Annotated in this window: 41 protein-coding genes and 2 pseudogenes (2 of these 43 cut by a window edge); 20 read left to right on the plus strand and 23 right to left on the minus strand. The window is 50.2% G+C overall.

Going from position 1 to position 57,671, the window contains the following annotated elements; translation table 11 throughout:
- A protein-coding gene (locus MKQ68_RS15340) for an acyltransferase family protein (RefSeq protein WP_264279886.1) crosses the window boundary here: on the plus strand, nucleotides 1-934 show its 3' portion. It extends 140 nt beyond the left edge of the window; only the last 934 of its 1,074 coding nucleotides appear in the window; its start codon lies beyond the left edge, outside the window; its stop codon occupies nucleotides 932-934.
- A 109-nt stretch (nucleotides 935-1,043) separates the two neighbouring features.
- Here MKQ68_RS15340 and MKQ68_RS15345 read toward each other — a convergent pair whose 3' ends face one another.
- The 5 genes from MKQ68_RS15345 to MKQ68_RS15365 form a co-directional block, all read right to left on the minus strand.
- Entirely contained in the window at nucleotides 1,044-1,853 is an 810-nt protein-coding gene (locus MKQ68_RS15345) for a hypothetical protein (RefSeq protein ID WP_264279887.1), read from the minus strand.
- Nucleotides 1,843-3,732 carry a RagB/SusD family nutrient uptake outer membrane protein gene (locus MKQ68_RS15350; protein WP_264279888.1) on the minus strand — a complete coding sequence of 630 codons (1,890 nt, stop codon included), beginning with the start codon at nucleotides 3,730-3,732 and terminating at the stop codon, nucleotides 1,843-1,845. The genes MKQ68_RS15345 and MKQ68_RS15350 overlap by 11 nt, the downstream gene beginning before the upstream one ends.
- Before the next feature lie 23 nt (nucleotides 3,733-3,755).
- Entirely contained in the window at nucleotides 3,756-7,073 is a 3,318-nt protein-coding gene (locus MKQ68_RS15355; RefSeq protein WP_264279889.1) for a TonB-dependent receptor, read from the minus strand.
- A gap of 201 nt (nucleotides 7,074-7,274) precedes the next feature.
- Nucleotides 7,275-8,438, minus strand: a complete 1,164-nt coding sequence (locus MKQ68_RS15360) for a FecR family protein (RefSeq protein ID WP_264279890.1) — start codon at nucleotides 8,436-8,438, stop codon at nucleotides 7,275-7,277.
- Nucleotides 8,439-8,511: 73 nt separating this feature from the next.
- Nucleotides 8,512-9,066 (minus strand): RNA polymerase sigma factor, encoded by a 555-nt coding sequence (locus tag MKQ68_RS15365; protein ID WP_264279891.1) that lies wholly within the window; start codon nucleotides 9,064-9,066, stop codon nucleotides 8,512-8,514.
- 198 nt (nucleotides 9,067-9,264) lie between these two features.
- On the opposite strand from MKQ68_RS15365, the gene MKQ68_RS15370 reads away from it, so the two are divergent.
- On the plus strand, nucleotides 9,265-10,947 hold the full coding sequence (locus MKQ68_RS15370; RefSeq protein ID WP_264279892.1) for a DNA polymerase/3'-5' exonuclease PolX: 1,683 nt from the start codon (nucleotides 9,265-9,267) through the stop codon (nucleotides 10,945-10,947).
- A 1,214-nt stretch (nucleotides 10,948-12,161) separates the two neighbouring features.
- On the opposite strand, the gene MKQ68_RS15375 is transcribed toward MKQ68_RS15370, so the two are convergent.
- Nucleotides 12,162-13,016, minus strand: a complete 855-nt coding sequence (locus tag MKQ68_RS15375; RefSeq protein ID WP_264279893.1) for a PorP/SprF family type IX secretion system membrane protein — start codon at nucleotides 13,014-13,016, stop codon at nucleotides 12,162-12,164.
- Nucleotides 13,017-13,034: 18 nt separating this feature from the next.
- The gene (locus tag MKQ68_RS15380) at nucleotides 13,035-24,209 is read right to left on the minus strand and encodes a Calx-beta domain-containing protein (RefSeq protein WP_264279894.1); all 11,175 of its coding nucleotides are present in this window, start codon (nucleotides 24,207-24,209) and stop codon (nucleotides 13,035-13,037) included.
- A 492-nt stretch (nucleotides 24,210-24,701) separates the two neighbouring features.
- Here MKQ68_RS15380 and ahcY point away from each other — a divergent pair, with 492 nt between their 5' ends.
- Both ahcY and MKQ68_RS15390 read left to right on the plus strand, forming a co-directional pair.
- On the plus strand, nucleotides 24,702-26,030 hold the full coding sequence (ahcY, locus tag MKQ68_RS15385) for an adenosylhomocysteinase (protein ID WP_264279895.1): 1,329 nt from the start codon (nucleotides 24,702-24,704) through the stop codon (nucleotides 26,028-26,030).
- A gap of 113 nt (nucleotides 26,031-26,143) precedes the next feature.
- The gene (locus MKQ68_RS15390) at nucleotides 26,144-26,875 is read left to right on the plus strand and encodes a pyridoxine 5'-phosphate synthase (protein WP_264279896.1); all 732 of its coding nucleotides are present in this window, start codon (nucleotides 26,144-26,146) and stop codon (nucleotides 26,873-26,875) included.
- Nucleotides 26,876-26,927: 52 nt separating this feature from the next.
- Here MKQ68_RS15390 and MKQ68_RS15395 read toward each other — a convergent pair whose 3' ends face one another.
- The 8 genes from MKQ68_RS15395 to MKQ68_RS15430 all read right to left on the minus strand — a co-directional run bounded on the left by MKQ68_RS15395 (nucleotide 26,928) and on the right by MKQ68_RS15430 (nucleotide 36,442).
- The gene (locus MKQ68_RS15395; RefSeq protein WP_264279897.1) at nucleotides 26,928-28,607 is read right to left on the minus strand and encodes a hypothetical protein; all 1,680 of its coding nucleotides are present in this window, start codon (nucleotides 28,605-28,607) and stop codon (nucleotides 26,928-26,930) included.
- 10 nt (nucleotides 28,608-28,617) lie between these two features.
- A complete protein-coding gene (locus tag MKQ68_RS15400; RefSeq protein WP_264279898.1) occupies nucleotides 28,618-29,394 on the minus strand; it encodes an ABC transporter ATP-binding protein in 777 nt (258 codons plus the stop codon).
- A 13-nt stretch (nucleotides 29,395-29,407) separates the two neighbouring features.
- Nucleotides 29,408-30,478: a type IX secretion system protein PorQ gene (gene porQ, locus MKQ68_RS15405; RefSeq protein ID WP_264279899.1), complete on the minus strand. Its 1,071-nt coding sequence runs from the start codon at nucleotides 30,476-30,478 to the stop codon at nucleotides 29,408-29,410.
- Nucleotides 30,479-30,751: 273 nt separating this feature from the next.
- On the minus strand, nucleotides 30,752-32,734 hold the full coding sequence (lon, locus tag MKQ68_RS15410) for an endopeptidase La (RefSeq protein ID WP_349773824.1): 1,983 nt from the start codon (nucleotides 32,732-32,734) through the stop codon (nucleotides 30,752-30,754).
- A gap of 1 nt (nucleotide 32,735) precedes the next feature.
- Nucleotides 32,736-33,164: an LON peptidase substrate-binding domain-containing protein gene (locus MKQ68_RS15415; protein ID WP_264279900.1), complete on the minus strand. Its 429-nt coding sequence runs from the start codon at nucleotides 33,162-33,164 to the stop codon at nucleotides 32,736-32,738.
- A gap of 204 nt (nucleotides 33,165-33,368) precedes the next feature.
- Nucleotides 33,369-33,974 carry a porin family protein gene (locus MKQ68_RS15420; RefSeq protein ID WP_244839695.1) on the minus strand — a complete coding sequence of 202 codons (606 nt, stop codon included), beginning with the start codon at nucleotides 33,972-33,974 and terminating at the stop codon, nucleotides 33,369-33,371.
- Between the two features lie 151 nt (nucleotides 33,975-34,125).
- Complete coding sequence (locus MKQ68_RS15425; protein WP_244839696.1) at nucleotides 34,126-35,040, minus strand: hypothetical protein; 915 nt, start codon at nucleotides 35,038-35,040, stop codon at nucleotides 34,126-34,128.
- Between the two features lie 133 nt (nucleotides 35,041-35,173).
- Entirely contained in the window at nucleotides 35,174-36,442 is a 1,269-nt protein-coding gene (locus tag MKQ68_RS15430; RefSeq protein ID WP_264279901.1) for a metallophosphoesterase, read from the minus strand.
- 315 nt (nucleotides 36,443-36,757) lie between these two features.
- Between MKQ68_RS15430 and MKQ68_RS15435 the strand changes: the two genes are divergently transcribed.
- From MKQ68_RS15435 to MKQ68_RS15475, 9 genes and pseudogenes are all read left to right on the plus strand, one after another.
- A complete protein-coding gene (locus tag MKQ68_RS15435; protein WP_264279902.1) occupies nucleotides 36,758-37,579 on the plus strand; it encodes a ParA family protein in 822 nt (273 codons plus the stop codon).
- Nucleotides 37,563-38,480 (plus strand): ParB/RepB/Spo0J family partition protein, encoded by a 918-nt coding sequence (locus MKQ68_RS15440; protein WP_244839703.1) that lies wholly within the window; start codon nucleotides 37,563-37,565, stop codon nucleotides 38,478-38,480. The genes MKQ68_RS15435 and MKQ68_RS15440 overlap by 17 nt, the downstream gene beginning before the upstream one ends.
- A gap of 19 nt (nucleotides 38,481-38,499) precedes the next feature.
- Complete coding sequence (locus MKQ68_RS15445; protein ID WP_264279903.1) at nucleotides 38,500-39,258, plus strand: DUF5683 domain-containing protein; 759 nt, start codon at nucleotides 38,500-38,502, stop codon at nucleotides 39,256-39,258.
- A 44-nt stretch (nucleotides 39,259-39,302) separates the two neighbouring features.
- Nucleotides 39,303-40,019 carry a 4-hydroxy-tetrahydrodipicolinate reductase gene (gene dapB / locus MKQ68_RS15450; RefSeq protein ID WP_244839705.1) on the plus strand — a complete coding sequence of 239 codons (717 nt, stop codon included), beginning with the start codon at nucleotides 39,303-39,305 and terminating at the stop codon, nucleotides 40,017-40,019.
- Between the two features lie 63 nt (nucleotides 40,020-40,082).
- Nucleotides 40,083-40,499, plus strand: a complete 417-nt coding sequence (locus MKQ68_RS15455) for an RrF2 family transcriptional regulator (RefSeq protein ID WP_264279904.1) — start codon at nucleotides 40,083-40,085, stop codon at nucleotides 40,497-40,499.
- 521 nt (nucleotides 40,500-41,020) lie between these two features.
- A complete protein-coding gene (locus MKQ68_RS15460; protein ID WP_264279905.1) occupies nucleotides 41,021-41,755 on the plus strand; it encodes a phosphoadenylyl-sulfate reductase in 735 nt (244 codons plus the stop codon).
- 28 nt (nucleotides 41,756-41,783) lie between these two features.
- Nucleotides 41,784-42,179, plus strand: a pseudogene (locus MKQ68_RS15465) (phosphoadenosine phosphosulfate reductase domain-containing protein); the annotation flags it as partial.
- 64 nt (nucleotides 42,180-42,243) lie between these two features.
- Nucleotides 42,244-42,690, plus strand: a pseudogene (cysD, locus tag MKQ68_RS15470) (sulfate adenylyltransferase subunit CysD); the annotation flags it as partial.
- A 22-nt stretch (nucleotides 42,691-42,712) separates the two neighbouring features.
- Nucleotides 42,713-43,960, plus strand: a complete 1,248-nt coding sequence (locus MKQ68_RS15475) for a sulfate adenylyltransferase subunit 1 (protein WP_264279906.1) — start codon at nucleotides 42,713-42,715, stop codon at nucleotides 43,958-43,960.
- Nucleotides 43,961-44,019: 59 nt separating this feature from the next.
- On the opposite strand, the gene MKQ68_RS15480 is transcribed toward MKQ68_RS15475, so the two are convergent.
- Nucleotides 44,020-44,964 (minus strand): NAD-dependent epimerase/dehydratase family protein, encoded by a 945-nt coding sequence (locus tag MKQ68_RS15480; RefSeq protein WP_264279907.1) that lies wholly within the window; start codon nucleotides 44,962-44,964, stop codon nucleotides 44,020-44,022.
- A 190-nt stretch (nucleotides 44,965-45,154) separates the two neighbouring features.
- Between MKQ68_RS15480 and kdsA the strand changes: the two genes are divergently transcribed.
- The 5 genes from kdsA (at nucleotide 45,155) to MKQ68_RS15505 (ending at nucleotide 47,773) form a co-directional block, all read left to right on the plus strand.
- Nucleotides 45,155-45,970: a 3-deoxy-8-phosphooctulonate synthase gene (kdsA, locus tag MKQ68_RS15485; protein ID WP_244839714.1), complete on the plus strand. Its 816-nt coding sequence runs from the start codon at nucleotides 45,155-45,157 to the stop codon at nucleotides 45,968-45,970.
- Between the two features lie 270 nt (nucleotides 45,971-46,240).
- Nucleotides 46,241-46,768: a hypothetical protein gene (locus tag MKQ68_RS15490; protein ID WP_264279908.1), complete on the plus strand. Its 528-nt coding sequence runs from the start codon at nucleotides 46,241-46,243 to the stop codon at nucleotides 46,766-46,768.
- 3 nt (nucleotides 46,769-46,771) lie between these two features.
- Entirely contained in the window at nucleotides 46,772-47,119 is a 348-nt protein-coding gene (locus tag MKQ68_RS15495; protein ID WP_244839724.1) for a hypothetical protein, read from the plus strand.
- A 2-nt stretch (nucleotides 47,120-47,121) separates the two neighbouring features.
- Nucleotides 47,122-47,349, plus strand: a complete 228-nt coding sequence (locus MKQ68_RS15500) for a hypothetical protein (protein WP_244839726.1) — start codon at nucleotides 47,122-47,124, stop codon at nucleotides 47,347-47,349.
- Nucleotides 47,350-47,386: 37 nt separating this feature from the next.
- Nucleotides 47,387-47,773: a hypothetical protein gene (locus MKQ68_RS15505; protein ID WP_244839728.1), complete on the plus strand. Its 387-nt coding sequence runs from the start codon at nucleotides 47,387-47,389 to the stop codon at nucleotides 47,771-47,773.
- A gap of 249 nt (nucleotides 47,774-48,022) precedes the next feature.
- On the opposite strand, the gene MKQ68_RS15510 is transcribed toward MKQ68_RS15505, so the two are convergent.
- Nucleotides 48,023-48,244, minus strand: coding sequence for a PspC domain-containing protein (locus MKQ68_RS15510; protein WP_264279909.1), 222 nt, complete (start codon nucleotides 48,242-48,244; stop codon nucleotides 48,023-48,025).
- Nucleotides 48,245-48,494: 250 nt separating this feature from the next.
- Here MKQ68_RS15510 and MKQ68_RS15515 point away from each other — a divergent pair, with 250 nt between their 5' ends.
- Complete coding sequence (locus MKQ68_RS15515) at nucleotides 48,495-50,765, plus strand: aconitate hydratase (protein ID WP_264279910.1); 2,271 nt, start codon at nucleotides 48,495-48,497, stop codon at nucleotides 50,763-50,765.
- A gap of 65 nt (nucleotides 50,766-50,830) precedes the next feature.
- On the opposite strand, the gene MKQ68_RS15520 is transcribed toward MKQ68_RS15515, so the two are convergent.
- Complete coding sequence (locus MKQ68_RS15520; RefSeq protein WP_264279911.1) at nucleotides 50,831-51,289, minus strand: hypothetical protein; 459 nt, start codon at nucleotides 51,287-51,289, stop codon at nucleotides 50,831-50,833.
- Nucleotides 51,290-51,807: 518 nt separating this feature from the next.
- Here MKQ68_RS15520 and MKQ68_RS15525 point away from each other — a divergent pair.
- Entirely contained in the window at nucleotides 51,808-52,434 is a 627-nt protein-coding gene (locus MKQ68_RS15525; protein WP_264279912.1) for an HD domain-containing protein, read from the plus strand.
- 4 nt (nucleotides 52,435-52,438) lie between these two features.
- Here MKQ68_RS15525 and MKQ68_RS15530 read toward each other — a convergent pair whose 3' ends face one another.
- The 5 genes in view from MKQ68_RS15530 to hutU are tightly spaced (at most 42 nt apart) and all read right to left on the minus strand, a layout consistent with a single transcriptional unit that may run on beyond the window.
- Nucleotides 52,439-53,509: a DUF4421 domain-containing protein gene (locus MKQ68_RS15530; RefSeq protein WP_264279913.1), complete on the minus strand. Its 1,071-nt coding sequence runs from the start codon at nucleotides 53,507-53,509 to the stop codon at nucleotides 52,439-52,441.
- Between the two features lie 42 nt (nucleotides 53,510-53,551).
- Entirely contained in the window at nucleotides 53,552-54,043 is a 492-nt protein-coding gene (locus MKQ68_RS15535) for a metallophosphoesterase family protein (RefSeq protein ID WP_244839737.1), read from the minus strand.
- A 21-nt stretch (nucleotides 54,044-54,064) separates the two neighbouring features.
- Nucleotides 54,065-55,057 carry a formimidoylglutamase gene (gene hutG, locus MKQ68_RS15540; protein WP_264279914.1) on the minus strand — a complete coding sequence of 331 codons (993 nt, stop codon included), beginning with the start codon at nucleotides 55,055-55,057 and terminating at the stop codon, nucleotides 54,065-54,067.
- On the minus strand, nucleotides 55,054-56,286 hold the full coding sequence (hutI, locus tag MKQ68_RS15545) for an imidazolonepropionase (protein ID WP_264279915.1): 1,233 nt from the start codon (nucleotides 56,284-56,286) through the stop codon (nucleotides 55,054-55,056). The genes hutG and hutI overlap by 4 nt, the downstream gene beginning before the upstream one ends.
- A gap of 8 nt (nucleotides 56,287-56,294) precedes the next feature.
- A protein-coding gene (gene hutU, locus MKQ68_RS15550; protein WP_264279916.1) for a urocanate hydratase crosses the window boundary here: on the minus strand, nucleotides 56,295-57,671 show its 3' portion. It continues 294 nt past the right edge of the window; only the last 1,377 of its 1,671 coding nucleotides appear in the window; its start codon lies off the right edge, out of view — the gene reads right to left on this strand; it ends in the stop codon at nucleotides 56,295-56,297.

Below are 57,671 nucleotides of genomic sequence, written 5' to 3' on the forward strand. Positions count from 1 at the left end.
TATTGCACATGCTTATTTGTCGGTGGATTTTTTCTTCTGTTTATCCGGCTTCGTGATCGCTTACGCCTACGACGACCGGCTGCAAAAGATAGGAACAATGGCTTTTTTGAAACTTCGTCTCATCAGGCTGCATCCGTTGGTGATCATTGCATCTGTCGTAGGACTCATTGTTTTTGTATTGGATCCGTTCAGCCAGCTGTGGATGAAATATGCAGCCAGGCTGCCTTTGATGTTCGTTGCCTCCTGCCTGATGATCCCGTATCCGCTGGTGCATGAGCGTTACTTCAACCTGTTTCACCTCAATCCGCCCACCTGGTCGCTGTTTTGGGAATACATCGCTAATATATTATACGCCCTTGTACTGGTACGGTTACGGAACAAGTGGCTGTGGGCACTGGTGGGCCTTGGCGCTATCGCTCTTTATTTTGAAGCACAGGCATCCGGCTTCCTGGGTGTAGGATGGGGTGGTGATAACTTCCGTGGTGGCGGAGTACGTGTGGCATTTTCCTTTGTTGCAGGGATGCTGGTATATCGTTCGAGGTGGATCATCCGCCATCCGTTTGGCTTTGCGGGCATTGGTACGTTACTGGCTATGGTATTTATCATCCCCTATTCAAATACCTATAACAAAATCATCGACCCTACGATCGTTGTATTCTTCCTGCCATTGCTGGTTGCATTGGGCGCCGGCGCTACGTTACATAACCGTGCCAAAGCGATCTGCAGGTTTTCGGGTAACATCTCCTATCCGCTGTATATGATCCACTACCCTTTCATCTGGCTGTTTATGAGTTATGTGGAGAAGCAAAAACCTTCGCTTACGCAAATGCTCGTTATAACCGCTGCGGGCACGTTATTATTGATAGGACTGGCCTATTTCGTATTTGCTTACCTGGACGAGCCTTTACGAAAGTGGTTTAGAAAAAAGTCGTAAGATAAAAAAAGCCGCCTCCCTGCGGAGACGGCCATTTTCTTTCCCAGTAGCGGCACAACAGCTTGTATACTGATGCGCCGCCTGCATGGGTATCTTCCATCTAACAACTTTACCATTCGCCTGGTGGCAGCGTAGCGCCGCCGTACAATGCATCCAGTAATGCGAAGATTTCCGGATCATAGGTCTTCAGCCTTTCCCGGTTCCAGATATCGTTGTGGATACCATCACCGCCTACGGGACCGGGAGCGTTTACATCGAAGTAACTTTGCAAACACTCCGCCCAATATTCATCGGGATTGGAGCCGGCGTAAGTATTCGTCCATTTACCGGCAGCAATCGCCTTATCGTACAACTGCTGAATTTGTTTCTTGAACGTTCCGTCCATTACTTCCAGCGCCATGTTTTTTACAGCATGACCAAATTCGTGTACCACGATGTTCTCCGTTCTGTAACGGTCATGACTGTTGCGCAGCGCATCTCCCTCATGCACGCCGCAGGCGCGGTACGTAGGGGAAGGACCAAAGCCTCCGGCATAACGTTTCGCATCCAGACCAACAGGCCAGCCGGGCAACACATCCGGATAAAAAGTATTGCCGAATACCGCCAGGTACACGCGCTGCCTGCGTAGTTCTGCCACACTGTTCTTTGGCAGCGTTGACGTAACTACTTTACAAACCGCCTCTACCCTAGCCAGCGCCTCGTCGCTTACGATGGCGGCACTAACAATCGGAATGCTGTCGGTTCCGGCTACCAGTGCGCGATACTTTTCGTAGTAATTCGTCAGCCCAAAATGTTTTGACTCACCCGGCGGTATTGCGGGGATCACGACTTCCGGTTCGGGTATCGAATCTTTATCCGCTTTGGAGCACCCGCACATGAGGCAGGTGAACAATGCCGCGTATGCAATATTACCAGCCATAGTTCTGAACCATATTATCGTTTACATCCATTTCGCGCTGCGGTATCGGCATCAGGTAATGCCTGTCGAGGAATACGCGGGTTTGGACCGGCGCCTCTTTGTAGAATACGGCCAAACCTGCCGCCTCGCTGTTTACATCCAGGCCGGTGCCTTGTAATTCAGCAGTAGTAGGCCTCGCGTTCATACCATGCATCACACCGTTATCTACTTGTTTCGCGATCAGCCAGCGGCGCACGTCCCAGAAACGATGGCCTTCAAATGCGAACTCCACGCGTTTTTCATTCTGAACACGTTTGCGGAATCCTTCGCGGGTAATGTCCTCAGGAATGATGGGCAGTCCCGGCATATCCACACGGGCGCGAACGGCATTTACTGCGGCATAAGCCTCTGGCGTCGGCCCTTCGTTGTATTCGTTCATCGCTTCCGCATAGGCGAGGTAAAACTCTGTTACGCGGAACAGCGGATCGTTACGCTGCGCATCGGGGGAAGTCCACCAGTTGGTAGGATCAACTTTCGGATCGCACCATTTACGTACGTTGTAACCGCTTACAGTAAAGGTACCGGAGCTTTTAGGCCATGCCTGAGAAGCACCGTTGTTACCGCCCCACCATGCTAATCTTATCGGCGTATTGTTCGTGCGGGTGGCGTTAAACTTGCTGCCCTGGTAAGTGATGGTGGCGTAGAAACGAGGGTCGCGGTCTTTGTACATATTGGAAATGTTATCTAACCAAACCCATTCCGTAGCACCTGCACCTGCCCAGAACCAACCGCTCCAGAAACCCTCTTTCACGTAGCCGGAAGACGCGTGATCGATCGGGTAACCTGTTTTCGTTTCATAGGCGTCTATCAGCTCCTGGAAAGGACTGTACTTACCCCAACCGCCCCAAGGGCCGCCGAAAGGAAACAGTTCCAGGTCGAGGTTTTTGGTATTAGGCACCATTCTCGGCATGATGATCTCTGTCCAGTTACGGGTGTAGAAAATCTGTCCGTAGCTGTTGATCGGATCATTGGCGATACCGCGGGAAATGATGTAGTCGAGGTCCATCACCCGCTGCGCTGCATCTGCCGCCTTCTTCCATTTCTCTTTATCGTAAGACTGATTGAACAATTGTTTGCCGTCGAGGTTTTTAACGTTCGCATACATGGCATTGCCGTTAAACAGCGGGCTGGCAGCATACAGTAAAGTACGTGCAGCCAGCGCCAATGCCGCACCCCTGTTTGCCCTGCCAAGGTCAGCGTCAGGGTGTTTGGGCAACAGTTCAGGTGCGATGGCCTCACATTCGTTTACGATAAACGCTACAACTTCATCTACTGAATTACGTGGCACTGTTACAGAACCTTTGTCGGTAATCTGCAGCGAGTTTGTAATTACCGGTACGGCACCATACATTTTAAACAATTGAAAATGGAACAGCGCACGCATGAAACGTGCTTCCGCTTTATAATGTGGTACTTTTACCGCGTAATAAGATACCTGGTCGGTAGGAATAGGCACTTTATCGATATTCTCTAAAAACAGGTTCGCCTTACGGATGTTCCTGTATTGCAGCTCCCACTCGCCAAATGGATTATCGGCAGAGTTCCAGGCGCCGGTGTTGTATTTCAACGGCCAGTAACCAGCACCCCAGTGGTGAAAACATTCGTCCGTAGCGGCAGTTGTTTCATTCAGGGTATTACCATCGGCCCCGATCGTATTGGGCAACTGGCTGTATAAATGCGCCAGTGCGGCGTTTGCATTGTTGATGTTACCCCATATCTGTTTGTCGGTTACCAGTTCGTTGGGTACTACGTCCAGGAATTTTTTACAGGATGAAAAGCCGGCTGCTGTCACCGCAAATGCGATCGTATAAAATGTGATCCTTTTTATGCTGAATTTCATGTCTAAACTTTTTAGGTTGCTCATTACAGTCCCACGGTGATGCCACCGTTAAACACACGTTGTTGCGGATAGTTCCTCGAATCGTTCGGCATTTCCGGATCGAATATTTTCAGGTAATCCCAGGTAACGAGGTTGATACCGTTCACGAATAAACGCACATTACTGAGGTGCGCTCTTTTAGTCCAGGCCTGCGGCACGTTGTAGCCTATCTCCGCATTCTTCAAACGCAGGTAGTTTGTGCTGCGCAGCCAGAAGGTAGATATCTGGTTGTTGTTGGCGTTGTTGGCATAAGAAATCCTCGGATACTTTGCATTCGTTGTTTCAGGCGTCCAGTAATTGCCTTTGATATCCGCAAGAATACCACCATCGCCGCTGAACGGCCAGATGGCGGGCCCAGTCAGCCAAACGTTACCGCCAAACGCACCCTGGAATAGAATGCCTACGTCGAAGCCTTTGTAACCAAAGCCCAGCGACAGCCCCAGTATCTTTTCAGGTACAGAAGGTTTTCCGGTATAAGCGCGGTCCAACTCATCGATTTTGCCATCGTTGTTCACGTCCACATATTTGATATCACCCGGTTGGATCATACCGAACGCGCTCTGGTCGGGACTTTTATTGATATCATCCTGGCTCTGGAACAGTCCTTTCGCGAGAAACGCATACTGATCGTTTACGCTTCTGCCTGTACGCATCGCGTAGCTACGGCCCTTCAGCGTAGGTTCGTCCATCGCCACGATTTTGTTACGGGCGAAGGAGAAGTTACCTTTTATGAAATAGTTGAAGTGACGGAAGTTCTTTTTGTGCTGCAGTTCCACCTCAAATCCCTTATTCTCTACCTCGCCCAGGTTCACCAGCGGCAGGTTTACCACACCCAGTACGGAAGGCAATGTGCCTGGCGTAGCAAGAATGTTGCTCCTGCGCTCGTAGAACACATCACCGGTAAAAGTGATCGCGTCGTTGAACAAGCCGAGGTCTAGACCTGCATTGTATTTCTGCGCACGCTCCCAGGTTACGTCAGGGTTGCCGTTGGCATCTTCTGTAGCACCGCCATACCAAACACCATCGCGGTTGCGGCCAAACTGGTACCCAGTGGCGCCGAGCGACCAGGTGCTCTGATACAGGAAGCGACGACCACCGATCTTATCGTTACCCACCAAGCCGCCGGAAGCACGTAATTTCAGCAGGTTCAGGAAGGTCACGCGATCCTTCAGGAAAGACTCTTCGCTCATTACCCAGGCCAGTGACACGGATGGGAAGAAGTCGTAGCGTTTACCTTCAGGGAAGTTCTCCGAACCATTGTAACCGAAGTTGAATTCAGAAAAATATTTGCCGGCATAACCGTAGGTCGCCCTACCGATATAGCCATTGTATTTATAAGGCAAACCACCGATCGCATTGCCGCTACCTACTGCATCGAAGAAGCTTTGCTGCGTATACAGGAACATACCTGTTACATCGTGTTTACCAAAAGTGCGTGCATAGTTGATGTACGTTTCCAGCAGCGTGCGACGGTTACTGTTTGCGCTTACATCATAACTGAGCGTATTGTTACCATCTCCTACTTTGATATAAGTACCTTTCGTGAGATCTGTTTCCTGGTCATTACCCAACGCATATTGGTAAGTCGGATACACCATTACCCTGCGTACGTTACGGAAGCCGTAGGAGTCGAATGACAGTCGGGCGCGGGCGCTCAGACCTTTGGTAATCCAGGGCATTTCCAGTTTAAAACCAGCCGTGGCCTGCAAAGTGTTCTCGAAGTTACGCTGGTAACCACCTGCCGTTAAACGGCCGTAAGGGTTCCAGGCTTTTGCGGGCAGGGCGCTGATGCTACCATCAGGATTCTTCATCGGGTACAGCCAGGGCGAAATAGATTGCATACCTGCAAACAGTTCACTGGCGCTTACCGGAGGATAATTGTTATCGCGAACAATCTCACCCAGGTTCAGTTCCATACTCAGATCTCGCGTAATATTCAGATCGATGTTAGAGCGGAAGTTATAACGGTTCGTCGTCGCCTGTATATCATAGGCATCGATCTGGTCTTCGAAGTTATATAAGCCGTTTTGTTTCAGGTACGACATTGACACGAAGTAGCGAACCGACTGGTTACCGCCGCTTACGTTCAGGTTACCCTGCGACATAGAGGAATTAGGCTTCAGCATTTCTCCCAGCCAGTCAACGTTGGGGTACAGGTACTCGTAAGCCGGCATGCTGCGGTCGCGGAACTTAGACAGGTATTCGTCGGTGTACTGCGAATAGTTCTGGTTATCGTTGATCAGGCCGACACGGTACATGCTGAGCGCGTCGTAGCTGTCAAGGTATTCGGGCATACGTGTTGGAGACTGCAAGCCAGTCTGCGCCGTAAACGTAATTCTCGGTTTGCCCGATGTACCGCGGCGTGTAGTCACGAGTACTACCCCGTTCGCACCTCTCACCCCGAATACTGCGGTAGAAGAGGCATCTTTTAATATAGAGATGTTTTCGACCTCGTTCGCATCGATGCTTCCGAAGGAGCGTTCCACTCCATCTACGAGGATCAGCGGGCTTTGGCTACCGGTGAACGTCGCCATACCACGGATCCAGAGGTTAGCACCATCGTAGCCCGGCTCACCACTGTTTTGCAAAGTGATCAAACCTGGCAGGCGGCCGGCGAGTGCATTACTAAGGTTCGCTACCGGGCTTTGTGTGAGCTCTTTGGTACCTACGGTCGCGATGGCGCCGGTTACACTTACCTTCTTTTGTTTACCGTAAGCTACTACCACAACCTCACCCAGGCTTTTATTATCCACCACCATAACCACTGTCATACCAGCTGCGGCAGGTACTTCTTTGGACAGGAAGCTGATGGCGGAGAAAATCAATACATCGCCTTCGTTCGCTTCGATGGTAAAGCGTCCATCGGCATTCGTGGCTGTACCGGCTTTGCCATTCTTCACCGCGACTGTTACGCCGGGTACGGGCTGGCCGGTAGAATCTACTACCCTGCCGGCAATCGTTGCAAACACGGGCGCTGCTACGACCGACTTGGCGGCTGGCGTTGGTGTGGTACCGCGGCGCACGAATATCGTTTTGTCTTCGATGGAGTACGTGAGGGCATTGCCGACGAGCAGCTTTCCGAGAAAAGCTTCCAGCGGCATTTTATTGGCCACGATCGTTACCGGTGGCGTTTTTTGCAGCAGGTCCGGGTTATACATCATCAGGTAACCGGTTTGCTTTTCAATTTCAGAAAAGGCCGTTTCCATAGACTGCTGCTGTAGTTTAATGGTAATCGTCTGTGATTTTGTAGTGGCACTTACATGCATACAAAATACCAGCATAGCAATGGCGATAAGCTTCATACAACGTAGCGTTTGCGTCAATAGGCGGGGCATAGGGTGCCCTTTACAAAAAGCATTAATTTTCATACTTTCGTAGCAATTTTTGGTTGATCAAATAAATAACAGTACACCTGGTATATTAAAGGTTAGCCAGATTTCCAACCGTCACGGATCGCACCCGGACGGTTGCTCTTTTAAGGCCAGCCGTTCATATTGCGTCTTTTATGGATTTACATATAGTTTCTTTTCTTCTATCTTGAAATGAAGCCCCATCTCCCCTAAACCTTTCAGCGCCTGACTGAGACTGAGACTGCGCTGCATCTTACCGGTAAATACAAGGTCCGGCACTCCTTTTTCGTATACAATATCTACATCGTACCATCTTGATAATTGCCTCAGCACCTCGTCCACGCGGGTTCTGCCGCCGAAGTAAAAGATATTGTTCTTCCAGGCGACTGCTTGTGCGGTATTGACATCATTCAGCACCCTGATGTTGCCGGCGGCTACACAGGCTTGCTGGCCTGGCCTGAGCGTCACCGTGTTGTTCAGGCGTACGGCGCCTTCGAGCAGCGTTGTCTTCATTTGCTGCTCTTCCGTATAAGCATTCACGTTAAACTGTGTCCCCAACACTTCGATCTTTGTATGATCGTTCACTTGCACTTCAAAAGGTATTTTATGATGCTGGGCGTTGTACACGGTAGCGACGTCAAAATAAACTTCACCGGTGATCTCCACCTTACGTACGTTCCCGTTAAACACGGCCGGGTAACGCAGGGAGGAGGCGGCGTTCAGCCATACAGTGGTACCATCTGGCAGTACGATACTGAATTTGCGGCCGCGGGGCGTACGCAGCGTATTATATAATACATTGGTCGACGCCTTGCCGGATTGCGACTGGTAGGCTAACTGCCCGTTCTGCATTAATACTTTGCTATTGCCCTGCACCGCCAGTTGACCGTTACCGGCGCTATCCAGCACGATCACCTCCCCATTTGCCAGGGTTAACAGTGCGCCGTTTTTGCCGGCAGGCGCATCCTGTATTTGTAAAGCGGTAATTGTAGTGGGCTTGTGTCTTTGCAGCAGGATGCCTGATAGTCCGGCTACCAGCACCAGTAGCGCCGCAGCGGCCATCCACCATTTACGGCCATGGCTGGCAGAGGTAGCGGTTACTTCCTGCGCCTCGTGGCCCGTTATATTGTGGAAGATTTCGTCGGCTTCGTCGTCCGGCAACGTTTCGCCGGCGCCGTCCATTTCCGCTTCTATTAATACACGGAAGCGCTCCTCGTTACCCGCGTCGTTCAGCAAACGGCTAAGTTCCTCCTGTTCTTCGGCAGAACAGGCTTGCGCGAGGTAGCGTTGAAACAAATAATCCAATCGATCTTTCATAATGAAATTTAGCCGTGTACTATATCAGACACGCGAGTGAGCAAATCGGGGTACTCGAAATGAAAAATATTTTTTACACCATTTCAGACATGATGCCCAGGAGAATAAGGGCACTGGTGTTAGCGCGTAACAATACGCGCAATTGCTGGTTGGCACGGGTAAGGTGCTTTTTAGCCGTTTCCCGGGATATCTGCAGCTGATCGGCAATCTCGTCCAGCGAAACGCCATCGATGCGGCTGAGTTCAAAAACTTTCTGCTGCTGCGGCGGCAATTGCTGCATGGCCCCACGGATGGTATGCCGCAGCTCCCGCACGGTGATGATCTCATAACCGTCCGAAGCAACTGGAATGCGACGACTCACCTCCGACTTCATTACCTGCTCGTTCAACCGCTTGCGCAGCAGGTTTAGCAGGTGATTGCGGGTAATCGTATTCAGATAAGAAGAAAAGTAGCTGATACCGGCCAGGCTTTCACGCCCCTGCCATATTTTAAGAAAGATGTCCTGCAGGGCATCTTTGGCCTCCGCCTGGGTGTGCAGCAGTTTACAGGCAATCGCATATACTTTGTCGCGATACTGGTCGTAAAGCACTCTGAAAGCGGCTTCATCGCCACGCGAAACCTGCAGCAACAGCGTCTGTTCGTGATATGTGGGAATAGTTGACAGTTTTGGTTGATCTTACGGCTACGAATATATTCTGTACCTCCTAAAATTGTTGGCAGGAATTTACCATATTATTGACGTTTATTACCTCGCCGGTACTTTCTTATCATGTTATCCCATCCCTCCGCCATCGGAAAACCGCCAATTTTGCCCTAACTTTCCGGCATGGATAACTACGCAATTGCCGATAATTTCTCCCTTATAGCTAAACTGATGGATATCCACGGGGATAATCCATTTAAGGCCAAATCGTTTGCCAACGCGGCTTTTCAGATTGAAAAACTGACTGTCCCCCTGAAGGAGACGCCGCCGGCGGATATATTTCGTATTAAAGGCATTGGTGAATCGACTGGTAAGATCGTCATGGAAATGCTGGAGACGGGCGACTGTAATGCACTGCAGGCTTATCTGGCTAAAACACCGGCCGGTATATTAGATATGATGCGCATCAAGGGACTTGGCCCTAAAAAGATCGCTACTATCTGGAAGGAGATGGAGATTGAGGATTTGGGAGAACTCCTGTACGCCTGTAATGAAAACCGCCTGTTATTACTAAAAGGCTTCGGGCAAAAAACGCAGGAAAGCATCCGACAGGCAATCGAGTTCTTTTTATCCAACCGCGAAAGGTATCTCTTCGCCGAGATCACCACCTTCGCGCAACAACTGGAAGCAGCACTACAACAGCAGTTCCCGGGAACAGCAGTAGCGCTTTCCGGTGCCTTCAGGCGTAATCAGCCCGTGATAGATGAACTGGAAGTGGTGATTGCAGCGCCTCTCGAAGAAATACTGGAAAAAATAAAAACCCTCCAGGGCTTAACCATCCTGGAAAACACAGATAACGCCATCTTTCTGCAACATGATCACGGCATTAAGATCAAATTATACGGATGTGCTCCTGCGTATTTCGCGCAGCAATTGTTTGTCACGACTGGTACAGAAGCCTTCCTGGAGCAGTTTTACGCTGTTGCGGGTAAAGACGTGCTCACAGGCGTTAACAGCGAAGCCGAGATATTCAGCCGCGCCAATATGGCTTTCATAGATCCCTGTTTGCGTGAAGGTGGCGACATCATTGCCCTCGCGAGCCAGCACGCCCTGCCGGAGCTGATCGACGTAAAGGACATTAAAGGTATTATCCACTCACATAGCCAGTGGAGCGATGGACTGGAAAGCCTCGAAACGATGGCCATTGCCGCCCGCGACCAGGGATTCGAGTACCTGGTGATCAGCGACCACTCCCGCTCCGCGTTCTATGCCAACGGACTTTCGATCGAACGTATCGCAGCCCAACATCAGCAGATCGATGAGCTGAACGCAAAACTAGCGCCCTTTAAAATATTCAAAAGTATAGAAGCGGATATTCTCAACGACGGGAGTCTCGACTACCCCGATGAAGTACTCCGCAGCTTCGACCTGGTGATCGCATCCGTTCACTCGAACTTAAAAATGCCACAGGAAAAAGCGATGACGAGATTACTGAAAGCTATCGCGAACCCCTATACGACGATATTAGGGCATATGACCGGCAGGTTGCTATTAAGCCGTAACGGCTACCCGGTAGATCACGATATGATCATTGACGCCTGTGTAGCACATAAGGTGGTGATTGAATTAAACGCCCACCCAAGGCGCTTAGATATTGACTGGCAGTACATCGCGGGCGCCATCGGCAAGGGTGCATTATTGTCCATCGATCCGGATGCGCATGCCATCAGCGGTTATAAAGACATCTATTACGGTACACTGGCCGCACGCAAAGGTGGGATGAGCCGTACGAATAACTTAAGCAGTTTCTCCAGGAGCGAGCTGGAAGCCTTCCTGGCAGAGCGTCGTGCGCTGAGGCAAATCTAAAATATTCAATATGCAAAAGCCCTGCTGAAATACCAGCAGGGCTTTTATTATAAGTTATGTTAAGCTTTGTGTTGCAAGAAAGCCCGATTGGAAAACCGGGCCTTACGACAAACTATTAGTAATGCAAAGTGGATAAAATCGTTAGCTCAGACGGTTAAGAATTGCCAACTCCACTTGCTTGTAATCTCTTTAAAAAAAAAATAGAGCCCGACACGACCATCAGGCTCCTTCTTTTCTCCAATTTAGCTTAAGACAAAAATTTTTATTCAGTAGATGTATCGTTAATAAGTTGCTATACATTATAACTACTCAAAGCAACGTCTCTAGTATCACACTTCTGTCTGCCTCCTTAAAAAAACGGGAGCCCGACACGACCATCAGGCTCCTTCTTTTCTCCAATTTAGCTTAAGACAAAAATTTTATTTCTGAACGATTGTTATAATATTAGTGGGTGTAGCACCCTAACGCTTTCTTAAGATAACATCTGTCACAAAGTAATTGTTTAAAATGTTTCTTTAATCTTTTCACTTCGATGAAAGCAATCACTTGCTTATCATTTTCATCATCACATTTCAAGAACTAACTGTGTCTTGAATCAAATCTAAAAAAAAATTCTGAGAGTTTATTAGGAAGCCTAACTTTTTTCAAAATCTTTTTCAGATTATCCATTAACAATTGAATGGGTGTAAACAGTGGCCCGATAGGACTATCAGGCCATTAACCAAGTTAACTATTAAAAGACACAACTAATTCGAATCTCAAATATCTTCATCCCGTTTCATCGTTCATCTTTTGCAAAATGACTACAACCTGAACCGGTACACGAAAAGCGATCTTTAAAAATCATAAGACAACTTACGATTTAAATGCTACAACAAGCAAAGAACAAATGCCAATACTCATTTCTAAGTATATCCGGCGATCATCATACACGCACGCAAGCATCTCTTACTATATAAACGTCGAAGTATTACAGATGGATTTCCTAACACATAAAAAAAACGTTTCTTTAAATTAACGTATAAATTAATCTATAGAAACGTTTAAATCAATCAATAAAACCCTAATAGAAGAGAAGTTAGTTATAAGAGTTTAGTATAATGAATAAAAAATTAAAGATATTAAGAGATAAAGTGATCCATCTTTCCTGGAACTTTAGAAATAACGCTGCCCGAACTCATGGCCCTTTTTAAAGGAGAAGCGATAGTTCACCATCAACTCATGCGTGCCGGACTGCCCCCTTTCAGGTACTTTGCGGAAGCAAAGTCATATGCATAGGCAAACTGAAAATTACGGCTCACTTGTATCTGCGCAAAGATGCCCATTGTCTTTTCCGATCTCCACGTACCACCTATCCAGATCATGTTTTTGATTAACAAAGCAGCATTCAGGTCGCACTGTATGCCGGCCCCTTTTACCTGGCGCACCAACAATCCCGGTTTGATTTTAAAATCCTCATTGATATCCGCCAGATAAGCGCCATGCAGATAGATCGCCCGCTTAAACTCCAGCTTATTAACGGAGTTGCCCATATCAAATTTCTGGAACGACGGCGACGATAATCCCACCTGGAACTTTTCGTTGAAGATCATAAATCCAAAGCCGACATCGGTTTTCCAGTAGCGCTGGTTTTGTGCAAACACAGGATCATCTGTACCCAGCGAGGTATTATCCTCCTTCGTTTGCTCCATGCCGACCTTAATACCCATCGATAAAAACAGGTTCTGGTCCAGCTTTACCTTTTGCGCCACGTTGGCGTTAAACCCGGTTTGCGAGTAAACGGTAATCTTATCCTGGATGGCTGTAAAACCTAAGCTGGTGTTAGATGCCTTCAACGGTGTATAGAAAGCGAAGGTCGCAGTTTGCGGTGCGCCTTCTACGCCCATCCACTGGTTACGCCCTTGCAGCGTTATGCTCGATGCGCTGTCTGCCCCGGGATACGCGGGGTTAATGACCATTGTATTGAAATGGTACTGGGAAGCCTGCGCATTCTGCTGGGCGTCTGCCGGAGTTGAAAAACACCAGCAGGCCGCGCAGATCATCAAAATCCTGTTAAGCTTTGTTTTCATAGGATTTGCTTAAAAATGTTATCGTTTCAACACCACGAAACCAGTGGTGCGATGTTCTTTACCGTTACTGTCCCACACGATGACCACATAGAAATAAGAACCGTCAGGCAGTTCGTTACCTGCGCCGGAGCCAGTGTTAGAGCGGCCTTTGAACGAATTGTTGGCATTGTTATACTTATTTGAACGGTACACCACGCCACCAAATCTGTTCATCACCACTACTTCATGCTTCTGATACTTAAGAATGTTTTCGATCATCATCACCTCGTTACCCCTGCCATCACCATTCGGCGACAATGCAGGATGCACGCGGATGTCGCCACGATTGTTGTCGGTAATACGCCCATCTCTGATAAAGCGTTCTACCGAATCGGGCACGCCATCGTTATCAGAATCCAGGTCGAGGTAGTTCGGGATGCCATCATTATCGGTATCATCATCGGTTGGATCAAGGTTTTTGTTGATGTCCTCTTCCCCGTCGGTAAGACCATCGCCATCCGTATCGCAGGTCAGGCAGAATGCATCATCGTTAAGAATAACGCCGATAGCCTTGTTCCACGGACCGATTGACGGCTCACCCTCGCTGGAACCACTGGTCGCTTTTATCAATCTGATGGTGAAGAACTCATTTGCTTCGGGCGTTTCATCTCCATTCACATTCACGATAATATCGCGCCCGAAGGTCATGGCCGGAATGGTAATGCTCGTCGCCGACGCATCAAAGTCCGAACCAGCGGTCGCTCTTCGTTTGTCCTGCACCACGCCTTCTCCTTCAAACGCATCTGTAAAGGCATAGTCTACGACAATATCGCGGGAGCTACGACGATTCAGTTCTACCGTGAAATGCAGGGGTGTTGTACCACTGTTACCTTCCGATACTTTCACAGAATCCTGTTTAAAGATGATCGTAATCGCATCATTATCCAACACCTCGGTACGGGTCGTGATCGCTGTACCCAGTTCATAGTAAGGCGTCGGCCCTGTTACGTACGGCCTCAGTTCCAATGCAAGGTGACCATTTGCATCGTTGATGTCATTATCATTCATCTGTACCGTAAAGTCGATACTGGATGAGCCGGCAGGAATGGTTACCACCATAGTATTAGCCGTAATGTGATAGTTCCTGATGGCATCGTGATCGGCGCTGATCGTCACCGGCAGGTCGGCTGGCACTACTGAGGAAGCTTTCAATGTAAAGCGGATCGGATCACCCTCGTTTACACTTGTTTCTGTTACCGAAAGTTCCACCGTCAGCAGGTCGTCATCACCTAACGTCATGCTCGCGCTGTTAGGCGTACCGGCTTCCCAAATCAGTCCGCTCAGGGCAGATGAGATGTTTGCCAGCGTTACTACGATTGTTTCACCACTTTCCTGGTCCGTATCGTTCAGCGGGTATACATTAATAATGGCGCTGTTCGAGCCGGCCGGTATGATCACGCTGCCTGAAAGGGCGGTATAATCTGTACCGGCAGTAGCAGTACCACTTACCGTATAATCCACTTTCACATCTGCCGCAGCGCTGATCGTACTGTTTACAAATTTCACTTCGAAGCGGCCTGCGGTGCCGGGTTCTGCGGCATCGTCCAGTTTATTGATGATCACGCGACGATCGGCAGTATTCGCTGCTTCGTCATCGGTGAGTGACATGGAGACAGGAGTGCTATTCACCATCACTGGTACCGGGTTATTATTCATGATCGTGGTGGCCGACTGCAACGTGAGTACGATCGTTTCTGTCACTTCGATTAGCTGGTCGTCTTTTACAGTAACTGGTATCGTAACGGCTGACTGTCCGGCAGGAATTGTCACCGTCGTAGCAGACGCCACATCGTAGTCAACTCCGCTCGTGGCGGTACCTCCTATTACGTAAGTCACCTGTACATCTTTACGAGCAACCGCCGTTCCGGACAAACTTACCCGGAAGCTGCCATTGGTGGCAGGTTCTGCTGCATCCGACAGCTTAGTGATGTCGATGGTATAGGCAGGCACGTCATCACCAGGAATGACCACCGATGCGGTATTGATCGTGAAGCCGGCAGCGGTGCCTCGTATCGTAAGCGTTTCATCATCCTCTTCTTCCAGATCGGCGGTGGCGGTTAAATCGAAGCTCGCTTCGTGGTCACCGGCGTTAATCTGGAGGGTGGCAGGCAGCACGCCGTAGTCGGTGGCACTGGCTGTAGAAGAAGCATCTGCTGTAAGTGTAATAATGATCGGGTAGGCCGCGGTAATGCCTGTTGGCAACTGCGCTGTTACTTTGCTGGCGTTGCCTTCGGAGAGTGAGGCAGAATCAATGCTGAGCGTTACCTGCATGTTTGCTGCGATCAGGCTCGTTGCATCTTCGATAGATACAGTTGCTGAAAGTGACTGCGCGTGACCGTACACATTGGCAGCGAGCGACATTTCCAGCACCTCGGTTACCTCCAGCACATGGTCGTCCGCAGCAGCGGTAAGTACGAAAGATGTACTGTTAACACCCGCAGGGATCGTGAGGCTAGCCGGGAAGTTGTATTCCGTTGTATGCAGCGAGGCAGATGAAGCCGCACCTCTTGCCAGGTTGATGGTGATATCGTTATCAGCCAGCACACCCGTAGGCAGGCTCACTCGTACCGTTGTATTTTCACCTTCGCGGATTGCGGCAGCATCTGGCGCAAAGGTCAGCTGCGTATTAGCCGGCAGTGTGCTCGTTACGTCTGTGATGGTGAGTGTGGCAGGCGTCACGGTAAATCCGCTTAGCAGGCCTTCCACCACTACAGTTTCTGCTGATTCGAGCAGGTTATCCGTTGTGGTATTAATAGTAACTGAGTTAGATGCATGATCACCGGCAGCGATGCGGATCGTACCTGGCAGCGCGCTATGGTCGGCAGCACCTGCAGTTGATGCAAATGCTTTGCCGATAGTCACATCCAGGTCGTAGGCAGTGGTGTAACCAGCCGGCAGCGCAGCCTGAACAGCTGCAGCAGCTCCTTCCGCTACGCTGGCTGGCGTTACGGAAAGCGTGATCATGTTATGCGTAAGATGATCGCCGTCTATGATATCGAAATTAGCTGACGACTGAGAGAATGTATACCCGGTGGCAGTAAATGTCAGCTGCAGGTGTTCCGTCAGCTCCAGCACCTGGTCTAACCGGGCTTGCAGCGTTAGTATTGTGGATGTGCCATTCGCAGCGATCGTAACATCAGCAGGGATAGCGGCATTGAAGTCGGCATCGCCTGATGCAGGCGTCACTACACCTTTCGCCAGGTTGATCACGATTGGCGAAGCGGAAGTAACACCCGTAGGCAGACTAAAGGTGATGGTGGCTTGGCCGCCTTCATTAATAGTTGCTGCACTCACGTTCACATCTATCACTGGTGTGGCCGTTGCGTCTGTAATAGACACCGTTGCTGAAGCTGTTTCGCTGCTGCCCCACACGGTGGCGGCGGCGTCGATGATCAGTGTTTCCGTTGATTCTATTTCGCTATCAGTATTCGCAGTTACAGTAAACGCAGCGCTATTAGCACCAGCGGCAATCATTACACTCGCCGGCAAGCTGTACTCGCTGCTCGTCAGCGAAGCACTGCTGGCTGCTCCACGACTCAGGTTCACCGTAATGTCTGTACTGCTGGTGATGCCTGTTGGCAAGGCGACTGTCAATGTTGTATTAGCACCTTCAGCTATCGACACCGTAGCCGGTGTGATGCTGATATGTTTGTTTAATGGATTCGTACCGGTTGCATCGTCGATCGTTAAGGTTGCCGCCTGTACGGTAAACCCTGTCGCACTTCCTTCTATCACCCATGTTTCTGATGCTTCCAGGATATTGTCGGTGGCAGTAGTCAGTGCTGCAGTAGCGGAATTACTACCTGCCGGGATCAGGATGCTTGTTGGCAGGGCACCATGATCGGCCAGGTCTGCGGTTGAAGTCCCACCTTTCGTAATGTTCACCGTGATGTCGTACGAAGCGGTGATGGTTCCGGGCAGCGATGCGCGTAAAGTGGAGCCGTTGCCTTCGGTTACGGTGCCTGGTGTTACGGAGAGTGTTACCGTGTTGTTAGTCGGGTAATCGCCGTCGGCTACATCTATATTAATAGTCGATTGGGAGAAGGTATAGCCAGTCGCAGTTGCTAATAATTGCAGTCTTTCTGTCACTTCGATCAGCTGATCTTCACGGGCTTCCAGCGTGATGCTTGCAGACGATGCATTAGCTGCGATCGTTACGCTGGTTGGCAGCGCTGCTGTAAAGTCAGCATTGGTAACAGCTGGTGTAGCAGTGCCCTGGGCCAGGTTGATGACGATCGGCGAAGCGGAAGTAACACCCACAGGCAGACTAAAGGTGATGGTAGTCTGGCCGCCTTCATTAATGGTTGCTGCATTCACGTTCACATCTATCACTGGTGTGGCCGTTGCATCAGTAATAGACACCGTTGCTGAAGCTGTTTCGCTGCTGCCCCATACGGTGGCGGCGGCGTCGATGATCAGGTTTTCTGTTGATTCTATTTCGCTATCAGTATTCGCAGATACAGTAAACGCAGCGCTATTAGTGCCGGCAGCAATTGTTACGCTAGCCGGCAAGCTGTACTCGCTGCTCGTCAGCGAAGCACTGCTGGCTGCTCCACGGCTCAGGTTCACCGTAATGTCTGTACTGCTGGTGATGCCTGTGGGCAATGCGACTGTCAATGTTGTATTAGCACCTTCGGCTATCGAAACCGTAGTAGGTGTGATGCTGATATGTTTGTTTAATGGATCCGTACCGGTTGCATCGTCGATCGTTAAGGTTGCCGCCTGTACGGTAAACCCTGTCGCAGTTCCTTCTATCACCCATGTTTCTGATGCTTCCAGGATATTGTCGGTGGCAGTAGTCAGTGCTGCAGTAGCGGAATTACTACCTGCCGGGATCAGGATGCTTGTTGGCAGGGTACCGTGATCGGCCAGGTCTGCGGTTGAAGTGCCACCTTTCGTAATGTTCACCGTGATGTCGTACGAAGCGGTGATGGTTCCGGGCAGCGATGCGCGTAAAGTGGAGCCGTTGCCTTCGGTTACCGTGCCAGGTGTTACGGAGAGTGTTACCGTGTTGTTAGTCGGGTAATCGCCGTCGGTTACATCTATATTAATAGTCGATTGGGAGAAGGTATAACCAGTCGCAGTTGCTAATAATTGCAGTCTTTCTGTCACTTCGATCAGCTGATCTTCACGGGCTTCCAGCGTGATGCTTGCAGACGATGCATTAGCTGCGATCGTTACGCTGGTTGGCAGTGCTGATGTAAAGTCAGCATTGGTAACAGCTGGTGTAGCAGTGCCCTGGGCCAGGTTGATCACGATTGGCGAAGCGGAAGTAACACCTGTAGGCAGACTGAATGTAATCGTCGTTTGATCACCTTCATCAATTGTCGCCGCACTCACGTTCACATCGATCACTGGTGTGGCTGTTGCGTCCGTAATAGACACCGTTGCGGAAGCTGTTTCGCTGCTGCCCCACACGGTGGCGGCGGCGTCGATGATCAGTGTTTCCGTTGATTCTATTTCGCTATCAGTATTCGCAGTTACAGTAAACGCAGCGCTATTAGCACCAGCGGCAATCATTACACTCGCCGGCAAGCTGTACTCGCTGCTCGTCAGCGAAGCACTGCTGGCTGCTCCACGGCTCAGGTTCACCGTAATGTCTGTACTGCTGGTGATGCCTGTGGGCAATGCGACTGTCAATGTTGTATTAGCACCTTCGGCTATCGACACCGTAGCCGGTGTGATGCTGATATGTTTGTTTAATGGATCCGTACCGGTTGCATCGTCGATCGTTAAGGTTGCCGCCTGTACGGTAAACCCTGTCGCAGTTCCTTCTATCACCCATGTTTCTGATGCTTCCAGGATATTGTCGGTGGCAGTAGTCAGTGCTGCAGTAGCGGAATTACTACCTGCCGGGATCAGGATGCTTGTTGGCAGGGTACCGTGATCGGCCAGGTCTGCGGTTGAAGTGCCACCTTTCGTAATGTTCACCGTGATGTCGTACGAAGCGGTGATGGTTCCGGGCAGCGATGCGCGTAAAGTGGAGCCGTTGCCTTCGGTTACGGTGCCGGGTGTAACGGAGAGTGTTACTGTATTGTTAGTCGGGTAATCGCCGTCAACCACATCTATATCAATGGTAGACTGCGAGAAGGTGTAACCGGTGGCCGATATACCCAGCTGCAGTTTCTCTAATACTTCAATTAACTGGTCAGCACGTGCAGTAAGCGTAAAGCTCGCAGCGCTGGTATTGGCAGGGATGGTCACGCTGGTCGGAATGGCAGCAGTAAAATCTGCATCCACGGCAGCAGGTGTAACCGCGTTTTTAACCAGGTTGATCACGATCGCCGAAGAAGATGTTACGCCGGATGGCAACTCAAATGTGATGGTAGTAGCGCTGCCTTCATTAATAGACGCACTGCTCACATCCACGTCAATCACCGGCGCGGTGGTCGCGTCTGTAATGGTAATATCTGTCGAGGCCGACTCCACATTGCCATAAACGGTAGACTGCGCCATTACCTGCAATACTTCCGTTCCTTCAATCACGGCATCGGTGAGCGCGCTTACGGTAAAGCTCGCGCTGTTGGAACCGGCAGGGATGGTAACTGTAACCGGCATATTGTAATCACTGCTACCTAAACCGGTACTGCTGCCAACACCGCTGCTCAGTGTAACGCTAATGTCGCTGGCTGCTGTAATGCCAGTAGGCAATGATACGCTCACACTGGTAGACGCACCTTCGGTAATCGTTGCAGATACAGGCGTCAGGGTCAGCTTAGTATTTAAAGGATTCGCACTGGTTGCATCGTTGATAGTAAGTGTACCATTCGATACAGTAAATCCAGTAGCTGTGCCTGCCGCTACCACGGTTTCGGCAGATTCGAGAATATTATCGGTAGCGGTGGTAATCGTCGCATTTGCAGATGCATTGCTGCCTGCAGTAATGTGCAGCGTGGTTGGCAACGCACCGTGATCGCCGGTGGCGGCAGTAGAACCAGCATCTTTGGTAACGTTTACATCAATATCATAACTGGCCGTCAAACCCGCCGGCAGACTTGCCCTGATCGTTGCACTGGTACCCTCATTCACACTCGCAGGTGTAACGTTCAGGGTGATTGGCATCGTAGAACCGGTGTAATCGGCATCTATCACATCAACATCAATATCCGTCAGATCAAAGGTGTAACCTGTAGCGGTTGGGGTAAGACGCAAACTTTCCAGCACTTCGATCAACATATCGGCTCTTGCGGTCAGGTCGAGTTCGACCATCGTTCCTCCTGCCGGAATGGTTATCGATGAAGGGATTGGTGCAGTAAAGTCAGCATCTGTAGCGGGTGAGGTAACAGTTTGTTTTGCCAGGTTAATAGTGATGGCGGATGGTGCTGTATAACCGGAAGGCAGACTGAATGTCACTTTCAGGTTATTACCTTCGGTAACGGAAGCTGCCGGTACATTCACATGTATCTCCGGAATCGCTACAGGATCCTGCATGGTCACGTAGCCGGAACTCATCACAAAGTAACCAACGGGCAATATCTCCATAATATATATCTCCACTACTTCATCTCCGTCGGCTACACCATCATCCACCGTCGTGAAGTCGAATGAGGCACCGTTAGCACCTGGCGGTATGGTAATACTGGATGGCAAACTGAATTGTGTACTGGAAGCATTGGTGTACAGGCTTACGGTATAATTGTAGTTCGTACCGGTATATACACCTGCAGGCAAGTTCACCCACACTTTTACGCTCTCCCCTTTCTCCACATTACCACTCTCCGGCACAATGGCCAACTGCACGTTCGCTTCGGTCTGAATGGTAACATCGCCGATAGAAAAGGAATTATAGTTCTCCGTAAAATTGGTCGCACTGGCTTCTACCTCGAAAAACTCATCCATCTCCAAAGAATCGTCTGCATGGGTGGTCACCACAAAATCAATGCTGTGAGATCCTGCCGGGATAGTTATAGATGCAGGCATGCCGGTAGCGTCGCCGCTGCCGGCTGTAGATGCCGCTGTTTTAGCCAAGGTTACCGGAATATCATACGCCGCCACGTAATCAGAAGGCAGGCTCACGGTATAAGTAACCGCACCACCCTCGTACAGGTAAGAGTTATCTACGTCTAAGCCAAGCTGCTGACCAGGAGTACGGTCATTACCATCAATATTCAATTCTGCCGACGGCACGCTGAAAACGTGACCGGTAGCAGCAAACGACAATCGCAGTTGTTCGATATGTTCAATAATATGATCGTCGATCGTCTGGAAGGTGATGCTCGCGGAGGAACTGTTGGCCGGGATGGTCACCGTAGTCGGGATACCGCCGGTAAAGTCAGCTGCTGTAGCCACATGTCCGGTACTGGTGTTGTTCAAGTTGATAACGGTCGGCGTCGGATTGGTATAACCGTCAAGCGTAAACGTAATGGTCCACGAAGCGCCCTCCAACAAGGTAACAGGGTTAGCCGGATTAACAGACACTAATATATTCGCACCGGTTGGCGGTGTATAAATGGTCGTAGTATCGATCACGGTAGCCACCAGCGACTTCTTTTCGGGATGACCAAAGTAATCCACGGTCACATCGAAGTCTAATGTTTTATCACCATCCACCACCAGGTCGGTGAGGAAATCGATCTCGAACATGGTGGAGCTTTGTCCCGCCGGAATCACAATAGACGCTGGCAGCACGTATTCGCTGGGATCAAGTGTGGAAGCAGGGTTTACGCTGAGCGTAACGGTCATATCTTTTTCCGTTACCCGGCTGGAAGGCTGCAGGTTAATGTGCACTTCCATCTTCTCCCCTTCATTATAGGTGGTGGTCCAGGTACTCAGGTTAAAGTTGCGGTTCGCGGGTAATGCACTCTGCAGGTCCAGCACACTGGCGGATACCGATGATACGGTAAAGCCGGTGGCAGCACCTTCCAGGACCAGCTGCTCGGTAGGCTCATACATATCGTCATCTTCAAACACCACCGTGCCCGAAGCCGAATGATGCCCGGCTGATATAATAATATAACTGTCGAGGTATCCATAATCCGCCGCAGTAGCGGTAGATGTCGCACCGCGACTCACCGCTACGAGAATGTCTGTTCCCGCTACCAATGTACCGGGCAAGCTTGCTGTGAAGGTCAATGTTTCATCTTCATTCAAAGAAGTTTTATCCACCGATAAGGTAATAGGCATACCCGCGTAGTAATCACCATCGATAATATGCGACGTACCACCTACAACGGAAAAGCCAGTCATCACCCCATCAAAGGAATAAGCCTCCAGTGTTTCGATAATGTCATCGTCGGTCAGCCCTAAATTGTAGGTCACCGAATTGGTATTGGCAGGGATATTTACGGTAATCGAATCTGTAAGTACGATATCGAAATCCGCCGCCTCGGTATCGCCATGCGTTACCAGGAAGCGTGCAGACAAAGGCTCTTCGGAGGTAACGCCGGCAGGCAACCTGAAGTTGATCGCGGCATTGGCACCCTCCAGCGCATCCGCAGCCGAAAGGGTGAGCACTTTGTTCGCCGGTGTATTGCCGGTTTCGTCCACTATACCTATGTATACCGAAAAGTTTTTAGGCATGCCGCTCAGTGTAGCCGAAGCGATCAGCTGAACGGAGTCTTTCACCGGCTCCAGCACCAGGTCATTCAACGCTGTAAAGGGGAATGTCACCTCACTGCTGCCTGCAGGGATCGTAACATTGAATGGGAAGGTGGATGGTGTAAAATCCGAGGCTTCCGCGTTACCGCCACCTTTACTAATAGTCACGATCACATCGGTCGCCTGTACCGGACCGTTCATCTTCACGGTAACGGTGGTCGACTCCCCTTCTGCCAGGGTTGTTTTAGCCGGTATCAGTTTAATATCGGCGGCGTCATCATCTTCAATCGTATAAACAGCTGTAGGATGGGTTGTGCCCACCTGCACAAAGTTCACACAATCAGTCGATATGCTCAGGGTGAACGTACGGTTCGGCTGAATCGTGCCGTTGCCTTTTATTAATATGTTGGAGATGTCTAAATCAACAGGCACTACAGAGTAATCGCCCGCTGGGATTACAAGACTGCCGAGTACTTCGTAATCGCTGCCAGGTGTCGCGGGGGTTACACCCGTTGGTGCTGCATTGATACGCACCACGATAGGCAGCCTGGCCGTACCGCCGGACACATGCAACTTCAATCCCTGTAAGATATGATCATCCTGCCCTTCATCACCAATACCCGTTGCGTCAGAAAAGTTGAGCGTAAGTGGGTAGTTACGGTCCTGGTAAGCTGATAATACAGGATCAGCGAGGTTTACGCCGCTATAAGTTTCATTTTCAAAGCCAACGAGAAAACGTTTGGTCATGATCTCGTCGCGACCGGGCCCGAGCAGGCCCGAAAACTTGATTGCCTTGTGCGCCACAATGCCCTTTGATTCCACCGGCGTCAGCGCCGCGTTTGTCACATTCTTCAACAAAAATCCTGCTCCTGTCTTTTCATCTCTCAGATCGTCCTGTGCGGCGTACCAGGAAGTAAACCCGCCAGCCACGCGAAATATGTGTGCCCCTGTTTCTGGATTGCCACAGTCGCCCGGATCTTTATATACACCAACAAGCTGCGGCCGACTGGTAGCCTCCAGGTATGCATCGCCCGACATAAAATAATCGGCCACAAAACCTTTGCCGCAATCTGTACCCGCTATAGAAGTATGCTCCGACAAATAGATATGCACAAATGCCCCGTGCGCGCCTTCCTGTCCGGCCACGAGGTAGTCCAGTAAAAAGTAGCTGTTGTCCTTTGCATAGGTAATCACCGATTCGATCTGGTACTTTGCCCCGTCCTGATCGGTCGCAAAGGCCGTCGTTATCACCTTCCAGGGATCTGTGGTAGTACCTGTACCAGAAACCGCCGATATCTGGCAGGACTTCAGGTACTGCGGCTGAAACGGCAGGGTGGCATCGAAGCGCGGTTCTATCACCACATAGGTACGTAACCCGCGGTCGTACGCAGGGTCCGACGGGTCCATATTAGTTTCCCATTTCCCGTTCTTTTTAACGAGATACCCGGTATCTGTAACAATGATCTGCAAACCGTCGGTGGAATTATTACCGCCTGTTGGATTGATCGTAACGGCAGGCGCCTGCGCAAATGCGTGGCCAGCCAGCAGCATCAAGCCCGAAATAATTAGCCACAATGGCCGGAAACGCCTCTCGCGCGTGAGTAGAATTTGTTTCATAGGACAGGATAGGATAATCTAATAATGGTCAAATGATATACCTATGCTAAAATTTACAGTGTCTTGTTATTGGTATTGGTCACTCCTATCATCCCGTTTCTGCTCCTCGTTTAAGCAGAAACGGCCGCTTAACGGTGGCCACAAAGCCAATACCCGTTATCTATCTTTCTCTCAATTAACTTTTTACGCTTTCAGGTACGGCGATTACTAATATGCAAATAGGGATTACGCTTTTTCCTGTCAGTCTTTTCCTGCAATGGTGATGTACCTTATTGCCTTTCGTTGGAGAAATAACATGTGTAACTGATATAATTACAATAAGTTCCACATTTAACAATAAGCAAATCTATATTAATTATAATATCTAAACAAGAAAAAGTGAAAATATTTTTAATATATCCTTCTGATAAGCAAACCATAGCGTCTGAATAAATGAGGAAAGGGCTATGTCAATAGGTAAAATAGCGGTAGATTTGCAAAAATTACAACTGAATGTCTACCATCACAAAATCAAAAATTGACTTTGACCTCAAATACAAGGTAAAGGATATGTCGCTGGCCGAGTGGGGCCGCAAGGAGATTGAACTGGCGGAAGCAGAGATGCCCGGTTTGATGGCTATCCGTGAAGAGTTTGGCCCGTCACAACCCCTGAAAGGCGCGCGCATTGCGGGTTGTTTACACATGACCATTCAAACTGCCGTACTGATCGAGACCCTGGCACACCTGGGCGCTGAAGTACGCTGGAGCTCTTGCAATATCTTCTCTACACAGGATCACGCCGCTGCTGCTATTGCTGCTGCAGGCATTCCCGTTTTTGCCTGGAAAGGTCTGAACGAGGAAGAATTTAACTGGTGTATTGAACAAACCCTGTTCTTCGGCGGTGCAGACCGTCCCCTGAACATGATCCTCGACGACGGTGGCGACCTTACCAACATGGTATTCGACACTTACCCTGAGCTGATCCAGCACATTAAAGGTTTGAGCGAAGAAACCACTACCGGTGTTCACCGCCTGTACGAGCGTATGAAAAATGGTACGCTGGCACTGCCTGCTATCAACATCAATGACTCTGTAACCAAATCCAAATTCGATAACAAGTACGGTTGCCGCGAATCCTGCGTGGATGCGATCCGTCGCGCTACAGACGTGATGATTGCCGGTAAAGTTGCTGTTGTTGCCGGTTTCGGTGACGTAGGTAAAGGTTCTGCAGAATCACTGCGTGGTGCCGGTGCCCGTGTAATCGTTACTGAGATCGACCCGATCTGCGCATTGCAGGCCGCTATGGAAGGTTACGAAGTGAAAAAAATGTCTACAGCCGTTCAGGAAGCCGACATCGTTGTAACCACTACCGGTTGCCGCGACATCATTTCCGGTGAGCACTTCAAACTGATGAAAGATAAAACCATCGTTTGTAACATCGGTCACTTCGATATCGAGATCGACGTTGCCTGGCTGAACACCAACTACGGTCACACTAAAGTGGAAATCAAACCACAGGTTGATAAATACACCATCGACGGTAAAGACATCATCCTGCTGGCTGAAGGCCGCCTGGTAAACCTGGGTTGCGCTACCGGTCACCCGTCTTTCGTAATGAGTAACTCCTTCTCTAACCAGGTACTGGCTCAGCTGGAACTGTGGGTAAACACTGCTTCTTACAAAAACGAAGTGTATGTGCTGCCTAAACACCTGGACGAGAAAGTGGCCCGCCTGCACCTGAAAAAAATCGGTGTGGAACTGGATGAACTCACGACTGTACAGTCTGAATACCTCGGTATTCCTAAAGCTGGTCCTTACAAACCAGATTACTACCGTTACTAGTAGATAATGGCTTTACTATATCGTTCCGAAAGCGGCTGCCTTATGGCGCCGCTTTCTTCTTTTTAAGCAGATTTTTATTTCCTGATGGAGGAACAATCCGTTAATTTTGCGGCATGACCAAGCTGAGTGTAAACATCAACAAGATCGCCACCCTGCGCAATGCCCGCGGCGGTAATCTTCCGGACCTGTTAAAAGTCGCAGCAGACTGTGAGCGTTTCGGCGCAGATGGCATTACTGTTCACCCACGACCCGACCAGCGCCACATTCGTTACGACGATGTACGCAATTTAAAGCCGTTAGTGACCACCGAATTTAATATTGAAGGTTACCCTTCACAGGAGTTTATGGACCTTGTATTGGAAGTTAAACCGCACCAGTGTACGCTTGTTCCCGACCCGCCCGGCGCCATCACTTCCAACAATGGCTGGGATACGGTACAATATGCTTCTTTCCTGAAAGATGTGATCGGCACGCTGAAGAAGGAAGGTATTCGTGTATCCATCTTCCTGAACCCGGACATTACAAAGGTAGAAGGCGCTAAAGCCGCCGGGGCCGACAGGATCGAACTCTATACCGGCCCTTACGCAGAGGAATACCACAACGCGCTCACCCAGCCGCAAAACTTTGCGCTGTTCAACGAGTATAAAAACACCGCGAAAACGGCTACCGAAGCCGGGCTGGAAATCAATGCCGGCCACGACCTCAACCTCGATAACCTCCGCTTCTTTAAACTGCACATCCCGCAGCTGAAAGAAGTGTCCATCGGCCACGCGCTCATCTGCGACGCGCTGTACTTTGGACTGGAGAACACGATCCAGTTGTACAAAAGATTGCTGGTGGACTAGTTCTGCATCAACATAAAAGAAAAGCGCGGCCCTTACCGGTGCCGCGCTTTTTTTATCGCTTGTAAATGACTTTCCAGTCCGTTTCGCGGTAACTGGTAAATACCAGCCAGCATAACGCGATCGACAGTACGAGGAAGATGCTTTGCAATACCAGGCTGCCTACCACCAGGTAATGCCCGAACCCAAACGCCCCGGGCACTACCAGCGCCAGCAGCGACATCATAAACCGACCGCCTGTCTGCTGCACGTTCATCTCCACCGAAAAGGGAAATTTACGCATGAATACATAGGCGAACAACACACATAATGAAATGATGTTCGTAAGCCCCAACGCCAGATCTGGCAAGGTTTTAAAGCCCCATACCCATATCACGAATACGCAGATGATGAGGTAGAAAGGCATGAAGAACTTCATCAGCGTGGCCTTGAAAGCGCCGGCTAATACCTTGCCCGGACTTTCCAGCGGCGCGGCGTAATACACCCAGCTGGCTTTAAATTTAGAGGAGTATACAAGTTGTGCAATGGCCGTTACGAAGGCGAAACAGCTGATATACAATAACAGGATGTACATTTTTGTCCCCGGCAGTGCGGCCCAGGCTTCTGCAGGTGTACCGTGCCTGCCCGTCAGTAACATATAGGCGAACCAGATGAATACATACGCCAAAGATGGATACACTTTCAGTTTAAACTCGCGGCTGCGGCCGGTCAGTAACCATACGGTTTCAAAGGCCATACGCTCGGTACGATCTTTCGCGACTAAACGCGCCAGCGATCTGTAGAACTTCGACTTGTTGCCAGGTACCGCCACAGACGGCGATTCGCCACCGCTGCCGGCAATGAGGCTTAAACGTTTATTGAAGCTGGGGGCCAGCTTTCTTACAACTACCCAAAGACTGAATATCGGGATGAATATCGAGCAAACGAGTAATATTATATAAAGCGGCGCCCATTCCCCAAAGGATAAACTCACCCACCCACCGGCAAACCAATACGGCGGTATCACAAAAAGGAACTTATAAGGTCGCAGGTCTACATTGCCTAATTCAGATTGATTTACAAACCTGGGCACCAGGTAGTACATCGCGAAAACGGCAGTGGAGAAGGCTATCTGCAAATAATTAATGATCTCTTTAAACTTCTCCGGAGAAGTGAACCGCAACGCCAGCAAGTACAATGCATTGATCATAAAGATGGTGAACATGCTCGCCAGCATAATCATCACGATCATCGCCACCGCCGGCAGTATGCCTTTCGTCACCAGCAAAAATACAATCGCCGGTAATGCCATGGGTACAATGATCTTCGATACGTGTATGATGATATGCAACAACCGAGAAAGCAATACAGTACGATCATTCACCGGTTTAGGCAGAATGACCAGGTTGTCTTTTACATCGATCAGCACGTAGGTAAAATCGGAAATGAGCGTGAGCATCAGCATGGTCATGAACGCACAGCAGTAGATGAACATCTGCAGCAACGGATCGGTACCTAACTGGAAAAAGAACAGGTAGAAGAAGCCCATCAGGAAAGAAAGCAACAACATCATCCAGGAAGAACCTTTGCCCTCCTTCTGTTTACGCTGATTCCGCATTTGGGTATAGGCATTCGGCCGCCTGTCATCCATGATGAGTTTCACCTTCAGGATGGCCATGAGTTGTGGGATGTTGGCCCCCATCCGGCTCCAGACGGGATTGAGCAAGGCCACGACGCTTAAAAGAAATTTGTTCATGGTCCGGTTTTTACTTGCCCAGGGCGTTAATGAAATCGTCGGCCACGCCGCTCAGGTTCTGGTCGCCTGTAAGGTGTGCAAATATCTGTTCCAGCGTGTCGCCTTCTGTTTGCTGCAGTTGCTCAAAGGTGCCATCGGCCACGATCTGGCCATTATTGATCAATACGATACGATCGCTCACTTTTTCCACCACATCCATCATATGAGAACAATAAAAGATGGTTTTGCCTTCGCGCTTCAGCAGCGACATAATTTCTTTTACGATGATCACTGCGTTAGCGTCCAGGCCGGACAGTGGCTCGTCCAGCACGACGATCTGTGGATTATGCATCAGCCCCGATATGATAAGCACTTTCTGACGCATGCCTTTGGAGAAGGTGTCCATGCGGTGATCTTTCTCGTTCTGCAAACCGAAAGCCGCCAGCATCTTACTTGCCCGCTCTTCGATCTGCTCATCGTCCATGTCGTACAGTTTACCGGTGAAGTGCAGGTACTCCATCGGGGTAAGCATGTCATAGATCTCGGCATTTTCGGGGATGTAGCCAATGCGGCGTTTGATCTCCAAAGTGTTTTCCCGCAGGTCTTTGCCCAACACCGTCACTTCGCCTTCGAAGTCGCCGAGTAAACCGATCAAGACCTTCACGGTGGTAGATTTACCCGCCCCGTTTGGACCAATATAGCCAATGATCTGGCCAGGGTATACATCCAGGTTAATACCTTTCAGCACCTGCTTCTGGTCATAATTCTTATACAAATTCCGGATGGAAATAATAGGCTGGGTATCCATAACAATTTTGTTTTTACCACCCGATCTTTTCACCAAACGTACCGAGGCCGGTCCATTGATTGAGCGGGAGATTTATACCAAAGTGATTAAATGCTGTTGAATTTTGATAAAACGAGCGCGCATAACGGATCTGCAGGCGGGTGATGATTACCCCCACGCCAAAGGAAAAGCCGCTCATCCCCTGTTGCTGCAGCAGCGCCAGTTCCTGCCTGCGCAGGTGATTATAGGCGGCCGTCAGCTCCACATGTTTGCCAACCGTGAACTGTGCAGCCAGCACGAAATGCCTGAACACCTTATCGATCGCCCCTGCCCTGTTCACCAGCGTATCGCCGTTCTCGATCACCTGCCCTTCGTCGAAATCAGGATCTTCATAGTTAATATCGAACTGGTAGATGTGATGTATAGTGGCGGATAATTGTAAGGGCACATGTTCAAGCTTTTTGGAGATGCCCACCTGGAGGTCGAATGGCAGCGGCTCTTTATTCTCTACGCCATAACTCTTGATCTGGCTGCCCATGTTTTTAGCCACCAGCCCCACCTGCCAGCCTTTGGCCGTGTCCTGGTAGGTGATGCCCATATCGGCGCTAAAACCGGTGCTGCGGTATTGCTGGTACCTCGACCTGATATACTTCAACGTGAGACCGTAATTCCATCTTTCTTTATACTGGCGGGATGCGGTCACCTGCCAGCTCATGTCGCTCGGCTTGAAAGATCCCTGTATGTTGCCTGCCGCATCGGTTTGCACGATGTTGCCGTAGTTCACGAATTGCAGGCTGGTAGCGAAGGTGGTGCCAATAGAAGGCACATGGTACCCCGCCATCACATGACTGTAATTCACCCCGGCAAAGTAATCGGCGTAGTTCACCTGCAGATGGGTATGCATGGAGGGCCGTAACAGTGCAGGGTTGAGGAAGGTGGCAGATAAATCGTCGGTTTGCAATGCAGCATTCATATTACCAAGCGCGGTGACCTGCGGCGCGGGCGGCAGGTCCAGGAAGGAGAATACGTGCTTACCGCCCAATACCTGGGCCTGGGCCCTGGTGAAGGATAAAAGGAGGACTATAACGGCGGCGATCTTCTGCATCGGCTGCAAAATACGAAATGCAAGCGTTGTTTTCTGAGAAGCCTGCGGGGCGGTGTATATATCGCCGACGAACAACCCTGATATTCGATCGTGGAGCCGGCGCGCAGACTTAGACCCAATCTGGTAAGCAACGCCGCACACCAGCACCGCCCCCCAAAAACAGCAAAAGCCGTCCTTCCGGACGGCCCTGCATAAACCCTTAAAACAATCAACATAAGTCACTTATAAAGTAACGTACGTGCAAACACTGCCACGACTGGCTGCAAATGCGTTTTACTTCTTTAATAACGCAGTTTCCAGCACTTGGTTCATTTGTCTCACGTAATGAAACTTCAAACCTTTAATATAGTCGGGATTGATTTCTCTGATATCTTTCTCGTTCTGCCAGCACAGAATCACTTCCTTTATACCGGCACGTTTGGCCGCCAGTATCTTTTCTTTGATACCGCCCACCGGCAACACCTGTCCGCGAAGGGTAATTTCGCCGGTCATCGCCAGGTAAGGTTTTACCTTCCGGCCGGTGTATGCAGACGCCAGTGCGGTCAGCATCGTAATGCCTGCACTCGGACCGTCTTTCGGCACGGCGCCCTCCGGCACGTGAACGTGTACGCTTTTGGTAGAGAACTTCTTGCTATCGATCTTATAATCTTCCGCGTTTGCCTGCAAGTAAGTAAGCGCAGTAGCGGCAGATTCCTTCATCACATTACCCAGGTTGCCCGTCAGTTTCAGGTCGCCCTTACCCTCGCTCAAACTGGTTTCTATGAACAGTATGTCGCCACCTACGTAAGTCCAGGCCAGGCCAACCGCCACGCCAGGGGGATTACCCACCTTGTATATTTCGTTACTGTAGCGGTTCTTACCTAATATCTTCTCGATCTTTTCTTCGTTCATCGCGTCCGGCACTTCCTCTTCCAGCGCTACATCTTTAGCCAGCGAACGCATGATGGCGGCAAACTGCCTGTCCAGCTCACGCACCCCGCTTTCACGGGTGTAGTCCTGTATGATCTTAGAGATGATCGCATTGCTGAACTTCGTTTTCAACGTAGCCAAACCATGCGCCTCTTTCTGCTTCGGAATGAGGTGACGTTTCGCGATCTCCACTTTCTCTTCTACCGAGTACCCGCTCAGGTCAATGATCTCCAGCCTGTCGCGCAGCGCCGGGTGAATGGCGGCGATGTTGTTCGCAGTAGCGATGAACAATACTTTGCTCAGGTCGTACTCTGTTTCGAGGTAGTTATCGTAAAAGCTGCTGTTCTGCTCCGGGTCCAGTACTTCCAGCAAAGCGGAACTGGGATCACCGCGGTGGTCGCTGCCGATCTTATCGATCTCGTCGAGGATCATTACCGGGTTAGAGGATTTGATCTTACGGATCGACTGAACGATGCGGCCAGGCATAGCGCCGATATAAGTTTTACGGTGGCCACGGATCTCGCTTTCGTCGTGCAGGCCACCCAGGCTCAAACGTACATATTTACGCCCGATAGCGCTGGCAATGGAGCGACCGAGAGAGGTTTTACCAATACCGGGAGGGCCTACGAAACACAGGATTGGTGACTTCATGTCGCCTTTCAGTTTCAATACGGCCAGGTATTCGAGAATACGTTCTTTGATGCGGTCCATACCATAATGGTCGGCATCCAGTATCTTTTTCGCCTTTTTCAGGTCGTAGCTGTCGTTGGTATATTCCTGCCAGGGCAGGTCCAGCAGCAGGTCGAGGTGATTGTATACAACGGAGTAGTCGGGCGTGGTGGCATGCATCCTTTCCAGCTTTTCTATTCCTTTGTTAAACAGTTCCTTCGCTGCTTCCGTCCACTTCTTGGTTTCGGCTTTACGCTTCATTTCCTTCACCTCGCGGTCGTTGCTGTCGCCGCCCAATTCCTCCTTGATAGACTTCAGCTGCTGCTGCAAAAAGTAGTCGCGCTGTTGTTTATCCAGGTCGGCCTTGGTTTTGGTGGTAATCTTGTTCTTCAGTTCCGCCAGCTGCAATTCGATCTGCAACAATTTCAGCAACAGCTCTGCACGCGTGCGCACGCTGCTGATTTCCAGCAACTGCTGCTTTTCTTTCAACTCGCTGTTCAGGTTGGAGGAAACGAAGTGGATCAGGAAAGAAGTGTTTTCGATGTTCTTCAGGATCATCGATGCCTCGGAAGGCAGGTTGGGCGACAGCTCGATAATCTGTCCGGCCATGTCTTTGATCGAAGATATATAAGCGCTGAACTCCTGATCTTCCTCATCGGTTACCTCGTCGTGCAGCAGGTCATATTTTTATTTTGAAGTACGGATCGGTGGAAACCATCTCCTTCAACGCAAAACGTTTGCGACCCTGGATGATGATGGTGGTGCCGCCGTCCGGCATTTTAATCAGCTTCACAATTTTAGCCACAGTACCTACCCTGTACAGGTCTGCTTCCTCCGGTTCTTCTACATTACTGTCTTTTTGTGCAATAACGCCTATCATTTTGTCAGCCTTGTAAGCATCATGTACGGCTTTGATAGACTTATCGCGGCCAACGGTGATAGGAATAACCACGCCCGGGAACAATACGGTATTCCGGAGTGGCAGCAGGATCAGTTCTTGGGGTATCTTATCGTCGTCTGTATTTTCACTGTCTTCATTTAAGGGAATAATGGGCATAAATTCCATATCCTCTTCCGTATTCCCTAAATAGAATTTTTGTATTTCCATATTTGTTAGCTGAAAGGACATTCTGTCAGTATCACCTGCTTAACTGCCCTTCTGTTTTAGATATAGCCTATTAGTCAACTTTGATGCCAAGGTAAGGAAAGCCTTTTAATCAAAAAAGGAGAAAAACAGGTTCAGGCTAATTTGCCTGTGTCCTGATTTCCTCCTTAGCTGATTCCCTTAACGGGGATTATGAATTGATAATGTTTATAATGTAACGCCGACACCGAGCTGGATGGACTGGTTTTTCCAGTTATCCTGATCCGCCAATTTGCCTCTAACATCGGTGAAGCCAACGATGTAACGTGCGCTGATGTTAACGATTGGCAGCTGTATCCATAAACCTGCCACGCCAGACACGTCGCCACCGTTAAAGGCATCGTCCACACCCTCAAACACGTTCTTGTCACTTACGAGTGCACTGAACTGGGGCCCGAGCTGTAATTTGATACGATTAGTACCGAGCGGAATGTTTGCCAGGATAGGCACGCTCAGGTAGTTCATTTTGATCTTCTTGTCATTCGCGTCGTTCAGGTTATCGAGCTGGTAGATCTCGCTGAAGTCGGAAGTAGTTTTTACCGTGGCGGAGGAGAATACCAATTCACCCTGTACACCAAAACCTTTGTGGAAGTTTACCTGTGCGAAACCGCCGATGTGATAACCCAGGTTAAAGCCGCTTTTATAGCCTTCCCCGTCGATCTTACCCAGGTTAGCGCCTGCCTTCAAACCAAAGTGAAGCAACCCGCTCTGGGCTTTAACGCTGGCAATTGTCATAAAGGTGAGCACCACCAGCGATAGCATGTGTTTTTTCATAGTGTGTGATGATTAAATTACTATTATTTAAAGCAATGTGTTACCGTTACTGTAACGGACGTATCAATGGTACCGTTACCCCTATTTAACTGTCAATAAATTAATTTATTGCAGCTATGTTAAAGATGTGTTACAAAATGTATGCTAAAAATCAGAAGGTATAGTTTAGCGAGGCGGTGAAGTAACCGAACAAACTCCTGTCATCGCCCTTCAGTGGCTTAAATACGATGTACGAAGGGGCTACGGTAAATTGCTTATAGATGTAAGATACGCGAAGCGAGAGGTCGAGCGCGCGGGGTTCAAAATTGGTATCAAGAATAGTTTCTTCTTCGCCACGTAAACGATTAGCAAATCTTTTCAGGCTTTTACTGCGGGTGAGGTATTGCCCGGCCTTGAGATTACTATAATAATTAGCCGTACCCGATGTTAACGCAAACACCGGCACGACCAGCAATGCATCATGCTCGCCGGTAAGTTCGGGAAACACGAAGGTATGCCGCACATCCACCATCACGTTGAAATCACTGCCGGATATAGTGCGATTGAAAAACCGGTTGACCTTCATCGTTCGTTCGCCCCAGCCGTAATCAAATATCAGCCCCGGCTCCAGCCACCACTTGCGGTAGATGAAGTAGGCAAATAACTCGTTACGTATAGGCGTAAACGGCATATCGCTTGAATCAGCATAAATGTAACGGGTGTAATTAATGCCGGCCATGAAATCGCGCTTCTTCGTATAGTCATACCCTACCGACAGGTCTGTTTCGAAGAAAGGCTTTTGAGTGGCGTTGAACATATAGTAGGTAGATACGCTGGCGAAGGCACCACTTTTATGATAGTAGGCTAATGTGGGCGAAAGAAAAGGCTTAAGTACGATGGGCCTGTCAACCTCCACCCTTTTACCACCGTAAGCCGGGTTGTTGCCATAACTCAGCGAAAGCACGAACTCACTCTTTTCCTGTGCATTCAACAACGAGTCCAGCTGCCGTTGTATTTCGGCCAGGCCCTGACCGGAAACGCGGAAACCGGACAACAATAACACCAGGAGGAGGAAGCGATATGGCATTACTACTGATTAGACCTGCAATATAGCGGATTAGAGGCAGATTTCCCGGATGACTGCGCCCCGCCGGGGAAAGAAACAGCCGCCGAAGTGAGTGACACAACGGCGGCTGAATAAAGCGTTAAGGCTGATTACATTAAGCCAGATCTATCACTGTAATCTCCGGCAATATCCCTACCCTGCCCGGGTAACCTAAAAACCCGAAGCCCCTGTTTACATAAAGTTTTTGCTTGCCCTGGGTGTACAGTCCGGCCCACTGCTTATAGAAGTACTGCGACGGGCTCCACTTAAACTTGGCGATCTCCACGCCGAACTGCATGCCGTGGGTGTGACCTGCCAGCATCAGGTCTACGTCCGGGTACTCGGTGCGCACCTGGGCATCCCAATGGCTGGGGTCGTGGGACATTAATATCTTAAAGGGAATGTTTTCCGTACCGGCATGTGCCTTTTTCATGTCGCCGAAGCGGGGGAAACGGGCGTTGGCGCTCCAGTTCTCGATGCCCAGCAGGGCGATTTGCTGACCGTTGCGCTCTAATACCGCATGCTCGTTCATCATCAGCTTCCAGCCCATGTCGGCGTGCGTATTCTTGAGTTGCTTCAGGTTATCCTCCTTCATGCGGCTGTAATGATCGCCGTCGAAATCGGGCCAGGGGTAGTAGTCACCGTAGTCGTGGTTGCCGAGTACGGAGTATACACCCATCGGTGCGCCCAGGCGGCTGAACACATCTTTATAAGTCTCCATCTCTATGGCGCGGTCATTTACCAGGTCGCCGGTAAACAGGATCAGGTCGGGCTTCTGGGCCATGATCATATCAATGCCCTTTTGCACCGCCGCTTTGTCCTGGAAGCTGCCCGAGTGAATGTCCGATATCTGCACGATGCGCATCCCCTTAAACGCCGAAGGCAGGTTTGCGAAACTGAGTTTCAGTCTCCTTACATGATAATTATACTTATTTGAGAACCCGTACATGAGCGTGGCTACCAGTCCGCCCCCGAGTACCAGGCCCGTTTTCATAAGAAACTGCGAGCGCGTAATGCCGTTCTTAAACCCTTCGGCCCCGATGTTTTCTTCCTTAGCGCCCCGGAACATACCCGCCACCCACATAATGAGCCGTCGGATGTCGTCGATGAGCAGGAACACCACGACGATCACTTTGGCCAGGACGAGGGCGATCAGTACCGTACGGATATACGTCAGCAGTACAGAATTACCATCTGCCGGGATATAGCGATAACCGGCGGCCAGCAGCAGCGCGGTGCCGGATACGATCCAGTAGACCAGGTTGGCTATAAAACGGGTACGGGGTTTTGCGGCAGAGAAGGCGGTACGTATTGCAAAAAATACATACACATCTATCGCCAGCATGAACAGTAACATAAAAAGGTAACCTGATCCGGATCGCATTATTATATATTATATGGATTTGAAGCGCAAAGGTAAAGCGTACTAGTATGAAGACGAACGCCCTCCGCCAAAATTGTACATGGTGGAAAAATATTTGGGCATTGAAAATGAAATACTTACCCAATTTAGCCGTTCAATATTGGCCGAATTTTAACAAATATGGCGGCCCGGGCGCATTTTCCTCTGTGAATAAATAAATGGAAAGGCGGCCCCTATATACGGGGTAATCGTTGTAATTTTGCCCGATTGAGTATGTTAAAAGACGACAATTCGTATAATTTATCCTATTTTAACCTTTGAATTGAGACTTAAACAATGGCAAGAACAATCGCAATCGCCAATCAGAAGGGTGGCGTAGGTAAAACAACCTCCGCTATTAACCTGGCCAGTAGCCTGGCGGTATTGGAGTATAAAACGTTACTGGTGGATGCGGACCCGCAGGCCAACAGTACTACCGGTCTGGGCTTCGACCTGCGTAACATTACGCAGAGCCTGTACGACTGTATGGTAAACGACGTAGCCGCCCGGGACGTGATCCTGGAGTCGGACACGCCGAACCTGAAAGTGTTGCCTTCGCACATCGACCTCGTGGGTGCGGAGCTGGAGCTGATCAACCATCCGAACAGGGAAAAGGTGATGAAACAGATCATCGATCCTGTGAAGGATGACTATGACTTTGTGATCGTAGACTGTTCTCCTTCCCTGGGCCTGATTACCGTAAACGCCCTGGTGGCGTCCGACTCGGTGATTATTCCCGTACAGTGCGAGTTCTTTGCACTGGAAGGTTTGGGCAAACTCTTAAATACCATCAAGATCGTGCAGAGCAGGCTGAATACCGAACTGGAAATTGAGGGCATCCTCATGACCATGTACGATGGCCGTTTGCGCCTGAGCAACCAGGTGGTAGACGAGGTGAAACAACACTTCGAAGAGAGCGTATTCAACACCATCATTCACCGTAACACCAAACTGGGCGAGGCGCCAAGCTTCGGCAAGTCGGTAATTATGTACGATGCGGCCAGCACCGGGGCGATCAACTACCTCAACCTGGCCAAAGAGATCCTGCAGAAACATAATTTTACTAAAATAAAATCAGAGGATAAGATCCTGGCTATTAACGATGACCAATCCGAATAAGAAAGAGGCGTTGGGTAAAGGTATCCGTTCGCTGTTGCAGAACATCGATACGGACCTGAAACAAACTACCAGTGCATTGGGAGAACAGGTGGTCGCACAGGCTACCGGCATTGAGCGCATTCCGCTTGACCAGATCGAGGTGAACCCTAAACAACCCCGCCGCGATTTCGACGAGCAGGCGTTACAGGAGCTAAGCCACTCCATCAAGCTGCATGACATCATTCAACCGATCACGGTATCGAAAGTAGGTAAGAAATACCAGCTCATTTCCGGCGAGCGCCGTATGCGTGCGAGCAAAATGGCCGGTTTGAAAGATATACCCGCTTACATCCGCCAGGTAAACGACCAGGAACTGCTGGAACTTGCCCTGCTGGAGAACCTCCAACGCGAAAATCTGAACGCGATTGAAGTAGCCCTCAGCTACAAACGCCTGATGGAAGAGTGTACGCTCACCCAGGAAGAAGTAGCCGACCGCATGGGAAAAGAACGCAGCACCGTTACCAACTACCTGCGCCTGCTGAAACTGCCGCCAGACATCCAGGTAGCGGTCCGCAGCGGTAAAATAAGCATGGGCCACGCCCGCGCCCTTATCGGTGTAGAAAATGTAGAGAAACAACTGTTCATCTTCGGCGAAGTGATGAAAGACGGCTTGTCCGTACGCCAGACCGAAGAACTCGTGCGTAAAGTATCCTACATCGAGAAAGGCAACGTAAAAAAACCAGCTAAGAGCACACTCCCGCCGCCTTACCAGAAAATCGAGGACAACCTCGCCTCCCACTTCTCTACCAAAGTGAAGCTTGACAGGAGTAAAACCGGTAAAGGCAGCATCCTCATAGAGTTCTATTCGGACGAAGAACTGGATAGCATCCTCGAGAAAATTGAACTATACGGTGGAAAATAATGCAGGGAAAATAACCCGGTTGTTAAGCTGTTTCCTGTTACTGGTCCTGCTGGTAATGGGGGCAGTCGTGCCGTTGTATGCCCAAACGCCCGATACTACCAGCCCCGCGGTAAGGCAGTATATGCGCGATGTGCGTGCAAAAGCCGTAGCCGACTCCCTCGCTCGTGCCAGACAAGACTCGTTGCAACCGAAAGTCGTTGTGCAGGATACCCTGCCCGCCCGCATCGTGGTGCGCGACACGGCCCGGGCACTGGTTAAAGATTCCATCATCATCGATACCAAACGCGAACACGATCCACGTAAGGCTGCCTTCTACTCCGCCGTGCTGCCCGGTATGGGACAAATTTACAACCGTGAGTACTGGAAGCTGCCACTCGTGTACGGCGCCCTGGGCGTATCCACCGGCGTATTCCTCTGGAACATGGACGGCTACCGCGAGTATCGCGACGCTTACCGCAGGCGTATGGCTAACGCCAACAATCCGAACTTTACGGACAAATACCCTAATCTGCAACCAGACGACCTTAAGTATATCCGCGACAGTTACCGGCAGTACGTCGATTATTCAGTGATCGTATTTATTCTCGCGTATGGTCTTAACATCGTAGATGCAACGGTATTTGCCCACCTTAAACAGTTCGATATTTCCGACGACCTGAGCATGCGCCTTAGTCCGAAGATATTCGACAACCGGGCTTTGGGGCTTTCGCTCAACTTCCAGCTGGGCAAAACCGGGAAGAATAAGCAGCAGAAGTTACTGTTCGTGTTCAGTAAATAATATTTATCCCCTTCATTTCCAATCTTATTACAATTACCAACGCCATGAAAATAGCATTGATCGGATACGGCAAAATGGGCAAAGCCATCGAGGCCATCGCCGTTGCCAAAGGACACGAGATCTCTCACATTATAGATGCCGACAGCCAACACCTGCTGGAAAAAGACAACCTGCAATCTGCCGACGTAGCCATTGAATTTTCTACGCCGGAAACCGCGTTTTCCAACATCCTGAAGTGTTTTGAAGCAGGCGTTCCCGTGGTAAGTGGTACCACAGGCTGGCTGGAGCACCTGCCGGAAGTAACGGCTAAATGCCTCGAAAAGCACCAGGCGTTTTTGTATGCGAGCAACTTCAGCATCGGCGTAAACATCTTTTTCGAACTGAACAAGAAACTGGCAGAACTGATGGGCCCTCATGCCGATTACAACGTGCAGATGGAAGAAATTCACCACACCCAGAAGAAGGATGCGCCCAGCGGTACCGCTATTACGTTGGCGGAGCAGATCCTTGCGGCCAGCCAGGCGAAGAAGTCATGGGTAAACGAAGGCACCCACGACGCCGACAAACTGGGCATCGTGAGCAAACGGATCGACCCGGCCCCAGGGACACACGTCGTGAACTACACCAGCACCATCGACGATATTACGATCATCCACACCGCGCACAGCCGCCAGGGCTTTGCTTCAGGCGCTGTAACAGCGGCCGAGTGGCTGAAAGATAAAAAGGGCGTGTTCTCCATGAAGGACGTACTCAACCTCTAGCTGCCGGTTTTTCCATATATTTGCAATGGTTCCTTTTGGGAATGCAAACAACGCTGTTACATTATGTTATCAAAAAAGACTCAATATGCGTTTCACGCATTGGTTCACCTGGCAGAGAATGTGGATAAAGGTCCCGTACTGATTTCGGAAATAGCTTCTGAGAAAAATATATCGATCAAGTTCCTGGAGAACATTCTCCTGGAGTTGAAGAATGCCGGCATATTGGGCAGTAAAAAAGGTAAAGGTGGTGGTTATTACCTCCTGAAACAGCCAAAAGAGATCGCCATGGCGCGCATCATCCGCCTGCTGGATGGCCCCATTGCCTTGCTCCCCTGCGTGAGCCTCAACTACTACGAGCGCTGCGACAACTGCAAGGACGAAGCCGTTTGCGGCCTCCACGACGTCATGAGCCGTGTGCGTGACGCCAGTCTTAAGATACTGGAAAACAAGACGTTAAAGGATATTATTACCAAATCATAGTATCGGAAGGAGCAGCGAAAGTTGCTCCTTTTTTCTTTTGTTACCAGCGACAACTCCCTGCTCAGCCCCCGTTGTGTCACTCCCTTGTACGGCACCTTCGCTACCCAACTCCCACTCCTGTCGACCTTCTATTGGAGTTTTATTGGACTTACATTGGAGTTACATTGGAGTTACATTGGAGTTACATTGGACTTCCCCTCTGCAAACATCAGATCGTACAGGAAAGGACCGGCCGGTGCAGTGAGTGACACAACGGGGGCTAATGAGGGGATCAATTGCCGGTAACCCTAAAATTGAACATGCCTGAAACATCCTGTTTACAAGCATTTCCGGGGAATACCCCTGTTAAAACCGAAGCCTGGTAAGAGCTATGCCCTTTCGGGGCCCTTTCCGGGCCCTTTCCGTAGTTTTAGGGCAAAATACAACCAACTAATAATCAGCCGATTAACAAAACATCAAAAGTTAGTCTATCTTTTATATAGGTTTTATGTATTTTTGTAATCAAGGTTTAAGGAAGATACATGGAAGAGATCAAGAAGATGCTGGCCCAGACGGACGACATCGCCTCTGGCCTGAGATTGCTGACAGAAGAGTTTCCCGGCAAGGTGGCATTTTCCACCTCGTTCGGACAGGAAGACCAGGTTATTGCGGACATCATCTGGCGTAATAATCTGCCGATACGGGTGTTTACGCTCGATACCGGACGGTTATTCCAGGAAACCTACGACCTCATCGATCTTACCCGCGCCAGGTATAAACAAGAAATAGAGATCTTTTTTCCCGACACTGCCGCTGTAGAGCGTTTGGTGCGCGAAAAAGGGGTAAACAGCTTTTACGACTCTGTGGAGAACCGGAAAGAATGCTGTTATGTGCGCAAAGTGGTGCCCCTGAACCGGGCGCTGGAAGGCGTAAAAGTATGGATTACCGGCCTTCGGGCAGAGCAATCCGACAACCGCCTGGGTATGGAAGCGCTGGAGCTGGACGAGCAACGGCAGCTGTTGAAGTACAATCCGCTTATCGAATGGACCTACAGCGACGTACTCGCCCACCTCGACAAACACAACGTGCCTTATAACAGGCTGCACGATAAAGGTTTTATCAGCATCGGCTGCGCGCCCTGTACCAGGGCGATTGAACCGGGGGAACATCCCCGCGCCGGCAGATGGTGGTGGGAAACTTCCAAGAAAGAATGCGGCCTGCACAGTCACAATACGCAACAAGAGCAGATCATCCAACAACCGGAAGCCTCCAGGTAAGGCCCGGCACGGTAACTAAACTATCGATATGAACAGTATTAAATGGCAATTTCCACGCGCGCTGGAAGATGAAGCGATCTACATCCTGAGAGAAACAGCTGCGCAATTCGAGCGTCCCGCTATTCTTTTTTCCGGAGGTAAAGATTCCATTACCATCGTTCGCCTGGCGCAAAAAGCTTTCTATCCTGGTAAAATACCATTTCCCTTATTACACATCGACACCGGTCATAACTTCCCCGAAACCATCCAGTTCCGCGACTGGCTGGTGAAAGAACTGGGCCTGGAGCTGATCGTACGCAACGTGCAGGACAGCATTGACCAGGGCAAAGTGAAGGAAGAATCCGGCAAATACGCCAGCCGTAACGCCCTGCAAACCGTTACCCTGCTGGACGCCATCGAAGAACTGAAGTTCGACGCCTGCATCGGCGGCGCCCGCCGGGACGAAGAGAAGGCACGCGCCAAAGAACGCATCTTCTCCGTACGCGACGGAGTTCGGCCAATGGAACGCAAAAATCCAGCGCCCCGAGCTGTTCGATATGCTCAATGGCAAGATCAACATCGGCGAAAACGTACGCGTGTTCCCCATCTCCAACTGGACGGAACTGGACGTATGGAACTATATCCGCGAAGAAAAACTCGAAATACCCACCATCTACTTCTCCCACGAACGCGAGATCATCGAGCGTGACGGCATGTACTGGCCTTACTCCCCGTTCCTTAACACCACCGAGGAGGAGAAGCCTTTCGTATCGAAAGTACGCTTCCGTACCGTGGGCGACATGACCTGTACCGCTGCCGTGATGTCTGAGGCCGACCAGCTGGAAGACATCATCGCGGAGATCATGGAAGCCAAGATTTCTGAACGTGGCGCGCGCATCGACGACAAACGGTCGGAAGCCGCCATGGAAAAGCGCAAACAGGCAGGGTATTTTTAATTCATTCTCTTAATTCTGATCAATGGACGTTTTACGTATAACCACCTCCGGTAGTGTAGATGATGGCAAAAGCACCCTTATAGGCCGCCTTTTGTACGATACCAAATCGATTCCCCAGGATAAAATGGAGGCGCTGCATTCGGCCTCCAAACGCAAAGGGCTCGACTTCACCGATCTGTCGCTGCTCACAGACGGCCTCATCGCCGAACGCGAACAGGGCATCACGATCGATGTGGCGCACATCTACTTCTCTACCCCCAACCGCAAATACATTATTGCCGATACACCCGGCCACTTTGAATATACCCGTAACATGGTGACCGGCTCCTCCACCGCACAGGTGTCGCTCATCCTGATCGATGCGCGCAAAGGCATTGTGGACCAGACCTACCGTCACTACTTCATCGCCAACCTGCTCCGCATCAAACACCTCGTGGTGTGCGTGAACAAGATGGACCTTGTAGATTATGCGCAGGAACGTTTTGACGAGATCGTGGAAGATTTTAAGCAGCTGACCGGGCAGGCGGCGTTTAAAGAGCAGGAAGTGAAGTTCATTCCCGCGTCTTCCCTGTATGGCGAAAACGTGGTGACCCGCAGTGAGAAGATCGGCTGGTATGATGGTCCTACGTTACTCGATTACCTCGAGCAACTGGACGTAGCGCACGAAGCCGACAACCTGCCTGCACGCTTCCCCGTGCAGTACGTCATTCGTCCAAAATCGGAAGCCTTCCATGACTTCCGCGGCTTCGCCGGCAAGATCGCCAGCGGCAGCTTTAAAGTGGGCGACCAGGTAGTGTCATTGCCCTCTCAACATAAAAGCACCATCAAAAGCATCGAGAAATTTGAAACACAGCTGAACGAGGCCCACACCGGCGACAGCGTAGTGATCACCCTCGACGACGAAATAGATAGCAGCCGCGGCAACATCCTCGTAAAAGCGAACGAAGAACCCGAGGCCCGCAAAGAAATTACCGCCTACGTTTGCTGGATGGACCAGACCAAACTCGTAGCCGGTAAAACCTACCTGCTGCAACACGGCATCAACCGCGTGAAAGCCAAGGTACAGCTCATCCATCACGTTATCGAAGTAACTACTCACCGCACACAAGACGATGTGCGTGAATTGGGATTAAATGATATCGGCAAGATCACCCTCAAGACGGCCAGTCCCGTTTTTGCGGACACGTATATACAAAATCCGGGCAACGGAGCGTTTATACTGGTAGACGAGTTTTCCAACGCTACGGTAGCCGTTGGGTTTGTGGAATAAGCGTATTCATTTTATCAACTATAAATGCGAAAGGAAGGCGGGGAGCCTTCCTTTTTTTATTACTTCTTCAAATTCTTCAACATATCCACAGTCATCTTTTCCAGGTCGTATTCCGGTTTCCAGCCCCATTGTTCGCGGGCGGCGGAGTCGTCGATGCTCTGCGGCCAGCCGTCGGCGATCTGCTGGCGGTAGTCTGGTTCGTAGCTGATAGTAAAGGACGGAATATGTTTTTTGATCTCCTCGCTGATCTCTTTCGGAGAAAAGCTCATACCGGAGAGGTTGTAAGCGGAACGGATCTTCACCCTGGCAGCATCGGCCTCCATCAGTTCGATGGTAGCACGGATGGCGTCGGGCATGTACATCATCGGCAGATACGTGTCTTCGCGCAGGAAACACTCGTATTTGCCTTCTTCCAGGGCCTCGTGGTAAATTTCCACCGCGTAGTCGGTAGTACCACCGCCTGGTGCAGATTTATAGCTGATCAGGCCCGGGTAACGCAGGCTGCGCACATCGATGCCATAACGGTGATTATAGTATTCGCACCAGCGCTCACCGGCGAACTTGCTAATACCATAGATGGTAGTCGGTTCGATGATCGTATGCTGTTCGGTATCGGCTTTAGGGGAGTTAGGACCAAATACGGCGATGGAACTGGGCCAGTAGATTTTGTCCAGGCCTTCTTCCTTAGCAATGTCCAGCACGTTCAGCAGGCTTTGCATGTTGATGTGCCATGCCAGCAGCGGGTTCTTTTCACCGGTAGCAGATAAGATAGCCGCCAGCAGGTAAATCTGCGTGATGTTGTGACGGATCACCAGCACGTGCAGCATTTCCTTGTTCATCACATCCAGCGATACATAGGGGCCGCTGCCTTTCAGCAACTCGTGTTCTTCCCGCAGGTCGGACGCCACTACGTTCTGGTCGCCATACATTTTGCGCAACGCCAGTGTCAGCTCTACTCCGATCTGCCCGCAGGCGCCGATAACAAGGATCTTATCTTTCTTCATTTTTATAAGTTGATGGGCAAATTTAGTTTGTTGGATGTAATATTAGCCGCTTCCCGAAAATATATAAACTATGTCATCAATTCCATGACAATACGATAACAAATTGTTTTACAGACTCCTCCTTCCGGCTTCTTTTTATCATCACTTTGCCACGCTTTCGCATTAAATCTGAAAACCTTTATTTTGCAGTATGAAAACATTAAAGGCATTACTGAAAGAACAATATAACCCGGATAACTTTTTCCTGATCGCAGGTCCATGTGTGGTAGAAAGCGAAGAACTGCTGAATACCGTGGCAGAAAAAGTATCGGGCATCTGTAAAAGGCTGAACATCCCTTACATCTTTAAAGCTTCTTACCGCAAGGCTAACCGTACGAGCATCCATTCCTTCACCGGCGTGGGTGATGTGGAAGGCCTGGAACTGCTGCAAAAGACTGGTCAGAAATTTAACCTGCCCGTTACCTCCGATATTCACTCTGCTGCCGAAGCTGCCATGGCCGCCGCTTATGTAGATGTGTTACAGATCCCGGCGTTCCTTTGCCGCCAGACCGACATCCTGATCGCTGCCGCCGAAACGGGTAAAGTAGTGAACGTGAAGAAAGGTCAGTTCCTCAGCGGCGAGTCTATGAAATTCGCGGTAGAAAAAGTAAAGGGCGCTGGCAACGAACACGTAATGCTCACCGAAAGAGGTACCACCTTCGGTTACCAGGACCTGGTGGTAGACTACCGCAACATTCCTATCATGAAGCACCACGGCGCCCCCGTGATCATGGACTGTACCCATAGCCTGCAGCAGCCTAACCAGAGCAGCGGCGTAACGGGCGGTAATCCGCAGATGATTGGCACCATTGCCAAGGCGGCTATTGCCACCGGTGCGGACGGACTGTTTATCGAAACCCACCCTGACCCTTCCTGCGCATTGTCTGATGGCGCCAACATGCTGCGCCTCGACCTGCTGGAAGGTTTGCTGGAAGAACTGGTGAGACTGAGACAGGCGGTGAAATAATCTCATCTGAAGGGCCGGCATCGCAGCCGGTCCTTTTTGTATCACTTCGCCCGACTAAATCGTTAAAAAATCACGCGGCAGCAGCAACGGCACCTCCGAATATTACTTTTACGCTAAATAGCCGCCGACACCAACTTATCTGGCTACAAAACCCGCAGCCATCTGTTATCTTTACTGTAACATACCAATTGTTCAACCCGTTTTATGAATATGCAGCCTAAGACCTTTTTCCCCCTAATATTGACAGGCGTTCTGTTATGCCTGACCATTATGTTCAGCCAATGCACTAAAGAAGCGGTGCAGGAGCAGAAACTGTTTGGTACCCGTTTATCAATCTCGCCTGCGTCGGATACGGTGAAGACGGGCGACACACTTTGGCTGGAAATGATTGTTCCCGCACACTTTTATGATAACGTTTTTAAGCACCAGGTAGCGCTGACCGATACCACTAACCTCGCGTTCTCCATTGGCTTTCATCATGTAACGCACAAGGCGCCTCACACCGACACTTACCTGCAGTTTGCAGACCCGCTGGGCAACGACATGAACCCGGAGAAGCAAGAGATGACTTACCGGCCGATGAAGCTGAAACGTTATCCCGGCCACTATCTCCTGAAGTTCGGCGTTGTGCCCATCGTGGCAGGTGCTTATGCCATCGACTGGGGCAGGTCAGGTTCCGTATATCCAAAGGCGGGGCCCTTCCAGGTATTTGAGATAGCCCTCTTAAACACCGACCTGCACGAAAAGCTCGCTACTGGTCCTACCGAAACGAAACGATACTACTTTTACGCCCGATAACTTATGCAACCCAGATCCCTCAGCACCCTCTTACTGATCGCGCTGTACGTGATCACCAGTGCTGCTACATGCGAGGACACGAGTATGCGCAACGTTGCGTTCGAAGCAGCGGTGCAACTGACGCCCGGGAATGATACTATGCGTGCAGGCGATACCCTTTGGGTGGACATGGCACTGCCGCAAACATTCTACGATGCGGCCTATAAACGCACCATTCGCCTCCCCGATTCGATGCACATCGAGCTAGGTTTTGAAGTAGGTTTGATGAATAATCCGGATGAACATATCGCGTTGACCGTTGATACGGTCGGCCACAGTCTGTACCCGGCCCGGGGCGGTTTCCCTATTTAGCGTTGAGGCAGTATACCACCGGCTACCGGCCGAACTACGGCATTGCGCCCCTGAAGCGCGATCTGTATTACCTTAAGTTCGATCATTACGGAGACCTGTTCCCGGAATACAAGGAGCGGTTTGGCCTCTACCGTATTCATATTGCAAATGCCGACCGGCACGTCGATATGCACGAAAATAAAGACGGGCGTGGCTACTACGACAGGTACTACTTCTTCTATGCGGAATAAAATTTGTATATTCAGTATGCACTAAACCTTTTCCGTTATGATCCATATATCAGAATGTAAAGCAGGAGACAGCGTACTGGTAAATTTTGAAGGGCAGCTCACAGAAGGGACGATACTCGAAGTTAACCATGACGATAAACAAGTGTGCGTACTTACTTTTGGACAACAGGAGTTCTGGTACCCGGTAGACGAGATTTTCCCGATCACGTTGAACGAGGCCCAGCTGGTACGTTTGAAATTCCACGAGGAAGACCCCGAAAACGGCAGCCAGGTGTATGTACGTGGCCCGTTTAAAGTGGAATTACATCCGCAAGACCGCCTCGCCCTCGTGTACCGCGACGAGCGTCGTGAAATACAGGGGCCCATTACCGTGCACCAGTTGCAGAACCACTACGAGGACATGACTAAAGTGCATTTGGAGTAGTTTTTCCTTTTTAAGGCAGATAGGAAAGCCTGTCCGGTGTGGACAGGCTTTTTTTTATATCTTGGTGGCATAAATCATTAACCCAATGCTCACACCTTCTTCCTCCCTGTTCCTTGTTACCGTTATTTTATTAAACATAGCCCTGATTCTCGGTGCCATCTGGCTGCTGAAGCGAATTTTTTCCAGGAGTAAAAAAGTTTGAGGGGCAGGCACACGACTGCCACACTGCGGGTTGGGGTCCATTGCAGGTTACAGGTAACGCAGGGGATTACGACGGGCGTTAGCGATGTAGTTTTTCATGTTCACCCAAAAGGCGAGAATCATGTAAACGATCACCGGCGAGCCAATGGTCAGAAAGCTGGTGTAGATGAAAAACAGGCGTATCCGGGAAGTGGCTACCCCTATTTTCGCCCCTATGGCTGAACAAACGCCAAAGGCCTGCCATTCCATAAAGTCTTTTAAACGGTTCATATATCAAATTTATCCTAATTATTTCTGAAAACAAAATACTGCGCGCGCGTGTTTATACATTTTATGACGGTCGGATATATGGTCGAATCATCGTATCTGTTGCTCAATCATTAACTTATTAGATTATTTTAACCATTTATACCCATTCAGGGGACTGAACAGAACAATGGAACGTCATTTTCCTTGTAAAAAACACTCAATTTGCGTACCTTCGCGGTGCATTTATAACCGCTTTTAAATAATTTTTTCCATGGTGTTTGATATTGACATGATTAAAAAATTGTATGCGGCTCTCCCGGGTAAGGTGGAAGCTACCCGTAAGATGCTTGGCAGACCGCTTACATTGGCTGAGAAGATCCTATACGCTCACCTTTATGCGCCCGCTACCAGTGCGTACGAAAGGGGAAAGTCTTATGTCGAATTTGCACCAGATCGCGTAGCGATGCAAGACGCTACCGCCCAGATGGCTCTTCTGCAATTTATGACCTGTGGCCGCGCTTCTGTGGCAGTACCGTCTACCGTACACTGTGATCACCTGATCCAGGCGAAAACAGGCGCTGTAGCCGATCTGGCGACCGCGAACGAAACAAACAAAGAAGTTTACGAGTTCCTGTCCTCTATTTCTAATAAATACGGTATCGGCTTCTGGAAACCAGGCGCTGGTATCATTCACCAGGTGGTACTGGAAAACTACGCCTTCCCTGGCGGTATGATGATCGGTACCGACTCACACACGCCTAACGCAGGTGGTTTGGGCATGGTGGCTATCGGTGTTGGCGGTGCTGACGCGGTAGACGTAATGGCAGGCCTCCCATGGGAGCTGAAAATGCCAAAACTGATTGGTGTTCACCTGAAAGGTAAAATGAGTGGCTGGACTTCCGCCAAAGACGTAATCCTGCAGGTAGCAGGCCTGCTGACCGTAAAAGGTGGCACCGGCGCTATCGTGGAATACTTTGGTGAAGGTGCAGACAGCATGAGCGCCACCGGTAAAGCGACCGTTTGTAACATGGGTGCCGAAATCGGTGCTACTTGTTCTCTCTTCGCTTACGATGAGAAAATGAGCGCTTACCTGAAAACCACCAGCCGCGAAGAAGTGGCTACCCTGGCAGACGGTGTACGCGAGCACCTGCGTCCGGACGAAGGCGTTTACGCAGATCCTTCCAAGTTCTACGATCAGCTGATCGAGATCGACCTGGATACCCTGGAGCCTTTCGTAAATGGTCCGTTCACGCCGGATCTGGCTTGGCCTATCTCTAAATTCGCTCAGGCAGTTAAAGAAAACAACTGGCCAGAGAAACTGGAAGTAGCCCTCATCGGTTCCTGCACCAACTCTTCTTACGAAGATATCAGCCGTTCCGCTTCACTGGCGCAACAGGCTATCGATAAAAAGCTGGACGTTAAATCCGAGTTCACGATCACTCCAGGTTCTGAACTGGTACGTTTCACGATCGAGAGAGACGGATTGCTCAATACCTTCGACCAGATCGGCGGTGTTGTACTGGCTAACGCCTGTGGTCCCTGTATCGGTCAGTGGGCACGTCACATCGACGATCCTACCCGTAAAAACTCGATCATCACCTCCTTTAACAGGAACTTCGCGAAACGTAACGACGGCCTGGCATCTACCCACGCATTCGTTGCATCTCCCGAAATCGTAACGGCGCTGGCGATTGCAGGCGACCTTACCTTTAACCCGCTGACAGACACCCTCACCAACAAAAATGGCGAGCAGGTGAAACTGGACGAGCCTAAAGGTTACGAACTGCCTCCTAAAGGTTTTGAGGTGGAAGATGCCGGTTACCAGGCGCCTGCCGAAGATGGTAGCGGTGTTCAGGTTATCGTATCCCCTTCTTCTGACCGCCTGCAGCTGCTGGAAGCGTTCAAAGCATGGGAAGGTACTGATCTGAAAGGCCTGAAACTGCTGATCAAAGCAAAAGGTAAATGTACTACTGACCACATCTCTATGGCAGGTCCATGGTTGAAATACCGCGGTCACCTGGACAATATCTCCAATAACATGCTGATCGGCGCGATCAACTACTTTAACGATAAAACAGACACCGTTAAAAACCAGGTAACTGGCGAATACGGTACTGTTCCTGGCACACAGCGTGTGTACAAAGCACAGGGCATCGGTTCTATCGTAGTAGGCGACGAAAACTACGGTGAAGGTTCTTCCCGCGAGCACGCGGCTATGGAGCCACGCCACCTGGGTGTTCGTGCGATCCTGGTGAAATCTTTCGCCCGTATCCACGAAACCAACCTGAAAAAACAGGGTATGCTGGCGTTGACTTTCAACGATAAAGAGGATTATGAAAAAGTACAGGAAGACGATAGCATCGACATTGTTGGACTGAACACTTTCACTCCCGGCAAGTCACTCACTGTGGTGCTGAACCACAAAGATGGCAGCAAAGACGAAATCACCGTTAACCATACTTACAATGAACAACAAATCCAGTGGTTCATTGCAGGTGGTGCGCTGAACGTGATCAGGGCTGAATTTGCAAAAAAGCAATAGTCTGGTCGCCATAAGAATTGAAAGCCCCGGCAATCGCCGGGGCTTTTTTATTTGGGCTCAGGTCTTTAAAGCGTTACCTGTACCACATTACCACCGCCGTTATAATACTGCACGTTGGAATGTGTTACGCCGGTGGTATTACCCGGAGACAATGTGCTGGTAGCCGCGTTGGTACCAACAAAGAAGTAACCGTTTACCGTTTGCAAAGGCGTTACCTTCACATCATAAAAACCATCGGAAAACGTCCACTGATCGCTGGGATTATAAAAGCCGGCAGGCATCACGTAAGTGAACGGAACACCAGGGGTACCGTTTACGGGCGTAAATGTCACTGTAAAGTCGATAGTAGTGGTGTTAAGACCATACGTAGAAGCGGTACCAAAAATGAGCGCTTTAACGCCTTCACGCGTGAGGATAGCGGGTACGGTACGGGTACCGGCTGCTGTGGTAGTCTTCGCATTCACATAAGATGCGGGCACTGCCAGCAATGCTGACAAGGAAAACAAAATGGCTAACTTTTTCATAGTTTCAAATAAAAATTAAAGGGTAATTGGATCATATTAACAATGCCCCGCGCGCCAGGACACAATTAAACACACGATTCACCGGCTGGCTGTTCACCGGCTGTTTTATTTATTCTCGATCTTAAAAGGATGTTATCTGTTTAATAGACTCGGGCAAACAACAACTCCATATTTCTTTAAGGGAAGATCAGTATTACTGGTTAGCGATCATTTCCACAGATTGAATTTACACCAATTTCTTTACAAATCACGAGTTTGAAAAGGATGCTAAATCTCGCATATTTCAACATTACTTTAGCGATGCGAGTTGACTGTAAGTTGCCGCAGTCAAGTATTACAGGCGCTAAAAAGAAGACGTTAATACTGATGCTAAACATGCTCAAACCCACTCAAAAAAAATATTTAACTGCCTGCAACACAGCGCACATTTTTTTCCTCAACAAACATTAGCTGAACCGGTAACGGGCACGGGCATATGATATGCTGCGCAGATTTCGTATCTTACTAAAAAATAAAGGATGCAGCATATTACCGGCGAGGTATGGCAGCAACTATCCTCTGCTTACCCATCCCATCACGCTTTATTCCGGGCGACATTTAAGCATATTAACGAAAGATATGGCAGTACCGGCCGGCATTACCATAATATGGAACACCTGGGCCAGATGCTGACGCTGCTCGCGCAAGTGCGGGACAAAGTGAAAGACCCGGACAGCCTGGCATTTGCGATCTACTTTCACGACATCGTGTACAAGGCGGGCAGTAACGATAATGAAGAAAAGAGCGCCGCAGAGGCCGCACAGTTCCTGCAGCAGCTTGGTTTTTCACCTGCTGATATCCGTAAGGTAACAGGCTGGATCAATGCCACCAAAGCCCATCAAAACCCCGATAACGACCCTGACCTCAATTACCTGCTGGACATAGACCTAGGCATCCTGGGGGCGCCCTTGCTATCTTATGTGGAGTACACACGGCAGATAAGGCAGGAGTACAGCATGTTCCCCGACCTCCTCTATAACCCCGGGCGTAAAAAAGTATTGAAGCATTTCCTGAACATGCCGTTTATCTATAAAACCGCAGCGTTCCAACAATTGTTTGAGCAACAGGCGCGGGAGAATATCACCTGGGAGATAGGTACTTTGTAAACGATCAGTCTTTTTTCACGGTACTAAGCAACGAACCCGGTTTTATCCAGGGTTTCTTTAACCCGAAACGGCGCCCCACACTCACACGAAAGGTGCCTGCACCGAAGGTTTGGTATGTACGTGCAACAGGCGATTGCCCGCGCGTGATCACCTCTACGTAATGCACACCGGCAAAGTATTTTGCGGAGTTATAACCTGCGGATAAGCGGACGGTATTGTTAAACTGCCAGCCTATTTCCTGCAGCTTGTTATGCCCTTCCTGGAAACGCATGGCGGTAGAATTGATACCGAGTCCAGCGGACAACGCACCGGTTGCGTAAAAATGCTTACGGTACACAAATGTATATGCATAACCAATATTTCCCACCACTGTAAAGATGGAGCTTTTGCTGAAAGTTGAGCCGTCAAAGAATTCGGGATTGCCTGTAGGCACGAGATTAGAGTCCGAACGAACTTCCATACGATACGCCTCCCCCCCGGCTATCAGCGAACCGGCACTACGTTTTTGCCATTCGTTTTGCACAAAGGCGGCGCGATAAGAGAACCTGGTATCGTTAAAAATATACTGCACCTGCAAACCGAAGTTCGTATGGTATAAATCGCTGCGTTTAGGAAAACCATCGCCGGGTTGATAACCAGGAATAAAGCTGCGCGGGTTGGCGATATAGAATCCCTTGTAATAGTTACCGAACAAGTCAATAGCAAACTTACGCAGGTAAAAATGCGTTTGCAGGTCGAGGAATTTTGTTTTACCCAGCGATTCATCACGGTTAAGGAAAGGAACGTTAAACACCAGGTTGAGGCCCAGTATTTCATAGTTCGCTCCTATACCTACAGTAAACCGGTTGTTAGGCCGATATAGCAGCTCGCGGCGTTCGCCACGGTCGTTAAGATCATAGTAGGAGTATTTACGCTGGCCAAGCATGCGAAAAGTAACATCGGTGAGATATTGCTGCACATAAATGGTATCGTTATTCGTACGCAGAGCCCTTTTCAGAAAACTCTCCTTACGTTGCGCCTGTGTGCTGCAAATAACGTAGCAAAGAAATGTAAACAGTAGTAGAATTTTTCGCATTGCCGCAAAGCTGTAATCAACCAATATAACAATAAATGCCGGTTAGCGCGGCAACTCAATCACCTCTAACTGAGATATATTGCCACTGTCCAACACAAACCGTACCAGCGTTTTTACCTTATGCCAGCCTTGCTGGCCGCAGGCTCCCGGGTTTATATGCAGCAGGTTGAGTTTGGGATCGCGCACCACTTTGAGGATGTGGGAATGCCCGGTGATATACAGATGTGGGGGATACTTATGAATAATCTCTTTGATAGATGGCGCATACTTGCCCGGATAACCGCCGATGTGTGTGATCCACACCTTTACATCTTCGAGGATAAAGCGGTTCACTTCGGGATAACGTACCCGCAGATCGGCCCCGTCTACATTGCCCCATACGGCGCGAAACGGTTTAAATGCTTCGAGCTGGTCGGCGAGTTCCGCGTTGCCGATATCGCCGGCATGCCATATTTCATCAACCTGGTCGAAGTATTTAAACACCTGCGGATGCAGGTAACTGTGGGTGTCCGACATTAATCCGATACGCTTCATATAGCAGGCAAGATACTTACTTTACTGCTGAAAATAAGCAACCACCGTCTCAAACACAATACTGGCCGCCAGTTTAGCGGTACGGTTATCAAAATCGAACGAGGGATTTAACTCCGCGATGTCGACGCCGGCCAGTTTACCGCTATACAATATTTCGCGGTAACACTCCAGGAATAAGGCATCTGGCTGAATGCCGTTGTAAGCCGTAGCACTTACGCCGGGTGCAAAAGCGGCGGCAAATACATCAAGACAAGTGGTGAGGTATACCTTATCCACCCCATCTAAAAACAAATGAATATTGCGCAGGAGCGATTCGCGTTTCAGTACGTGGAAGTACTCACCGGGCAGATGCATGACGCCGAGCGAATCGGCGGTGTCGAACAGGCGGCGGGTATTGCTGTTTTGCTGGATGCCCAGTGCGAGGTAGTGAAAGCTGCGTGCTGTTTGCCGGCAATCCTCCGCCAGCTGCCAGAAGCCGGTGCCGGAGCTGGCCCCTTCAGGGCCGGGTACGCGCAGGTCGAAGTGGGCGTCGAAGTTCACGAGACCTATCTCTTCCTGCTGAAAACTATCATAAATCCCGCTGGCGTGGCCATAAGTGATCTCGTGTCCGCCACCGATCAACAAAGGCAGGTAACCCGCTGCGATGATCGATTTTACTGCTGTGGCCAAGGCTTGTTGTGCACCGGACAAGTCCTGGTTAGCGCAATTGATATCGCCGCCATCGATCAGTAAATGACCCTCGAAATGTACGGGAAAGCTGGCGCAGCTGCGGCGTAACACGAGCGGCCCCTGCGCGGCACCTACACGGCCCTTGTTGCGGCGCACACCTTCATCGCTGGCAAAGCCCAGGAGCACGATCCCTTGCTGCGAGGCTTGCAGCGCGGGCAATACTTCCCTGCTTACGTCCACACACTGCACCACCTGGTGCCAGCGGAGAGATGCAGCATCCGTACCATCTACCCTGCCCTGCCAGTAGTCCTGCACGGGCGGATTATAAAACGTTGAAGGGATCATAACATGATTATCTTTTGTCCGCCTTTCCACACCGTGGCGGGTTTTAGTTTGCCCTGGTAGTACAGGATGTCGCGGTAGTCCGTCGTCTCATAAGCCTGGAAGTCTGCATCCATACCGGGTTGCAGGGCACCTGTGTGCTGAAGTCCTAAAGCTTTGGCCGCCCGTACCGTTAGGCCTGCCAGCACTTCGGCTGTGCTTAGTTTTTCTGCAGCGCTCATTACCGCCGCCTGCATCAGTAAGTCGCCCATAGGCGCAGAGCCCGGGTTCCAGTCGCTGGCAATGGCTACGCAGGTACCGGCGTCGAGCAAACGACGGGCAGGCGCGTAGGGCATGCCCAGGCCCATGGAGGCACCGGGTAATACAACCGCTACTGTGTCAGAGGCGGCGAGTAAGGCGATCTCCTTATCAGTGCTCGCTTCCAGGTGATCGGCTGATAATGCGCCAGCCTGCACAGCCACGGCGGTACCGGCAGCCGTGAACTGGTCGGCATGTACCGTTAACGCCATGCCCATTGCTTTCGCCTTCTCCAGGAAAGACAGGGCTGTAGCGGCTGAGAAGGCTGTTTCTTCTATGAAGATATCTACCCGGTTAGTAAGGTCATGCTCTTTTAACACGGGTAGCAGATCGGTGATGATCCAATCGAGGTATTGCTGCTCCGTACCTTCATAATCGCGCGGTTTCATGTGTGCGGCCAGGCAGGTGGAGATCAGCGTAGCCGGCGTGTGTTGCGCAGCGTACTTGATGGCGCGCAGCATTTTGATTTCTGCATACGCATCCAGCCCATACCCACTTTTCACTTCTATCGTCGTAACGCCTTCCTGGAAGTGGCGGTTGGCGCGGGAGATAAGACTTTCGGCCAGCACCTGCTCTTTAGCGGCGCGGGTTTTCGTTACAGAATCCCATATACCACCGCCGGCGCGGGCGATGTCTAAATAAGATTTTCCAGAGATGCGCATCGCGTAATCACGGCTGCGTGTACCATCGAAGCAGATGTGTGTATGACAGTCGATGAAACCAGGCAACAATACCATCGGTTGTTTACGCACATCCGTATCAATTCCCGGGTGGGCAGCGAGTAATGCTTCGTAATTACCGACAGCCACGATCTTACCTTCATTCGTAATGATGCCCGAATCGTTGATCACTTCCAACTGCTCGTCCGCCAGCGCACCTTTGAGGGGCAGGCCGGCCATCGTGATGATTTGTGCAAAAGGTCCTGTTAAACGCATGCGCAAAGTTAAAACTGAAGATTAAATTGTTGTTGCCATTGCTGCGCTTTTTCATAACCCGCATCTGCATGGCGGAAAATACCCAATGCCGGATCGTTGTGCAGCACACGGCGCAGACAGGCTTCCGCACGGTCCGTACCATCAGCCAGTACCACCATGCCTGCATGTTGTGAATACCCCATCCCTACACCGCCGCCATGGTGAAACGACACCCAGGTAGCTCCACCTGCCGTGTTAGACATCAGGTTCAATAAAGTCCAGTCGGATACTGCATCCGAACCATCTTTCATGGCTTCCGTTTCGCGGTTGGGCGAGGCGACAGAGCCGCAGTCGAGGTGATCGCGGCCGATAACGATGGGTGCTTTTACCTTGCCGGTACGTACCAGTTCGTTGAACAGCAGCCCGGCCTTTTCTCTTTCGCCCATACCGAGCCAGCAAATACGCGCGGGCAGTCCCTGGAAGGCTACGCGTTCCTGTGCTTTGTGCAGCCAGTTATGCAGAGGCTGATCGTCCGGAAAGGCTTCCATCAATGCACGATCCGTGGTATAAATATCTTCAGGATCCCCACTTAAAGCCACCCAACGGAACGGGCCTTTACCTTCGCAAAACAGCGGACGAATATACGCCGGCGTAAAGCCAGGGAAGTTGAACGCATTAGCTTCTCCGCCTTCTTTCGCGAACTCGCGCAGGTTGTTGCCATAGTCGAACGTAACTGCGCCGCGTTGCTGCATCTCCAGCATTAACCCGACGTGACGCGCCATACTCTTCAGGCTGCGTTGCTTGTACGCGGCCGGGTCGGATTTGCGCAGCGCTGCGGCTTCGGCTAACGATAAACCATTTGGCACATACCCGTTGATCGGGTCGTGTGCGGAAGTCTGATCCGTAAGAATATCGGGAATAATGTTATCCTTTAACAGTCTTTCCAGCAGATCGCCAGCATCCATCACTACCCCGATGGAAATCGCCTCTCCGTTCGCTTTCGCCTCCATGGCCCACTGCATAGCTTGTTCGTACGAATGCGTCATACGGTCGATGTATTTGGTATCGATACGCTTCTGGATACGCGAGGCATCTACATCTGCCCCTAAAAAAGTTGCGCCGGCCATCGTAGCTGCCAGCGGTTGCGCGCCGCCCATGCCGCCGATGCCTGCAGTTACTAAGAGTTTACCGGACAGGCTGCCATTGAATTGCTGTCGACCACACTCCACAAAGGTTTCATATGTACCCTGCAAAATGCCTTGCGTGCCGATGTAAATCCAGCTGCCGGCGGTCATTTGTCCGTACATCATTAACCCTTTTGCACGCAGGTCGTTGAAATGCTCCCAGGTAGCCCATTTGGGCACGAGGTTGCTGTTAGCGAGCAGCACGCGTGGCGCTTGCGGATG

Source organism: Chitinophaga horti (assembly GCF_022867795.2).
GTDB lineage: Bacteria > Bacteroidota > Bacteroidia > Chitinophagales > Chitinophagaceae > Chitinophaga > Chitinophaga horti.

Coding starts and splice junctions, on each gene's coding strand:
- MKQ68_RS15345 (WP_264279887.1), bottom strand. CDS start 1,853: ATGGCTGGTAATATTGCATACGCGGCATTGTTCACCTGCCTCATGTGC.
- MKQ68_RS15350 (WP_264279888.1), bottom strand. CDS start 3,732: ATGAAATTCAGCATAAAAAGGATCACATTTTATACGATCGCATTTGCG.
- MKQ68_RS15355 (WP_264279889.1), bottom strand. CDS start 7,073: ATGAAGCTTATCGCCATTGCTATGCTGGTATTTTGTATGCATGTAAGT.
- MKQ68_RS15360 (WP_264279890.1), bottom strand. CDS start 8,438: ATGAAAGATCGATTGGATTATTTGTTTCAACGCTACCTCGCGCAAGCC.
- MKQ68_RS15370 (WP_264279892.1), top strand. CDS start 9,265: ATGGATAACTACGCAATTGCCGATAATTTCTCCCTTATAGCTAAACTG.
- MKQ68_RS15375 (WP_264279893.1), bottom strand. CDS start 13,016: ATGAAAACAAAGCTTAACAGGATTTTGATGATCTGCGCGGCCTGCTGG.
- MKQ68_RS15380 (WP_264279894.1), bottom strand. CDS start 24,209: ATGAAACAAATTCTACTCACGCGCGAGAGGCGTTTCCGGCCATTGTGG.
- ahcY (WP_264279895.1), top strand. CDS start 24,702: ATGTCTACCATCACAAAATCAAAAATTGACTTTGACCTCAAATACAAG.
- MKQ68_RS15390 (WP_264279896.1), top strand. CDS start 26,144: ATGACCAAGCTGAGTGTAAACATCAACAAGATCGCCACCCTGCGCAAT.
- MKQ68_RS15395 (WP_264279897.1), bottom strand. CDS start 28,607: ATGAACAAATTTCTTTTAAGCGTCGTGGCCTTGCTCAATCCCGTCTGG.
- MKQ68_RS15400 (WP_264279898.1), bottom strand. CDS start 29,394: ATGGATACCCAGCCTATTATTTCCATCCGGAATTTGTATAAGAATTAT.
- porQ (WP_264279899.1), bottom strand. CDS start 30,478: ATGCAGAAGATCGCCGCCGTTATAGTCCTCCTTTTATCCTTCACCAGG.
- MKQ68_RS15415 (WP_264279900.1), bottom strand. CDS start 33,164: ATGGAAATACAAAAATTCTATTTAGGGAATACGGAAGAGGATATGGAA.
- MKQ68_RS15420 (WP_244839695.1), bottom strand. CDS start 33,974: ATGAAAAAACACATGCTATCGCTGGTGGTGCTCACCTTTATGACAATT.
- MKQ68_RS15425 (WP_244839696.1), bottom strand. CDS start 35,040: ATGCCATATCGCTTCCTCCTCCTGGTGTTATTGTTGTCCGGTTTCCGC.
- MKQ68_RS15430 (WP_264279901.1), bottom strand. CDS start 36,442: ATGCGATCCGGATCAGGTTACCTTTTTATGTTACTGTTCATGCTGGCG.
- MKQ68_RS15435 (WP_264279902.1), top strand. CDS start 36,758: ATGGCAAGAACAATCGCAATCGCCAATCAGAAGGGTGGCGTAGGTAAA.
- MKQ68_RS15440 (WP_244839703.1), top strand. CDS start 37,563: ATGACCAATCCGAATAAGAAAGAGGCGTTGGGTAAAGGTATCCGTTCG.
- dapB (WP_244839705.1), top strand. CDS start 39,303: ATGAAAATAGCATTGATCGGATACGGCAAAATGGGCAAAGCCATCGAG.
- MKQ68_RS15455 (WP_264279904.1), top strand. CDS start 40,083: ATGTTATCAAAAAAGACTCAATATGCGTTTCACGCATTGGTTCACCTG.
- MKQ68_RS15460 (WP_264279905.1), top strand. CDS start 41,021: ATGGAAGAGATCAAGAAGATGCTGGCCCAGACGGACGACATCGCCTCT.
- MKQ68_RS15475 (WP_264279906.1), top strand. CDS start 42,713: ATGGACGTTTTACGTATAACCACCTCCGGTAGTGTAGATGATGGCAAA.
- MKQ68_RS15480 (WP_264279907.1), bottom strand. CDS start 44,964: ATGAAGAAAGATAAGATCCTTGTTATCGGCGCCTGCGGGCAGATCGGA.
- kdsA (WP_244839714.1), top strand. CDS start 45,155: ATGAAAACATTAAAGGCATTACTGAAAGAACAATATAACCCGGATAAC.
- MKQ68_RS15490 (WP_264279908.1), top strand. CDS start 46,241: ATGTTCAGCCAATGCACTAAAGAAGCGGTGCAGGAGCAGAAACTGTTT.
- MKQ68_RS15495 (WP_244839724.1), top strand. CDS start 46,772: ATGCAACCCAGATCCCTCAGCACCCTCTTACTGATCGCGCTGTACGTG.
- MKQ68_RS15505 (WP_244839728.1), top strand. CDS start 47,387: ATGATCCATATATCAGAATGTAAAGCAGGAGACAGCGTACTGGTAAAT.
- MKQ68_RS15510 (WP_264279909.1), bottom strand. CDS start 48,244: ATGAACCGTTTAAAAGACTTTATGGAATGGCAGGCCTTTGGCGTTTGT.
- MKQ68_RS15515 (WP_264279910.1), top strand. CDS start 48,495: ATGGTGTTTGATATTGACATGATTAAAAAATTGTATGCGGCTCTCCCG.
- MKQ68_RS15520 (WP_264279911.1), bottom strand. CDS start 51,289: ATGAAAAAGTTAGCCATTTTGTTTTCCTTGTCAGCATTGCTGGCAGTG.
- MKQ68_RS15525 (WP_264279912.1), top strand. CDS start 51,808: ATGCAGCATATTACCGGCGAGGTATGGCAGCAACTATCCTCTGCTTAC.
- MKQ68_RS15530 (WP_264279913.1), bottom strand. CDS start 53,509: ATGCGAAAAATTCTACTACTGTTTACATTTCTTTGCTACGTTATTTGC.
- MKQ68_RS15535 (WP_244839737.1), bottom strand. CDS start 54,043: ATGAAGCGTATCGGATTAATGTCGGACACCCACAGTTACCTGCATCCG.
- hutG (WP_264279914.1), bottom strand. CDS start 55,057: ATGATCCCTTCAACGTTTTATAATCCGCCCGTGCAGGACTACTGGCAG.
- hutI (WP_264279915.1), bottom strand. CDS start 56,286: ATGCGTTTAACAGGACCTTTTGCACAAATCATCACGATGGCCGGCCTG.